A 57,541-nucleotide genomic window follows, 5' to 3' on the forward strand; every position below is an offset into this window, starting at 1 on the left:
CGCCTCTCATATAAACTGTTGTCCCAGCTTTCGCGATACTTGCCGCTTTTTTCAGCGTACGGAAAGGCTTTTGCTTTGTCCCTGGATGTTTGTCGTTCCCATTTGCTGCGACGTAATAGGCAGTACCTTGCTTCGCACCAGCCTCCTCCGTCATCGCTTGACAGCCAAAACTAATGGCGGTCATCAATAAAATCAATAAGGCGCCTGATATCATTCGTTTCATCTCGTTGTTTGCTCCCTTCCACTCTCTTCTACCTTTATCGGTTAAAAAAAAGAGGATTAAAATATGGCAATGCCCCTTGCAATGTACTAGTCAAAAGGTGTATGGTTGAAAGAATATCTTACAGGAAAACAAATCGCTTTTAAATTGTCAGATTAATCAGTTAATAATGAAATTGGATTTTATTTCTAAGGGGAAACTTCAGTAAAACCACGACAGAGAGGAGGAAAGCGCTTTAACAGATTTTTCTTGTCTGAATTCCAGAAAACCTATTGCTAATATTTTGTGAAGGTATAGAATAGAATCATAATTATTTCATATTATTAGAATTTTCAAATAATCAAACAGCAAGGAGATTTACGATGCCAAAACAACCCATCCGCGTTGAACTTAGTTCAACAAAAAAACCAAAACCTCAATCTGATCAACTTGAATTCGGAAAAATCTTCACAGACCACATGTTTGTGATGGATTATTCAATTGATAAAGGCTGGTATGATCCGAGAATTATCCCTTATCAGGCGATTCCAATGGATCCAGCTTCTATGGTTTATCATTATGGCCAATCTGTTTTTGAAGGCTTGAAGGCGTATGTGTCTGAGGATCAAAAGATTCTCTTATTCCGTCCCGAAAAAAATATGGAACGCTTAAACAGATCAAATGACCGCCTATGTATCCCGCAAATTGATACAGAAACGGTTTTAGAAGGCTTAAATGAACTCATTCGCATTGATAAGGATTGGGTACCTGATGCAGAGGGCACTTCTTTGTATATTCGTCCATTCATTATTTCTACTGAGCCCTATTTAGGTGTTGCACCGTCAAGCACCTATAAGCTGATCATCATTTTATCTCCAGTAGGTTCTTATTATAAAGAAGGCATTCATCCGGTCAAAATTGCGGTGGAAAACGAATTTGTCCGCGCTGTTAAAGGCGGAACAGGAAATGCCAAAACAGCTGGAAACTATGCATCAAGCCTGAAAGCACAGCAAGTTGCTGAAACGAAAGGATTTTCACAAGTCCTGTGGCTTGATGGCATCGAGAAAAAGTATATTGAAGAAGTCGGTAGTATGAATATCTTCTTTAAAATCAACGGAGAAATCGTGACGCCTGAACTGAACGGCAGCATTTTAGAAGGGATCACACGGAATTCTGTGCTTGAGCTGTTAAAGCATTGGGAAATCCCTGTGACAGAACGTAAAATTTCAATTGATGAGTTAATCGAAGCACATCAGTCAGGTGAACTTGAAGAAATCTTCGGGACAGGAACGGCAGCCGTCATTTCTCCTGTCGGTGAATTAATTTATCACGATCAGCCATACGTCATTCAAAATGGTCAAACAGGCGAAGTATCGAAGAAATTGTACGAAGCGATTACTGGAATCCAAAAAGGAACTCAGCCAGATATCTTCGGCTGGACAGTAGAAGTCGATTCGGTCGTCAAGCAGGCATAAGCAAGCGAAAGAACCTTTCATTTGATGAAGGGTTCTTTTTTTGTTTCTTTATCTCCTTCACTACCTCATAATGGAAAATATGGATCTATTCCACGCTTAAGGAGTGATGATATGTTTTTTACTTATTTACTAGCGTTCTTTGGGATTTGCATCGGATCGATCATCATCGCTACAGGTTTCGATGATTCACCGTTCTTCACCCGTTTTCTATTTAAGTTTCTCGGAATTTCTATCCTTGTTCTTTCCATTACTTTTGTAAAAGTGAGGCGAAAGAGGTTACGCAATAAAAAGGCGAAAAAGACTTAGATGTCAGTCAGCCTCTCATCAAATCGTGCACCAAAACAAGACCGATATCCCCACAATGGCCCCTGCATATATCCACTGTTTCCCTTTGATACTCCGCTTTCTCTCGATCAGTAAAAAGATCTCTGGTAAAAAGACGATGATGATTTCTAGGATAAAAACAAGATGATAAACTGGCGGCATCGGCTGGAAATCAAAGTCTCTTTCATCTCCACCGATGGTTGCGAAATACATTAACAGATTGGTTACTGGAATAGTAAAACAAACGAGCAGGCGGAGAACATACATCCACACATCCTGTCTATGCCGAATCAGGCCAATAAATGAAGCGATGATTCCATACAAAAACAAAACCACTGTGCCGTAACTAAGTAGAGGTTGAACGATAAAGCCGTAAAGCATTAAACCAATTGCCACCATATTCTAACCGTCCTTTCTTTGAAGCAGTACATGTTGTTTTTTCTATCATACACTGCTTTCTCCGGTTTCCATATGAAAAAATCATAAAAAACGACCCCATAAAGGGGCCATTTTATTTTACGCATTCACTGATTTGAAGAACTGCGGTAAATATTCACGGTGCGCTTCAAGCATTTCATCTAAGATTTGCTTTGCAATTTCGTCAGAAGGAACGAGTGGATTGATGGTCATGGCGACAAGAGCCGTCTCGTAATCTCCTGTCACAGCTGCTTCAGCTGCCACACGCTCGAAGGACTTGATTTGTTGAACGAGTCCTCTCACAGCCACAGGCAGATCACCTGTCGCGATTGGTTTCGGTCCGTCCTTTGTAATAATACAGTTCACTTCAACCGCTGATTCGGCCGGAATGCTGGCAATTGCTCCTCTGTTCACTGTATTTACCGGTTGAATGTCATGTTTATCATTATAGATGGAGCTGATCAAATTACATGCTGCATCGCTGTAATAAGCCCCGCCTCTTTTTTCGAGCTGCGGCGGTTTAATCGATAAATCTGGGTCTTTATATAACTCAAATAGTTCATGCTCGACTTGCTGCACAACCTCTGCTCTTGTTCCTTTTTCTTGAGCCGCTTTTTGTTCTTCCTCCAGCATATCTTTCGTTTTATAGTAATAACGATGATACGGACATGGAATGACCCCTAAGCCTTTGACGAAAGAAGGCTCCCAGTTTTTCGCTTCAATATTCCTCATGGACCACTGGCTATTTGGATTTCCTAACTCATCGAGCACTTGATCCATAATGCTGACCCCGTCTAAATACACATCTAAGCCATAGACCATGTGATTGAGGCCTGCAAATTGTACTTCAATGCGTTCGACATCGACATCCAGCGCTTTTGCAATGCCCATTTTGATTCCAATCGGCACATTGCATAGACCGACCACTTTTTTCAGATTCGTGTAGCGTAACACCGCCTCTGTGACCATGCCAGCTGGATTTGTAAAGTTCACCAGCCAGGCATCTGGGCAAAGCTCTTCCATATCCTTCACGATGTCTAGAATGACTGGAATGGTGCGTAGACCTTTAAATAACCCGCCTGGACCATTCGTTTCCTGTCCAATGACGCCATATTTAAGCGGGATTCTTTCATCCTTGGCTCTGGCTTCGAGCAGTCCTACACGAAATTGTGTCGTGACAAAGTCCGCATCTTTCAGAGCTGCCCGGCGGTCAAGAGTGAGGTGCACTTCAATCGGCAAACCTGCTTTTTCGACCATACGTTTTGCAAGGGCACCTACGATGTTCAACTTTTCCTGACCCGCTTCAATATCCACAAGCCATAATTCCTTTACAGGCAATTCTTGATATCGTTTAATAAACCCTTCGACGAGCTCAGGCGTATAGCTTGATCCACCGCCTATTGTGACAATTTTGATTCCGTCTTTCATGAATTGACACCTCCGAATTGCTTCATTTTTTCATGAAGCTCAATGATTTCAGCTGCAAGCTCCTTGACGGTCATTGCGTTCATCAGATGATCCTGTGCATGAATCATCAAGAGACTGACGTCGGTTTTCTCTCCTCTGATTTCTCCTTGGATCAGCTCTGTCTGTGCGTGATGCGCCTCATTTAACGCGTCTTGTGCTTCCTGCAATTTTTGCTTCGCCTCATCAAAATTGCCTTGCTTTGCACATGTAATGGCCTCCATGGCCGAGCTTCTGCCATTACCACCGTGCAAGATGAGTTGAAACACAATTTGTTCCATTTCCATCGGCCGCATCCCCCTTGTTCCCTCTATTACATGCTGACGACATTTTCATCTGTTGATGCTTTTGCTTCAAGCTCATTTTCTTCTTTCAATTTCTGCTTATCCCACATTCTAAAGAATGGATAGTATAGCGCAAATGACAAGGCAAGGTTAATCAGCTGCATGACCGCACCAGAGATTTTCCCGCCTGTTGCGAGATAGCCTGAAATGATTGGCGGCATTGTCCACGGGACAGCGATCCCTGCCGGTTTTGCTACAAGTCCTGTGCTCATTCCGATATATGTGGTGATGATCATCATAATTGGGGTAAGGATAAACGGAATGAGAAGCATTGGGTTCATCACAATCGGCATTCCAAAAATGATCGGTTCGTTGATGTTAAAGATGGCTGGCCCAATCGCAAGACGGCCAAGCTGTTTCATTTGTTTACTTCTCGCACGCAAGATCATGGTCAGTACCAAAGCAAGCGTCGCACCGCTTCCGCCGACATTGATAAAGATTTCAAAGAACTGCGCTGTGAAAATATTCGGCAGCACTTCTCCTGCTTGGAAGGCAAGACGGTTTTCATCCATCGCACCGAGCCAAATCGGACCCATGACTCCACCGACAATGGTGGCTCCGTGAATACCACATGCCCAGAGGAGCATTTGCACACCGATGGCAACGATACTTCCGCCTAAGCTTCCACCAAGAATGGATAGTGGTGTGCCGATTAAGACCGTAATGATATTATGAATACTCTCAAAAGGTGTCATCTCAATCAGAAGCCTAGCGACCCAGATCAGCGTGATGACCACAAAACCTGGAATAAGTGCGATAAACGATTTACTAACTGCTGGCGGTACACCATCAGGCATTTTGATGACGATATTCCGCTGTACAATAAAGCGGTAAATTTCGGTGGAAAGCATGGCAATAATCATGGCAACGAATAGCCCTTTACTGCCCATCAGTGTGACGGGAATACCGCCATTCACTAGGATAGCTTCTGTTGATCCTTCAGGTGTGAACGGTACTTGATAAGGTGTGGCTAGGAGGAAAGCTGCGACAGCAATTGCACCAGATGACAGTGCATCGACTGCATACTTTTCAGCTAACCTGTACGCGATCCCAAAGGTCGCAACAAGTGCCATAATGTCAAAGGTGGCATTCACAGGATAGGATAGTTTCGTGGCCCATTCGGCTCCGAAGACACTTGCCATAAAATCGCTATATCCTGGAATCGGAAGGTTGGCTAAAATAAGAAACAGTGAACCGACGATAATGAGAGGCATGGTTAAAACAATTCCGTCACGCAATGCTTGTAAATGTCTTTGAGCGGCAATCTTCCCTGCAAACGGCATAACCTTCTCTTCTAGAAATCGGTTGAATCCATTCATCCCTTCCGCCCCCTTTATCCGTTCACTAACTGTTCAGCAGATTTTAAAACCTCAGCACCATTACATACGCCATAATGCACGGTATTAATCACGTCTACTGGAATTCCTTTGTCTTCTCCGAGTTTTTTCATTTGCGGTAATAAATATCGAACTTGAGGTCCTAATAAAAGCACATCGGCTTGATCAATATGATTTTTTGCAGCATCTCCAGATACTGCCCAAATACGATAGTCTTTTCCTTGTTCTTGTGCACTTTTCTCCATTTTTGTGACAAGTAAGCTTGTTGACATACCTGCTGCACAAACTAATAAAATGTTCATTGTAAACGCCCCCTTTTTGAAGTATGAAGCTTTTCTTTACACATTCATCATATTATGAAACCGCTTTCATAAACACCCATACTTTTTCCTTTAGGAAGCGGAAAAAGTTAATATCACACCATTAGTTCTTGTACGAAGGCGCTTTTTTATCCATGACATCCAGCATGTCTTCAAAGGTGTCACAGGTGATGAGGTGCTGAATAAATTTCACATGATGGACAAGCTCTCCAAGCAGACGGTACATGCCTTTTAAATCTTTGGCATTCTCTTTTTCGACACAAAGCAAGCACACAAATTGAACTTTTTTCTCTCCCCAAATAATCGGTTTTTCTAATGTACAGATCGCCCAAAACGTCTCTTCTGTTAGCGGGGTCATCGGATGCGGAATCGCTGTATAATGCCCAAATGAAGTCGGTGCAGACTCTTCTCTTTCCATCACAGATTGTGTAAGTTCTGCTGGCGCTAAGCCCATGTCAATGACCTTTTGCGTGAGAAAGTGTATGACCTCTTCCTTTGTTTGAAAGGCGCGTTTTGTAAAGACCAATTCCTTTTTCATATATTGCGTAGCTAATGTCACTCTTGTTTCACTTGTCAAAGCTTCTTCTATTTTTAAAAAATCACTGCCTCCTAAAATCGTGTTCACTTGAATGACCGGAATCGGTAAATCCATATGAATGGGAATGGTCGAAATAATTAAATCCAATGCATGTAAAGAGACATGCGGAAGCGAATAAAGCTCTGCTGTGCCTAAAATGGTCAGCTTCGACCCAAATTGTGACCGCAAACGATCTTGAAGTAGCCTTGCACTCCCAGCACCAGACGCACAGACAATCAGGCATCGCTTCGGTGGTATTTCCATTTTCCTGCGCTCTAAGGCCGCACCAAAATGAAGTGCCATATAGCCGATCTCATTTTCATGAATGGACAAACCTGTCTCTTCTTCAATGACCCTGCTCGCCACAATCCCTGCTTCAAAGGCAATTGGATAGCCCGCTTTGATCTCATCAAGCATTGGATTTCTTAAATTCATTCCATACTTACACCGATTGATCGCTGGCTTTAAGTGCAAACTGAGGCCAATCAGCAATTCCGCATCTCCCGCTAAATCCAGCTGCAATTTTTGATCAATGGCTTTCAGCATCAGCTGAACAAGACGGCTCGTGTCATCATCCACAATTTGTTTTTGACCGCCCGTTGAAAAAGACTGTACCATTTTGGCTGTTCCTAGCAAATGAATGGCGATATAAACGATTTCCTCTTGTGGAAATGAGACATCTAGCAGCCCTTCAAGACGCTCAACCATTTTTTGGGCTACCTTGTATTCTTTTGCCCTTGGGATTTCGTTGATTTCTTCAGGCAGCACAGATACATAGTTTCCGTGTCTAATCCGTTTACAGGCAATAGCAATATGAACAATTAAATTATTCATGCAAATGTCTGATAGATTCATTTTTTCCTCGTTGATATAATCAATCATGGTTCTCTGAATCAATTCCAGCTCATGTTTTGGCAAAATCGTAACCGCCGTGTTCAGCATGGTTTGATAGGAACGCCGTTCATTGAATAAATATTCTGACATGCAATAACGGATTTTCATCTCAGATCCTTTGATCCGGCAGCCTTTATTCGGCTTTGCTTCCAGCTTCAGATCAAAGGGTTCGAGCTTACGTTTGACCCATTTCATGTCATTACTCATCGTCGATTTACTAATAAACAGCTGCTCCTGTAAGTCTTCCAGCTTCACATATGATTCCGCTAGAAGCAGCTTTTTCAAAATAAATCGAACTCGTTCTTCTGGAAGAATAGCAAGCGGTTCTTCCTGTTCGACTTCTTCCTTCATAAAACGGCGAAAGGCATTCTCATCGTTGATCAACAGCTCATAGCCAGCGCCTCTAACAGCTGATACAGCTGCTTGATAAGGGGCTAGACGCTCATTCAGTTCCTTGATGTCTGTTCGGATGGTGCGGCTTGTCACTTGTAAACTGACAGAAAGCGCAGCGCTCGTGAGAGGAGTCTCAGCTGCCATCAGCTGACTTAAAATGTGCGCCAGTCTTTTACTCAGCATTAGGTCGGCCTCCTTCATTTAGGGTGGAGAATCTGCCTTGTTCGGACAGGTTGTATACGCTTACAGTTCTCTTCATTACTCATATTCTACTGAAAAGAAATAAAAATTGCCAACTCATTTATATGACAAACGCCCCTATTTATACAACCAACCATATCTAATGACCTATGAATCTTCTTCTAAGATGCTGTTATGGAAATCATGAAAAAAAGGCGTTACACCTCCGTGTATCCGCCTTTTTCTTATGAGGAAATCAGTTGTGTAAAGACAACCAATCTTTTTTCATGTGTACCGGCTGCATGATCAAAAATTCCCGTACATGTGATGAAATTGAGATTCCGTGTAAAGGCGTACCCGAAAAAAGCATTTGGTTTCTCTTCGCGCGGATAGCTTTTCACCTTGAAAACCTCAAAGGTTCGCTTTTCCCCTGACGAGGATGTCACAATGACTTTGTCTCCCTTTTTTAGCTCCTTTAGTCGATAAAAAACAGCTGGACCCCATTTATTATCAACATGACCATTTATGACAGCATTCCCTTTATCACCGGGCTTCGGACCATCTTCAAACCAAGCTGTGTGATCTGAATTTTGCGGAACACCCATACTGCCATCCTTTGATAAAGTCGTTTTTTCCACTTTTGCTTGGACATCAATCGCTGGAATGGAGATGTCAGCTGGCACAATACCCGATGGCTCATCTTTTAACGTGTCGTGTGAATGAGATTGATTCTTGGCTTGTTTTGCTGTCATTGGCTCAGAAGATGATGCAGTTTCAGAGGATGACTTTTCATCTATTGATTGGGATGCGCAGCCCGTGATGATGAAAAGCGTCAGAATACCAAACAGCCATCTTTTCACGCAAGTCGACCTCCTTTTGAAGAAAGGAACGGCACGATTGTGCACGTTCCCTCTTGTCTTGATGCCTGCTTAATTTGATGGTTTACGGCGAATGAGAAAGAACGCCCCCACTGCACCTCCGGCTAAGATGAGACTTGCCATCATCCCAGCAAATGCTTCATATGACATACCTAATGGACCGGCTGTGCCTCCCATACCTGTTTTCGGCATCTCATTTGGCATGTTGGATTTGAACATGTCAGGATGCTGATCGACAATAGCTGATGCGACATCTTGACCAACCATGAACATATGGCCGTATGCTTCTCTGACAGTCGGGTACAGCTGATCATATTCACCATGATGATAAGACGTGTACGTTTTGATGAGCTCATCAATATGGGTTTTCAACCCAGCTTCTAAGTCAGCCGCCTTCAATCGTCCATCTGTCGCTTGATCTAAAAATTTTGCTTGTTTCATACGGTAAGCATCTAAATCTTTGACAGCCTTTTCTTTTGCTTGCTCGTCTCCTGATGCATCCGCTTTAACATAATCAACTAAATATCCGATATGACTTGACCAGATCGTTTTAAATTGTTTTCCTGCATCTTTTCCATAAACAGAAGCGATCGCATCTGATAAATCATTTGTATTTTCATTTAAGGCTGCTGCCGCTTGGTCAAAGTCCTTGCTGCCATCATTCCCTTTTTGCATAGCCACTACCGCGAGTGCCAAATGCTCTGAGAACAAGTAGTTTAAATCCTCACGAAGATCTGCCGCTGGAGTATCGACTGATTTTTGATCAAATTTCCCAGGAAATTGATCTGTAATCGCCCATGATACACCTTTACCTACTTCAAACATATGATGAATGGATTTTCTGACCGTTTCATAGGTTGTATCAAAATCCTTTTCTGTGTAACTGTCAAAAGCTTTTAGCAGTTCATTGACGTGCATCTTTAACCCTTCTTCAAGTTCACTTGCTTTCAATCTTCCACCTGTTGCTTTATCAAGCATATCAGCTTGTTTCATGCGGTATTGATCAAGCTCTTTGACCGCTTTCTTTTTACCTGCTTCATCTTTTTTCGCTGTCGCTTGTACATAATCAACGAAGTAGCCGATATGGCTTGACCAAATCTCTTTGAATTGTTTCCCTGCTTTTTTTCCATACACAGAGGCGATCGCATCTGATAGATCATTCGTGTTTTCATTTAACGCTGCGGCTGCTTGATCAAAATCTTTACTGCCGTCAATTCCCTTTTGCATCGTGATCACTGCTAAATAAGCATGCTCTGAGAAGAGCTGATCAAGCGCTGCGCGAAGATCCGTTGCTTTATTTGACACCTCTTGTGATGATGACGACTTTTTTGCATCCCCATGCATATGTCCTTCGTGTGCACTTGCCATTTGAGCAGTTGGTAATAATAATGCTGCACTAAGCGGGATCGTTAAAAATGCTTTTTTCATTTTCATCTGTTTTGCCTCCTCTTTCCGTTTGTTATGTACTTAACGGAGAGAGAATTGATATGGATCATTCACACAGCATATTTTTTTGTTTCATGCATTTCATAAAAAAAAGCCGGATTACCCGGCTGATACGTTACGACTTTTGGATGCTTTTCGTTCTTTATATATTTTCCTCACCACTGGATAAATCACTGGTGCCCATTTGACAATTTGTTTCAGCCACTTTTTCATTTTCTCCCGCGCCTCCTTATTGTCATTCTTACAAGACGATTCCCGATCTTGTCATGAAATAAACAGGTGCGGGAGAGCAGGAGTTAAATGACGCCTTGTGCGATCATGGCATCTGCCACTTTGCGAAATCCTGCAATATTTGCGCCTACCATTAAGTTTCCAGCGTATCCGTATTCTTCAGCTGTCTCAGTACACTGACGATAAATCGACTGCATCATTTGTTTCAACTGACCATCTACTTCTTCAAAAGTCCAAGACATTCTCGCACTGTTTTGCGCCATTTCTAACGCCGAAACACCCACTCCCCCAGCATTTGCTGCTTTTGCTGGTGCAAACAAAATATCATGTTGTTCAAATACTTTGACGGCCTCAAGTGTGGACGGCATATTGGCCCCTTCTCCTACAGCGATGACACCGTTTGCCACTAGCTGCTGTGCTTGCGACTCTGAAATTTCATTTTGTGTCGCACATGGCAGCGCAATGTCACAAGGGAGAGACCAAATTTGTTCGCAATCTTCAATCAATTCAGCATGCGGGTGAATGTCTATGTAGGCACTAATTCGCTGGTTATCGACTTCCTTCAGCTGCTTCACTGTCTCAAGTGAAATGCCTTGAGGGTCGTAAATGGCTCCGCTTGAATCACTACAAGCCACAACCTTTCCGCCTAATTCCAATACTTTTTCCATCGCATAAATCGATACATTTCCTGACCCAGACACAACAACAGATCGTCCTTCAAATTGCATTCCGTGGGCTTTTAACATTTCTTCCATAAAGTACACCAGTCCATAGCCGGTCGCTTCTTTTCTTGCTAAACTGCCTCCGAAGCTAGGGCTCTTTCCTGTCAGGACACCTGCTTCATACGCACCACGCATTTTTTTGTACTGGCCGAACATATAGCCGATTTCGCGTGCGCCTACCCCAATATCTCCTGCCGGTACATCTTGATCAGGTCCAATATAACGACTGAGTTCACTCATAAAGCTTTGAACAAAATGCATGATTTCTCCATCAGATTTCCCTTTAGGGTCAAAATCTGATCCACCTTTTCCTCCGCCGATCGGCAAACCTGTCAGTGCGTTTTTAAAGATTTGTTCAAATCCTAAAAACTTGATGATGCTGGCATTGACCGATGGGTGGAAACGAATGCCCCCCTTATAAGGACCGATGGCACTATTAAATTGAACCCTGAATCCTCTGTTCACCTGTACTTTGCCTTCATCGTCTACCCACGGTACACGAAACATCACAAGCCGCTCAGGCTCAATTAAGCGTTCTAAGATCCCCTGTTTTTCATACTCTGGGTGTTTTGCAAAAACCGGGACGAGGGATTCCAGAATTTCTTTCACGGCTTGCTGGAATTCCGCCTCGCCTGGATTCCGTTTTTCTACATCCTCTAGCACACGGTGGATGTAGCTTTGTGCTGTTTGTGCTGCTCGATCTAAGGTCAACATGTCTCATCTGCCTCCTTGTCAATATCTCACTCTTTGGTTGTTAGATTTTCTAACGCATATTGAGATTAATTTAACACCATTTGTAAAAACTGATCAATATTGATAACAGATGAAAACGATGCCGAAATGAGATAGATCAAGCAGAATCACCTTCCGTCATGAAAATGACCCGCTTAAAGAATGACTATCGTGCTAGAAATGACGAACTGGACGTTCAACATCCCGCTTTCTTTGACACATTCATGAAACTTTCATTTTTTCTAGATGATGATCATTCAAAAAAAAGGTCAAAAGTTTTACAACGTCTTTCAATCTTTCCTGAGCTTTTCTCCTCTTTTACGATCAGGTAAGACAACACACAGCCAATATAAAATAGAAGAAGATGGAAAGTTGATTAATCCAATGATGCCCCAGAACCATTTATAACGCCCTCTTTTCTTGGCATCCATAAATAAGAGAAATCCCTGTGCAAACAGTAACGGTAATGCGCACAATAAGATGATCATTTCCGTCTGACTCATAAGGAGGACCCTCCTTTAATATGTTGGTATTCCTTGATGCCGACAACCACACAGAGTGGCACGCTCACCACTTGGAGAAGAATGAAGATGATGGGCAAATGAGTAATGGCAGCTGCAAAAAGTGTCATGATGGTCAGACTGACGATGATGTACGCCAGCACTTCTTGTTTAAAACGTTTTTTCTCTTTTTCCTTTGCCTGCTTTAGCATCAACATCAAAGCTTGTTCACTCGGCTTTTCTACTTCGATTTGTTCATCGAGCTCCTGCAACTCCTCTTTTAAACGATCGGCGAAACGATCTTCTTTCATCAGTCCCACTCCTTTCGAATTTTCTTGATCCCATGATGAACCCTCGATTTCACCGTACCTTCTCTCACCCCGAGCATCGAAGCGATTTCAGGGTAAGTAAAGCCATAATAGTAATGGAGAAGGATCGGTGCTCTCTCCTGAGCCTTTAACTCATTTAGAGCATCCCATATGTCATGCCAAGTATGGCCTTTTTGCTGAACATCCCATTTGAACCGGCGGATGGCTTCTTGATTCGCCTTTCCTTCTCTCGTTTGTTCACGTTTTCTTTTCTTTTGATGATCTAAAAATTGTCTAGATGCAATGGACATGAGCCATGTTGAAAATAATGAATCTCCTCTAAAAGAAGAAAGTTTCATGTACGCTTTGAGCATCGTTTCTTGCATGATCTCCTCTGTCAACTCTTGTTGAAGGGTCAGTTTCATCAAATAACGGTAAAGAAACGAATAATGATGCCGATAAAGGGCGGTAAATGCGGCATCATCCCCCTGTTTTGCCCGCTTGATCCATAAAGTCTCCTCGGTCTGCTCCAAACACGTCCCTCCTTCCTTTCTATCTCTTATTAATTAGACGACACCGGTGATCGCATCGTTTAAAATAGACCTTCTTTTTTTAATTGGAGCCTTTTCTACCTGCTGTTTAGCGCATGGATCTATTTAATATCCAATTTTTTCTTATGTAATGATTATGACATGTCTTTGTCTCTAACAAAATGACGCTTTCGTAATCATCTTGATTTTCCTTGAAAAGAAGAACGTCCTTTTCATAATCAATAGGTTACCCCAATACCTATCGTCAATGATCCTTGTCTCATGTAGATAAATTGAAATAATCATTGCCTTAGTTTCCTTGAAAATCGTGGAATACTTCGTTCCAATTCTTAGCCGATGATACCTTTTTGCGTGCTATGCTCTTCCTACATTCCGAAAGAGGCGATGCTGGCGAAGGAAGGAGGAGCGGTTGAATCGCAGCTTATTTTGGAAACGTTTACATTAAAACAAAATAGAGAATGGAGATGTTCATGTTGAAGAAAAAAGTTCCAATGTTAGCTGGTGTGTTAGCGGTTGGTCTCGTGACTTCATTATTTGCGCCAAATGGGGAGGCAAAAGCAGCAACGAAATATCCAGAAAGCCCTTCGATTATGGCCAATTTTAATCAGCAAGGATTCTCCACATTAAATGGTGGTACAACAGGCGGTGAAGGCGGTAAAACGGTGACGGTGAAAACCGGAAATGAACTATTAGCTGCCCTCAAAAGCAAAGGAACAAATGAAAAATTGAAAATCGTGGTAGACGGAACGATTACTCCTTCTAATACATCAGCCAATAAAATTGATGTGAAAGATACAAACAATGTCTCCATCGTCGGTAAAGGGACAAACGGCGAATTTAATGGGATTGGTATTAAAGTATGGCGTGCCAATAACGTCATCATCCGCAACCTCAAAATCCATCACAGCAAAATCGGTGATAAAGATGCCATCGGAATCGAAGGTGGCTCTAAAAACGTATGGGTCGACCATAATGAACTCTACAACACTTTGAACTCTGGGAAAGATGACTATGATGGGTTATTCGATGTGAAAAATGACTCCGATTACATTACGTTCTCATGGAACTATGTCCATGACAGTTGGAAAACAATGCTGATGGGCAGCTCCGATAACGATAACTACAACAGAAAAATCACATTCCACAACAACCGCTTTGAAAACTTGAACTCTCGTGTACCGTCTATGCGCTACGGAGAAGGTCATGTGTATAACAACTACTACAAAGGCATCCATACAACTGCGATTAACTCTCGTATGGGCGCAAAAATGAGAATTGAGCACAACGTATTTGAAAATACAAACAATGCCATTGGCAGCTGGGACAGCCGTCAAGTCGGTACATGGCATGTCATCAACAACTCATATATTAATAGCACAGGCAGTCTGCCAACGTCTTCAACAGGTACGTACAACCCTCCTTATAACTACTCTTTGCTTAACGTGAACAATGTGAAATCAGAAGTTGTATCAAATGCGGGTGTAGGAAAAGTAAACCCTTAAGCTCAAAAAAACGTTCGGGCAGAAATCTTCTGTCCGAACGTTCTTGTCATACATTTTTTACACGTTCGAAAATGGACGATCCATTTCATACAGCTTTTGATAACGCACATTTTCTTTCAGCAAATCATGATGCTGCCCCTCCATCTCAATGCGTCCACCTTCAATAAACATCATACGGTCACATGCCTCACAGCCAGTGAGATGATGGGTGATCCAAATGACTGTTTTTCCTTTTAACACGCGAAAGATCGTTTCAAGCAATTCACGCTCTGTGCGTGGATCAAGCCCGACGGTTGGCTCATCTAATACAACAATCGGTGTGTTTTGCAGCAAAATCCGTGCTAGAGCCATACGCTGCCTTTCTCCACCAGAGAAACGAACCCCTGTCTCTTGTACACCTGTGTGATAACCTTCTGGCAAAGACTCAATGTAATCGTGCAGCTGAACTTGCCGCGCGGCTTCTTTTACTTGCTCTTCTGTCGCTTCTGGAGAACCTAAGCGAATGTTGTTTACAACAGACGTATCGAATAAATAGGGCTGTTGATTGAGCACAGACACATAAGAGGATATCTCCTCTTGAATGCTTTGTACCGGTTTCCCCTGAATGCTGACAACCCCTTGATTTGGCACGACTGCCCCTTCTAACAATTTTAAAATGGTCGATTTGCCTGCACCGCTTTTTCCTAAAAGAGCGAGCGATTCACCTTGCTTCATGGAAAACGAAAAATGCTTTAGTACATGTTGATCTACTTCATATCCGAAGGTGACTTGATCAAAACAGACCGCTTCAACGCCATTAGAGACGGGTGTCTCGTTTGCTGCCTCCCTCTCCACTAATCCTTCATACGACTGCTCTTCATAATGATTTAATCTGCTGACGGCATGCTGATAAACAGGAATATCGCCTGCTGCATCTGAGAGCGGAAGAAAGGCTTCTGTTAATGGAAACAGCACAAGCACAAAGGCTGCGATGAGCGTGTGTGGCATAGAACCAGCCTGAACGACTGAGCCGCTCCAATACACGACAAGGACGACTGCTCCTCCAATCACTAGCTGGGCTAAAAATTGGCGCAGACGGATAAACCGGTGCTTTGCCGCTTCGAGTGCTAATAGCTTTGCTTCTTTTCGTTCATAGCCCTCAACAAAATCGTTCTGTCTGCCGCTAAACAACCAGTCACTCACGCCCATGACAGCATCCGTTAAATGGCTGTACAGTTCATTTCTGCCTTTCTTCATTTGAATTTGTCGCGCCCGGTTCACAAGTACTGTGATGTATGGGAATACAAATACGAGCAGCGCCATATAAAGCAGCATCAACCCGGCAAAAGGCCATGAGAAAAGCCCAAGTGCTCCAATCGAAGCGGCATATAAAAGCAGCGCACCGATGGATGGAAAGATTGTTTTTAAATACGCATCCTGTAATCTCTCCACATCTTCTGACAACAGCCCAAGCATTTCACCTGTTCCAAGCTTAGTCTGTTTGGCACTTCGTTCAGCCATGTCATAAAGACGTACCCGCATTTTTTCAATCATCGTCAAAATGAGCTGATGACTCGCCAGTCTCTCTGCATAACGAGCCGCTGAGCGTGAAATACCAAAGGTACGTACTGCCACGATTGGGACATAGACCATCAAGATATTCTCAGGTCTTGTGGCAGCTTTTGAAATGAGGAACCCTGACGTATACATGAGCATAGAAGCAGAAAACACCGCAATCGCCCCTAAAAAAAGCACCAAGGCAAACAGCTTTTGATTCTCCTTGATATAAGGTATAAACCAGCCTTTACTGACCATGTGTGACCGCCCCCATTTGTTCCTGTACCAATTGATAGTACACACCTTTTCTTTCCATTAATGATTCATGAGTCCCCATCTCTGCAATCGTCCCATGATCCATCACAATGATTTCATCCATATCCGTCATCCAATGAAGTCTGTGTGTAGCTAAAAACACAAGTTTATCTTCAAACAATGGAAGCATTGTTTTCTTCAATTCATACTCTGTCTCAATATCCAGATGAGCCGTTGGTTCATCTAACAGCATAATGGATCGCTGGCCGAGCACTGTGCGAGCGAGTGCAATCCGCTGCGCTTGTCCACCGCTCAGTCCTCTGCCCTGTTCGCCAATGACCTCATCCAGTCCATTGGGGAGATCAGCTACGAGCTGAGACAAACCTGCCTCTTGCACCGCTCTTTCAACGTCTTCATCTGTTGCATTCGGTTCATAAAAACGAATGTTTTCTCTCAGTGTCATGTGAAATAAATAAGGATGCTGCGGCATATAAACGACTTCTTTTTGCCATGCCGCCAGCTGTAAATGAGCAAGCGGCTTTCCGTTTAGGATCATTTCACCTGCAGACGGTTCAACAAAACCGCCGAGGACATCCGTTAACGTCGATTTCCCCGAACCACTGGCACCGATGATCCCAATCTTTTTCTTTCCTTTCACAGTGAGGTCCACATCCTGAATCGAATAAGGAGCATGTTCATCATGCAACACACTGACATCTTGCAGTATGAGCTCAGATTGCTCATTCCACTCGTTCAGCTGCACGGATTGTGTCTCCTGCTCTCGGAAGCCCTTTTCCTCTAAAATCACTTGAATCGCCTCATTCGCTTCTTTACCGTTTAACGTCGCATGATAATCATTTCCCACTTCACGGACTGGCAAGAAATATTCTGGCGCAAGCATCAGTGCGGTCAAAGCGGGCAATAACAAAAGATCTCCTTCAATTAAGCGCAAGCCGAGAAATACAGCGACAGTCGCAATGGACAGCATAGAAAAGAAATCGAGAGCAAAAGATGAAAGAAAGGCGACTTTCAGTGTGCTCATCGTCGCCTTTCGATAACGCTTTGAGACCTCTCCAATATTGCGAGAATGCTTTTTGCTAATCCCTAAGTAGCGAAGCGTTTCAAGGCCACGGAGAGAATCAGTAAAATGATTGGATAATTTCTCATACGATCTCCATTGTTTGGCCGCTTTACGCTGAGCGACAAGTCCTAGCAAAATCATAAAAATAATTAAAATCGGCAGCGTGACAATGAGAATGACAGCAGATGTTTCATCTAATGTCCAAACATAGACAAGCACCATCACCGGAATAACTGCCATGTTCACCATTTTCGGCAAAAACAGCTGTAAATACTGACGATATTGGGCAATGCCCTCCATCGCCAATGTCACAAGCTTTCCTGTTCCTTTTTTCTTCGTGAAAGCTGGCCCTAAACGGAACAGCTGGTCCAACAGCTGCTTTCTCACGTCTGCTCCAATCCGGGAAGAATAGGAGAACATGACCTTCTCCCGCATCAAGGTGAGACCGTGCCGCACCAGAAAGGCAGCAAGAAACAGCAAGACATAAGGCGTTGCCTGCATGAGGCTCTTCCCGTCAAACAGCGTTGTTATGGCATGTGCCAGCCACTGTGCTTGAAAAATAATACTTGCTCCTTGGATGATTGACACAATACCTAAGAGGGCAAGAAGCCCCCTCATTCCTTTTAGTTGAAGCAAACGTTTATCCATTAGTAGGTCATTGGCTCCTTACCGCTTACACGTTTACGGAAGACATAGTAGCTCCAGATTTGATACCCAAGCACAAAAGGTAGCAAAGAAATGGCAACAATCGTCATGACCGTCAGTGAATAAGATCCTGATGCAGCGTTTTGAATGGTGAGGTCGAATGCATGGTTGATCGAACTAATCATGACACGCGGGAATAATGCTGTGAAAAGCATGGTCACCGTCACCATAATACCTGCACCTGTGAATAAAAATGTCCATCCATCACGCTCTTTTCTCATAAAGAATAGAGCCGCTACATAACAAACCACAATGAGTACAGTTAAAGGGATTGTGATGATCGGACGCACGGTATAAATGTCCGTTTCAAGAATAGACACACCAACAAATACAACAAGAACTGGTAGTGCAATCAATAAAACACGCTGACCGAGCTTTCTTGCACGATTTCTTAAATCACCCTCAGTGCGGAGTGTGACGAAAATCAATCCATGCAGGAGGCAAAGCACCGTCACGGCTACCCCGCCGATCACTGAATAAAGATTGACGAAGTCTGTAAATCCAGCGTACATATTCATATCTTGATCAATTGGCATTCCTCGTAACATACTTGTGAATAGCACTCCGAGTAAAAATGGCGGAAGCAGACTGCCAAAGAAGATGATCCAGTCCCACGTTTTGATCCATGAAGCCTTCTCGACCTTCCCTCTAAATTCAAAGGCGACCCCCCGCCCAATGAGCGCTAATAGGAGAATCGTAAATGGAATATAGTATCCGCTGAACATCGTAGCGTACCAGTGAGGAAAAGCGGCGAAAATAGCCCCGCCAGCTGTAATCAGCCAGACCTCATTTGCATCCCAGAAAGGGCCAATCGTATTGATTAAAATGCGGCGCTCATGTGCATCTTTTCCAAGCAGCTGCATGGACATCCCGACACCAAAATCAAATCCTTCTAAGAAGAAAAATCCAACAAACAATACTGCGACAAGAATAAACCAAATCTCGTTAAGATATGCCATGATATGCGCCTCCATCAAATGGATCTGTAGACAGGTCCGTTTCATCCTTTTGATCTGTATTCTCTTCAGAATGTGCACCTTTTTTAATTTCTCGAATGAATAAGTAGGCAAGCACGATGGCAAGAATCAGATAAATGGTCGTAAAGCTAATGACTGAGAATAGCAACATGCCGTACGATACGTTTGGTGAAATGGATTGTGCGGTTGTCATCATACCAAAGACTGTCCACGGCTGACGCCCAATTTCCGTCATGATCCAGCCCGCTGAGTTTGCAATAAACGGGAACGCAATCATCCATACCATGAAGCGTAAATACCATTTGTTTGATTCTAGTTTTTTTCTAAAGCTCAAATACAAACCAATCATACTAGCAAAAATCATCAACATGCCGGCACCCACCATGATTCTAAAGCTCCAGAAGGTTGTTTTGACTGGAGGAATGTAATCCCCAGGACCAAACTTTGCTTCATATTCTTTTTGAAGGGTCAGCATGCCTGGCACATCTCCACTAAACTTCGAATAGGCCAAGTAACTTAAAGCAAACGGAATATTGATCTCCGCAGAGTTTTCTTTTTTATCTGTATCAATGTTGGCAAATAGTGTCCAAGCCGCTGGATCTCCACTATCCTTCCAAAGGGCTTCACTTGCTGCCATCTTCATCGGCTGTGATTCCATTAAGTGCTTCGCTTGATCATGTCCAGAGAACGCCACACCTAAGCCAGAAATGAAAGCAAGCACCATGGCAATCTGGAAAGATTTTTTGAAAAAGGTCACTTCTTGTTTTTTGATCATTTTATAGGCACTGACACCCGCGATAAAGAAAGCACCGGTTGCCAATGCACCAAACAGAACGTGCGGGAACTCTACCCAAAGTTGCGGATTTGTCACGAGCGCCCCAAAGTCATTCATTTCTGCACGGCCATTTTTAATCACAAATCCAACTGGCTCCTGCATAAATGAGTTGGCGAGTAAAATCCAAAACGCCGAAAAGATCGTACCAAGAGAAACGAGCCAAATACATAACAAATGAATTTTTTTCGGTAGACGGTCCCAGCCGAATATCCAAAGACCAATAAAGGTCGATTCAAGGAAAAAGGCCAATAGCGCTTCAATGGCAAGCGGTGCACCAAAGACATCACCGACAAACCTTGAATAATCTGACCAGTTCATCCCAAACTGGAATTCTTGCAGAATCCCTGTCACCACACCTACTGCAAAGTTAATTAAGAAAAGGTGACCCCAAAATTTTGCCATCTTTTTATAGATGTCTTTTTTCTTCACCACATAAAGGGTTTGCATCAATGCAACGATAAATACCAAACCTATAGACATAGGAACAAAAATAAAATGAAATAATGTCGTTGAGGCAAATTGAAATCTTGCTAAAAACAGCTCACTCACAGCCTTACATCCTCCCTTACTTTCGCATGCCGAATGATTCGAGATATTTATGCTCACTATTTCACAAAAAGTTCACTATTTGTTCAATGATTCACAAGTGAAAGTCCATTTGATATAGTTCACTCGGTGAAATTTTACTCTTGATTTTCATTCGGTTAGTTATTTATACCTGTACTTTACACCCATGCGCTTCAAAAATAAAGTAAATTTTACCTAAAATTTGGATAGGATTGTGTCAGTTGTTTGAATACTTTGTCAAAAATATGTGACGGAAAGAGACAATCACAAAAAAAATAGCGCTGCTTTTTCGCTGCAGCGCTTTTGAATATTTAGGCTTTTTTCTGTAAAGCGGGTCTTGTGACTTGCACTTCATAGTACGTAATTTTGTTTTTTAACAGGCCTTCAGGTTTCGCCTTTCCATGAGCATGCGCATCACCAAATGCCTGAGATTTTGTCCAATTCACAAAATCTTCTTTTCGATTCCAGCGGGTGTGAATGGTCACTTCATCGTAATCAGTTGTCTGCTGAGTGACCCATACTTCCATTCCTAAAAAGCCTTCCATAAATTCTACTTGTCCCTGCTTGTTAAACCGTTTAACAAGGTGGTCGGCACTGCCTTTTTCTACTCTTACTTGGTTGTTTACAATAATCATGTTTGGTTCATCTCCCTTTTGTTGTTGAATGGAGGCGATTGGGATAATGAGCGGATGCTCACCGTCTAAGTGAACCTCTGCCTGAATCCCAAAAACCTCCTTGAAAAAGTCTTCTGTTAACACTTCTTTTGGTGAGCCAATTTGATGCACCTGACCTCGCTTCATAGCAATGAGACGGTCACAATATTTTGCGGCCTGCTGCAAGTCATGGAGAACCATTAAAATGGTGATGCCATGTGTTTGATTCAGCTGTTTGAGTAGCTCCAGTAATTCAAGCTGATGCGCAATGTCTAAATAAGTGGTTGGCTCATCGAGAATGATGGTTTCTGTCTTCTGAGCCAGTGCCATTGCAATATATGCCTTTTGTCTTTCTCCGCCTGACAATGTATGAAGCATTCTGTTTTCATTGGTGCGGCTATTCGTCACATCAAGCGCCCACTCAATCGCTTCATGATCTGACGTACTGCTTTTTTTCCAGATGGAACGGTGCGGACTGCGTCCAAGTGCGACCAGTTCACGTACTGTCATCGATGGAATGGCGGTTCTTGTTTGCATGAGAACCGCCACCTCCTGGGCGATCTCCTTTGCCGTCATTTCTTTTTGCGGGATGTCGTGAATGTAAATCATGCCGCTTTCGATTGAGGTCAGTCGTGCGGCCGCTTTGATAAAAGTTGACTTACCTGACCCATTCGGGCCAATGATTCCGGTTACACTGCCTTTAGGAACAGCTGCTGAAATGGAAGACAGCCGAAAGCCGCCTTGACTGAGACTCACGTCATCCATTGCAATGACATCCATCTTAACCCCTCCCTTTCTTTTTTAATAAATAGAGGAAGAAAGGTGCACCGATGCAGGCAAGCAAGATCCCTACAGGCAATTCAACCGGTGTAAACCAGACCCGTGCCGCTGTATCGGCAAAGACCACAAGCACGCCCCCTCCAAGCATTGAAATCGGCAGCAAATACCGGTAATCATCTCCGATTAAAAGACGGATAAAATGAGGTACCACAAGTCCGACAAATCCAATTAAACCGCCGACACTCACAGCCGCTCCAGCTAAAAGAGCCGCCAGCACAATAAGGAAAAATCGGGTCCTTTCTACTCGAAGGCCCAATAGCTGAGCCGATTCATCACCAAGTAAAAGGAGATTGGACGGTTTAATGGCGAAAAAACAAAGACATAATCCAGCCAGCGCATATGGCGACACAAAGCTAAGATGATGCCAGCTCCGCCCGTTTAATCCCCCTGATAGAAAAGGCAAAACAGCCTGCACACGCTCACTATAAAGCACCATAAACCCATTCATCACCGCACCAAGCAGGGCATTGACGGCAACACCTGCCAAGATCAATTTAAGCGGGGAAACCCCTTGATCAAATGACAGCATATACACGACAAGAGCTGCTAATAAGGCGCCCAGAAAAGCAGCTGCCGGAAGCAAATACGTGAACTGCGGAAGAACAATCATGCTGAGTACAGCAGCTAACCCGCCGCCCGCAGTCACACCAATGATCCCAGGGTCAGCAAGTGGATTTCGGACAACTCCTTGTAAAATCGCCCCTGATGCTGCGAGACAGGCCCCAACGAGAAAACCAATGAGCACACGGGGAAGCCGTAAATCCATGACAATTTTTTCATGAACAGGCAGACCTGATCCCGTGAACACAGCCATTAAATCCGTCAGCGATAATTGGACAGAACCTACCGCAAGTCCTAGACAGACGCCCACACATAAAGAGAGAAACAATCCTGGTAACAGCCATTTTCGTCTTGACTGCCTTTTTTGAAAATCTAGTTCTGCATTCATCTTCATGATGACAATCGCTTCAATTTCTTCTCTAATTCATCAATCGCTCTGATGACTTCTGCGCCTGGATTTGTCCCAAATAGGTCACTTGGCAGAATCTCAACGTCTCCATTTTTGACAGCTGATACATCGTGCCACGCCGCATTTTGCTTCATTTCACTCATAAAGCCTGCTTTGACATCTTCAGGATTGCTGTGTGTCATCAGCAAAATGAGATCCGGATCGGCCTCGATTACCTTTTCTGCATTGATTTGTGCATATTGCGGAAACTTTTCGAGTGCTGGTTCATTTTCAGCAATATTCGCACCACCAGCGATCCGCAGCAGATCACCGCTTAAAGATTGTGGAAGTGCCGCCATATATGTGCCGGGCGCACCATATACAACGAGTGTCTTTACTTTTTTCTCAGGCTGCTTCACTTGCTTGATCCGCTGATCGATTTGAGCATTGAGTGCTTTGGCCTTTTGCTGTTTTCCAAGTAAATCACCAAATAAAGTAACTTGACGCTGGATGTCCTTCACTGAGTTGGCACTTGTCAAAAGAAGCTGTGAACCAATTCCTTCTATAGTAGAGATATCCTTGCTGTTTAATGATTCATTCCCAAGCACCACATCGGGCTTTAAACTCGTGATCAGCTCGACATCAAATTGATGGGTTGTGCCAATTGATTGTACGGACTTTGCCTTTTGTAGATTGTCTGGCAATTCGGCAGTTGGCCGGCCGACCACCTGGCCACCTAAGGCATAAATGATGCTCATGTCGCCAGTTGACAACGAGACGATCCGTTCAGGTGATTCATGAAACGATAATGTTCTGCCGGCAAAATCCTGAATGTTGAGCGCACCTTGCTTGCTCCCATTCTCGACAGGCGCCGCCTGACTGCATCCGCCGAGGAGAAGCACGACGACGAGTCCTGCCCAAATCACATGTAAACATTTCAACCGTCTGTCTCTCCTTTTCTAGTAAACTTTCTTTAGCTTCGCCTGTACCACGAGACGCTTGTTTTTAGGTGCCAGCACGTGATCACAGGTCGATAATGTGAGAATCAAGTCATCTGTGGATACGTCTGTTTTCGTTTGATAGATGGACTTCTTACGCACAGCTTGCAAGTAGTGCGCATATTCACCAAGATCCTGAAAATCAGTCTGAATATAATCGAAATCGACTGTCGTCTCATACACAGCAAAAATCTCTGCTTCATAGCTTTGGTACAGCGTATCGTACTGAAATGTGCGATGATCTTGGAAGAAATCTTTTTTCAAATAGTTTGTGAGACCAGCAAACATAGACCCATCCCTCATCCGATGACCGTATAACACTGTATTGGGACTTTCATGCAAGACGTCATTACGATAATCCATAAAGATACTGCCTGCCCGTGTGTCATCCTTTACATAATTACGAGTTAAATAGAATGCATTATCGTTTGACTGAACAATTGGATACTGAATCATCGTGTCCTTCATATCAATCCAACCGACAATGTCTTCATTCACCTTTCGCAAATCATCAAATGACTGACGGATTTCTCCAGGTTTTCGCTGTTTCATTCCATCCTCGTGTGTGTAAAGTGTCTGAGCCTTTGCAAGCACCTGACGATTTTGATAATTGCCAAAGAGCTCCAAGCCAATGGCAGTACCGCTATATAGAAAAACACCTAAACAGACGATCGTCAGCATTCGCTGCCCGATCCTTTTCCCTCGTTTCACACTGTCTCACCTGCTTTTTGCACAACTTATATGCCTACAGGCACGATATACATCCCTGTTTCTGCATCCTGCTTAATTGTGACGGACACATGATAAATGTGCCGCACCATCTCTTCTGTTAACACATCATTTGGCCGTCCTTCGCGGATAATTTGTCCATCTTTCATGGCGATGATGACATCACTATAGCGAATCGCCTGATTCATATCATGCAGGACCATCACGATGGTTAATCCATGCTCGACATTGAGCTCTCGAATGAGCTCCAGAATGTCAAATTGATAATACATATCCAAATAAGTCGTCGGTTCATCTAAGAAAAGGATCGGTGTTTTTTGCGCTAAAGCCATCGCAATCCATACACGCTGCCGTTCTCCGCCTGACAATGAGGCGAGTGGCACCTTTCGCTTATCCGTCAGCTTTGTACAGGACAGCGCCCACTCGATTGCTTTCTCATCTTCTTCCTTGTCACTGCCGCGCATCGTCTGGTAGGGCGTTCTCCCAAATGCCACGACTCGTTCGATCGTTAAATCGAGCGGCGCTTCATTTTGCTGATGTACGACTGCCAGCTTTCTCGCGAGTTCCCTGGGCTTGAACGCATTCAGCTCTTGCCCATCTAAATGTATCTGTCCTTTATGTGGACAATGGTTATGTGCCATCAAGGAAAGCAGTGTGGATTTGCCCGAACCATTTGGACCGATAATGGTGGTGATTTTCCCCTTTTCAATCTTTGTAGTGACCGATTGAACAATATCCCTCTGCCGATCATAGGAAAACGACACCTCACGAATGTCCATGAAGACGATCCCCCCTTCTTAATAAAAAGATCAGAAACGGCCCGCCAATAACAGCCATGATTGTAGAAGCAGGGATTTCATTTGGTGCCACAAGCGTTCTGCCGAGCGTATCAGCCGTCAGAATGAGCAATGCCCCGCTTAACGCAGAAAATGGAATCAGTACCCGATGGTCCGAGCCGACGAGCCTTCTAGAGATATGGGGAATGAGCAAACCGACAAAGGCAATCACGCCCGCTACCGCAGCAGTCACCGCTGCTAATAACACCGCCGTGATTGAAATCAAAAGGCGCATTCTGGTCACACGCAATCCTAAGTTTTTCGCCGTCTTATCTTGAAGGGCAAGCAAGTTACACCATCTGCTAAAGAAAAGCGCAACCACAAGCCCAATGACGCCATAGACACCGATTAAACGGACATCTCCCCACGTTTTCATCGTCAGATTCGACTGCCCAGACTGATTAATGGTGATATTGAAATAGCTGCAAATGGTCACAAACGCTTCTGCCATCCCTGTAAACATGGCATTGATGGCGATCCCCACCAAAATCATTCGAATCGGGCTTAAGCCGCCTTTCCAAGACAACACGTATACGAGGAAGCAGGCAATTGCCCCGCCTAAAACTGAAAATAAAGGAGAGTAGAAATAAAATTGAGGAAGCGCTGTAATTGCCATTAAAGAAAAGAAGCTAGCTCCTGATGAAATACCAATAACACCGGCATCTGCTAATGGATTCCTCATCACAGACTGCAAGAGGACACCGGAGACAGATAAAGCCGCCCCTGTAAACATCGCTATGAGCATGCGGGGGATTCTTAAATCTTTAATGATTTCTACCTGTGCATGTTGACCGGTCATAAGCCCTTCCAATAATTCAATTGGTGTAACATGAATGCTCCCCGTAATGGCGGAATAAATAAATACGCCGGCTAGTAAGAGACTGACTATCAAAAATAAAATCCCTGTTTTTTTCATCTTGAACGTCCTTTTATCATTAAGATTCGCCGCTTATGACGGATACAACATACGAGTCAATTCATCTAATGCCTCTGCTGCCTTTAAGTTGCCTGTTGTCCCGAATAAGCTTTCTTCGAGGTCGTACACCCGGTCTTGTTTGACCGCATGGAAATGTTTCCAGATGTCATTTGTTTTAAATTCTTGATCAAACATTTTGACGACTTCATCCGGCATCCCATGTGCGGCTCGGAGAATGATATCTGGATTGGCTTTTTGTAGATACTCCGTATTGGATGCCAAATACTCCATTTCCTCACCTTTTACGATGTTCTTTCCTCCTGCAATACGCACAAGATCACCGATATACGAATTCTCTGTTGCCACTAAATAACTGCCTGGTACACCAAGCAAAATGAGAACGGATGGCTTCGTCTTTCCCTTCGTTCTCTCTTGTATGTCTTTCTTTTTTTGTTCAAAATCATCAACAATGCGTTTCGCTTGTGTCTTTCTATCATATTTTTCTCCAAGCTTTGTGATGGCGTTCTCCATCTTGTCCAGGCTCTCAAGGTTGAGGTATGTCGCAGGGACAGAAGCTTGTTGAAAAGGCGTTTCTAAATCATATTGAAGGGTCGTGACAGACAGGACATCTGTCGGTTGAAGTGATTGGATGATTTCCATGTCCGGGCTCATTGGGTTACCGACTGCTGGGAGTCCTTTGTATCGAGCCGGCAAGGATTTTTGACTTGTTGGCACCCCGACAAGATCTACCTCTAGCGCATCCATGATCTCAGCAGCAGCTACAGTCGTTGCCACAATGCGGGCATTTGATGCTGCGCTTTTTTTGCCTTTCGCTGAGCTTTCAGCTGATTGTGAGCAGCCTGCTAAGAAGACGCACACACATAGAGCCGTGATCAGGGTACATAACATTCGATGCTTCAAAAAACAGAAGCCTCCTTTCGAAAAAAAGGAAGTGGATGCGCCGAGATGAATGGCGCACCTCACTTAACATAGATTCTTTATCTTGTACGAGTTTGATACTTTCTGACGAGCACGAATAGTGATCCGCCGAATAAAAGAATGTACACCCAAAGAAGTGAAGTATCTCCTGTTTTTGGGTTCAGCTGACCTGTCTCAGACTTGGTTTGGTCATCTGATGGCGTAAAGGTCATCTGCTCTGCACCCGTTTCCTCAGGGGCGAGATTCGCAAGCTGGATTGGTTGAGAATCGTGATCATTTGGATTTTTCACAAAGCCGATGCTCTCATCGTCTCCGATCACCGTCGCAATTCCGCTTCCTTCACCAAGTGAAATGCCTTTCGTATCATAGACAAGTTTGACATCGTACTGCTCATGATAATTGGCAGCTGGAATGTCAATTTTCACGCGTGCTGCCTGATCACTGCTTACACTTTTTGCTTCATATTGAATCACTCGTGTATCTGCTTTTTGATCAGTCTTTGCAACTAGCGTTTCTTCAAATTTACCGCCGGTTCCTACTTGGAACGACGTGATGGCTGAGCTGTTCTTCACAGTGTATGAAACGAAATGGCGGCCATTTTTCACCACCAATGTCGCAGGGCTCACGACGTAATCGTTCATGCGAGAAAGCTCATCCTTGTCTGCTTTCTTCATTGAGAAAGGAAGCTTGTACACCCCGTCTTTTAGCTGAACTGTCTCTTGATTCGTTCCGCCGTTCGTTGTGTCTGGTGCTGGTTTATTTGGTTTTGGTGTTTCTGGTGTAGCCGGTGTTTCTTCCTCTATTTGACCGTCCTTCAGTGGAACGATACTTTTTGAATCAAATTGAAAACGAATATCGTACGTTTGATCATAGTGAGCGGCTGCTACCACAATGTGTACTTTTCCGTTAACTGCTTTTTTCAGATCAGACACTTCAAATGAAACCACTCTTGTGTTCTTTGCTTGATCTGTGCTCACGTTTTTCACTTCTTGATAAGAACCGTTTTTCTCTATTTTCAAAGAATCAACTGACGTATGATCCTTCACCGTAAAGGAAACGGTTTGCGTTCCATTTTTAACGGTTAATGATGCTGGATGTGAGAAGTATTGGCTCATCCGAGATGCCTCATCCTCATCGCCCTTCAGCACACTGTAGTTGATACGATACACACCATCTTTTAATTGGTTCTGCGGTGAATCAACTGGTGTTGTGCCGTTGTTATTGTCAGGCGTTTCCGGCTGATCGTCTGGTGTTGTGCCGCTTTGATCATCCGGCTTTGTTTCGCTGTCACCTGGTGTCGTACCACTTTGATCATCTGGTGTTGTTTCACTGTCGCCTGGCGTCGTACCGTTTTGATCATCTGGTGTTGTTTCACTATCGTCTGGCTTCGCAGGCGTGACAAGTGTGAGACTGCTCTCGTCGAAAGCGATCTGTACGTCATACGCCTCATCATAAATAAAGCCGCCTAAGTCCCAGTAAATTTTGACCCAGCCATTTAATTTGGCTGATACATCGGCTACATCAAATTTGATCACACGCGTATTCGCTGTCTCATCTTCACTGACCGTTTCAGTGGTGACGAGAGAGCCATTTTGTTCGACCTTGAAATCTGTGATTTCTTTGCTTTGCTTCAGCGTCAAATAGGCAGTCGTCTTGCCATTTTCGATGACGAGCTTAGCTGGCTTTTCTGTATACGTATCCATCATGGATGCTTCAGTGCTGCCATTTTTTAAAATGGTGAATCCGGCCGTATATTCACCATCAACCAATGATGCCGCCTGAGCCGTTCCTTGAGGCAGCTGAAACGCAGTCAACAAACTGAATAAAACGAGCAGAATAGCTGTCTGTAGATGAAAAAGACGTTTCAAAAGATGACACTTCCTTCCGTTAATGCTTGATGATCCACTTTCTCGCTAAAAACCCGCCTGAACATAAGACAAGCACAAGGAGCCATCCCATCTGGCTTGTATCACCAGTTTGAGGATTTTCTTCTTGTTTTGTTTTGGTGGATGAATCAGTTGTTTTGGTTGTTTCTTTTGATGATTCTTGATGTTTTGCTGCACCTGCTGTTTCTTTTGAACTGTCAGAAGAAAGTGACTTGATGCTGCTTTCATCGAATTTCAGTTGGATGGTATAGTCATGATCATAATCAGCCGATTTGACTGTGACATGGATTTTTGACTTGATTGGTTTAGACAAACTCTGTGCTTGGAATTGGACAAGCCTTGTATTGGCTTTCTTATTCGTTGATAGAACCGTCGTATCGACATAGCCGCCATTTCCCGGCACTTTAAATTCCGTTACCCAGCTGCTGTTTTTAATGGTCATTTGCACAGTCAGCTTGCCATTTTTCACGATCACTTTTGCCGGCTTCAGCCAGTAATCATTTGCCATCGAAACTGCAGTTCCTTCGGCCTTCATCACAGTGTAATTGACGGAGTATGTACCATCATTTAATGAGGCAGCCTGTGCATTTGAAAAAGGCAGTATAAGTGCCAGCAATAATGCAGCCACAAAGGCTGGCATCCTAATCCATTTTTTCATCAAACGAATTTCCTCCCTTTTTATTGAACAGTTGCTGCATCAAACTTGACGCGAATATCGTAATTGCCTGTATATCCAATGACCGGTACAGTCACACTCACTTTAGCTGGTACAACATCTGTCAGGCTGTTGACATTGAACTCTACCGTTCTCTTATTGGCAGCTGTGTTTGTACTGATCACCTTCGCATCTTTGTAGACACCTTGATCGAGGGTTTTAAAGCTTGTAATCCAAGAGCTGTTCGTTAACGTGACTTGCGCTTTGATTTTTCCGTCCTTCACAACAAGCTTAGCTGGTTTTTCAAAATACGTATTTGCTGTTGACGTTGAATCACTGTCTGCTTTCCATACCACATATTGTGCTGAATATTGACCATCTGCTAAGCCTGCTGCTGAGGCAGAGCTAACCGGGGCTAGAGCAAACAATAGAACAAAGCTAAAGAATAATAAGACGTGTGATGCTGAACGAAGTGATTTCATATATATCCTCCTAATTGAAATTGATAATTATTCTCAATAGACAATAAAAAAAATAACCTTTATCAGCGTATGAATCACACTCATAAATGATTATGATAATCATTATCAATTGAGTTTAAAAAATAAATCTTTGCTTTCGACAAGTCAAAGATGTCTGTTGCTACATGATGTAGTGATACACGGTTTAGGTAATCTGTCCCATTCATGATACCATGGCATAACCTCCCCATTCCATTACAGGGAAAAGAACCCTCTTCTCCTTGATATTATATGATGAATGAAATTATTGTCAACATCATTTTTCATACTATTGACTTAGATTTCTGGAAAATCACAAAAAAAATCGATCAGGGACACTGATCGAAATCGATTAAGAAGGGACATGTTCACCCTTTTCACTATTTTTGCGCTCTAAAGACCAAGCATACATTTCCCGTATGACTGGTTCAATTTTCTTTCCTTGTTCTGTTAGTTCATATTCAATCCGCACGGGAATGTCGGGATATACTTTTTTCTCAACAAGGCCTTCAGCTTCTAAATCTTTCAGCCTTTCTGATAATAACCGTCCGCTGATGTTCATTTCATTTTCTAGCTGACAAAAACGTTTTGGCCCTGTCAAAAGCTGATTGATGATCAGAATCACCCACTTCTTCCCTAAAATCTCCATGGCATCTGTAATTGGGCAGCCATCTACTTGAGCCATACTTTACTCCCTCCTGCTTTTCTCTACTTTTTTTCATTATAACATAATTAATTACTTGAAATAAGTCACTAACTATTATATAGTTTAGTTACTAAAAGTAACAAGGTAATCATTTTATCAATTTTCAATAAACCATTGAACATGCAGATGCATATAACATGAAGGAGATGACCGAGCTTTGAATACAATAGAGCAGGTAAGATTAGGTGTAACAGAATTACATGTGTCCAGCTTTGAGCGTTCTTTGCCTTTTTATACAGACATTTTAGGTTTTACTTTATTAGAACAGACGGATTCTACTGTCACGCTTGGCAGCAACACAAAGGAACCAATCCTTGTGCTGAAAGAAGATGTGCAGCTGAAAGAGAAGCCGGATCATGAGCCAGGACTTTATCATTTTGCGGTTTTATTACCTACCAGAAAAAACCTGGGCACATGGCTGGCGCATGTGCTCAAAAAAGGCTATCCTTTAATTGGAGCAAGCGATCACTTTTTCAGTGAAGCCATTTATTTAAGTGATCCAGATGGCATCGGCGTCGAAATTTATGCTGATCGTCCTCAGGACATATGGGTAGGTGAGCATGGAGAAGTGAAAGGTGGCGGAAATGCTCCGCTTGATGGAGATGGTCTCCTGCAAGAAGCCGCTGATTCCACCTGGGAAGGACTCCCGGCTGGTACAGTCATGGGACACTTGCATTTCCATCTCAACCCAGAAGAAGCCGATTCCTTTTATGTGAACACGCTCGGTTTTCATATCCGAATGGCTCCCCCAGCCAGCTTATTCGTTGCTGGTGGCGTCTATCATCACCACCTTGCCTTTAATGCATGGGGACGCGGGAGAAAAGGAGCCATTGATCCACGTTTTTCAGGAATTAGAAGCTATACACTGGTTTTCCCAAAAGAAGACGATAGAACATCCGTCGTCGAACGTCTGACAAAAGCAGGCGTTCACATGAACACGACAGGAAAAAGTAACGAATTTATTGATCCATTTGGCGTTCTCGTTCGTTTACAGATTGAAGAAACAGACAAAAAAGAAGGTGCAGAATATGGACAAACACACAGAGGTTAAAACAGCCATTTTAAAAGATAAAATCAAACGAGTACAGCAAGAAGACGGATTTATATATATCACTGGACCTATTAAACTGCCAGTGAATTTAGACGGTAGAACGGTCATGTTTAACTGGTATTCATGGTTAAAAGATGACGGGAAAGAACCATTATCAGATGAAGCTTTAATCGAAAGCCTTTCCTCCCGTGAGCTTGCAGATCACCAACAATCAAGTGTCCTTGTTTACGGAGATTTCGAACATGCTGATGAAGCGCTGATCCGCATGCATTCCATCTGCCACACCGGCGATATTTTCGGAAGCAAACGCTGCGATTGCGGGTTCCAATTGAAACAGTCTATGCGGATGATTGAGGACAATGGAGCAGGCGCACTGTTTTATTTAGCCAACCATGAAGGACGCGGGATCGGTCTTTTCAGTAAAGCCATGGCCTACATCTTGCAAGAAAACGGCTACGATACAGTAGAAGCAAACGAAGCACTGGGCTTTGAAGATGATACACGTCAATATGAAGAAGCGATTGCTGTTCTTCAAACATTGCGTACAAAACCAGTCAGACTTATTACCAATAATCCGAAAAAGACCGATGCTATCAGTCATGCAGGCCTTTCTCTTTCTGGACGGATTCCACTTTGGGGTGATGTCTCTGAGTTCAATGAGAAATACTTGCAGACAAAAATTAACCGCTCAGGCCATATGAAGGCGGATCAAGAGGTGCGTACGATTGCCACATCATGAGCGATATATGAAACTAGCCCTTGAAAATGCCGAAGCAATGAAAGGTCAGACATCTCCCAATCCGCTCGTCGGGGCTGTGATTGTGCGAGAAAATGAAATTGTTGGGGTCGGGGCGCATATGAAGGCCGGCGAACCACATGCAGAAATCCATGCGCTAAAAATGGCTGGAGATAAGGCAAAAGGTGCCACGATCTATGTGACACTAGAGCCTTGTTCCCACCATGGCCGCACAGGCCCATGCGCTGAAGCACTTGTGAAAGCTGGCGTCGAAACTGTTGTCGTGGCGGCACTTGATCCGAATCCGCTGGTCGCTGGCCGCGGGATTGCCATTTTACAAGACGCTGGCATACAAGTTATCACGGGCGTACTTGAACAGGAATCCATTCTGATGAATGAAGTATTTAATCACTTTATTACGAAAAAAACACCTTTCGTGACGCTCAAAGCGGGCATTACGTTAGACGGAAAAATTGCATCTGCTACGTCTGACAGCAAGTGGATTACATCAGAGACGTCCCGTTATGATGCACATCACATTCGCAGTATCAACGATGCCATCTTGGTCGGTGCGCAAACCGTCATTCACGACGATCCTTCATTAACAGCACGGATTCCAAACGGTCATCATCCAATTCGAATTGTCTTAGACTCTAAGCTGTCTATCCCGCTGACAGCAAAGGTGGTCACAGATCAAATGGCGCCAACATGGATCTTTACAACAAAACAAGCCGATGAAGAAAAACGAGCCGCTTTAGAAGCAGCTGGCGTCAGCGTCATCATGACGGATAGCGATATCCGAGTGCCCTTACAAGAAGTACTTCAAGTGCTTGGAGAAAGAAATATCTCCTCCCTGATGATTGAAGGCGGCGGACAAATCAATGCCTCATTTTTAGAACAGCAGCTTGTCGATAAACTCGTCATCTACATGGCGCCCAAGCTCATTGGCGGACGACTCTCTCCTTCTTTTTTCGGAGGCGAAGGCATACGCCTCATGAGTGATGCAATTGAACTCGATCAACTCTCTCTTGAACCACTCGGAAAAGATATAAAGATAACGGGTTATCCTGTTTATCAATAACATACTTTCATAAAATAAGGATGTCGAGATTTTCTCGACATCCTTATTGTTTCTCACAAGATTTATTTTCTACAGTCTCTCTAAAAATTCAATTCGATTTCCAAATGGATCATCTACATAAAACCTGATGGCTCCATCTAACGGCTGATCTTCCTTTATAAGAATATGATGTTTCATTAATGTCTCTTTTAAATTTGATAATTTTTTTACTTGAAAAGCTGGATGAGCTTTTTTCGCTGCTTGAAACTGATCTTCAATGCCAATGTGAAGCTGTTGATTGCCACACTGAAACCAAACACCACCACGTTTTGCTAGGTGAACAGGCTTAGGTATTTCCTTCATTCCTAGAATCTCCCCAAAAAACAAACGTGCCTTCTCTTCACTCCCCTTTGGGGCAGCTAACTGGACATGATCAATTCCAAGAAAATTTGACATCTTTGCTCTCTCCCTTTTCACATCATTTAAAAAACATTATGTGTGACGATCACGTCTGAAGAATATATCTAGATATGTACTCAAGCCCTATGATGTTGTCGATCCACAAAGCATCTCCACGAAACGTGTCGTAAAATGTTTCATGTGAAACATCTGTGATCTAATATTGATCAATTTCCCTCTATCAGCCTGCCAAAGCTTTCGGGTGAAAGTCCCGGTGAAATGCGCAGGCGGTGTAAGGACATCATGCCTTGTTCCTTTTTCGCATGTCCTGGTTCAGTGGTCACAGCCATTTCATATCCTGCTTCCTTCGCCAGCTTCAGTGTGTCTTCGTTATAGCGACCGACCGGATAGCTGACCATGATTGTTTGTTGAGAAAAACGCTGGTCAAAGAATACCTTCGATCCTTTTAATTCTTCTTCCTGCTGCTTCTGTGTTAAACGATTGAGTTCTAAATGATGAATGGTGTGACTCTCTATTGAAATACCATGCGCCATCATATCATCCATTTGAGCATCGGTTAAATGATGCGGACGGCCAATGGACTGCTCGATCATAAAAATCGTGGCTTTCATTCCATATTCTTTTAAAATCGGAAATGCCTTTGTGTAGTTATCCGTATATCCATCGTCAAATGTGATAAGAACATACTTTTCACTTGGTGTCGAATTGGTCGCGAGAACTTGATATGCCTCTTTCGGCGACAGCGTGACATAGCCGTTGTCTTTCAGCCATTTCATATGAGCCGCAAATTCGCTTTTTGGCACACGTAACGAATTACCGCTGGAAATACTGTGATACATCAAGATTGGAAGCGCAACGGGTTCCTTTTGCTGAATCCAGTTTTGTTTGTCTATCTCTGCCGCTTCAATTTGCTGCGTTTCTGTTGTTTCTTTCGTTTGTACTTGACCCTTTACCTCTTTGATGGCTTGCTGGTTTCCTTCTGTTTGCTGTTTCTTACCCATACAGCCCGAAATGAGCAGCATGACTAAACCAACTGCAAGCCACATACATGTTTTTTTCATTCACCAATCCTGCTTTCTCTTTATCTACCGAATGATTATAACAGAAATTGGTTAATAACTGATATCTATTTTGACAGGGTATTCATTTTTTTACACATTTCGATCATTTCAATGGCAAGCAGATGGATGGTCTCTGTTGTGAGCATTTGGTCTTCTGCATGTATGAGCAGTAAAGAAAAGGGAAGCTGTTCCCCTGCCGCCTCTTTTTGTATCAGCGACAAGTGCAGGTCATGGATGCTTCGAAACGCTTCCTCCCCTTTTTCAATCAACTGCTGTGCTGCTTCAAAGTCATCCGCTCTTGCTAGACGAATGGCTTCTACATAATGGCTTCGTGCCTCACCTGCATGGGCAATGATTTGAAAGGCTGCTCCCTGCATTTCCTCTAATACCGTCATCTGCTTCTCCTCCGATTGCTCAAGATTCATTTGCTAGTTTCAGTGCATGTTCTAGAATTTTTTCTCCATTCGCTGTTCCATATAATCTTACATTTACCACATCGACAGGTATATGATAAGGTGCCGCTGTTTTTTCTGCTGCCTTTCTCATAAAGCTAACTTGCGGTCCTAGCAAAATGACCTTTACATCGTCCCCATGCTCTTCTAATTCGTCCGCAATGGCCCCTTCAGGTATCGCATAAATTTCATAATCCAGCCCTTTTCCTTCTGCGGCTGCCTTCATTTTAGATACCACAATCGACGTCGACATTCCTGCTGCACAAGCGAGAATGATTCGCTTCATATCCCATCACTCCTATTGATAAATGACATCTGGTTCATCCCTTAATTTCCTCGTTTGGATTAATGTTTTGAACCAGTATCCTGACGCTTTCATCTGACGATTCCTTTCATTCTCCAGTTGGATCTCTACTAATCCGTAGCGATTCTTGAATGCATTCATCGGCGAGACATTATCCGTAAAAGCCCAGAGCATATATCCCTTGCAGTTTGAACCTTCTTTTTTCGCTTGAACGGCTTTTTTCAAATGCTGGCTGATAAATGAAATTCGGTACTGATCATCAATGATGCCGTCTTCGTTTTTAAACCGCTCTTCCTGCTCGACCCCCATACCGTTTTCAGCCACAAACCACTCGATATTGCCGTATTCTTCTTTTATTCTCATGCCCATATCATAGACGATATTCGGATAGATTTCCCAGCCTCTGAATGGATTCATTTTTCTCCCTGGGAGCTCAAATAGATCGTAATAATAAGATGGATGAAACGGTGTATTTTCGTTCCAAGCCTTGCTAGGTGCCTTAACGCGATGCGGATAGTATAAATTAAGACCGACCACATCGACTGTATGATCTTTAATGATCTGAAGCTCTTCTTCCGTTGCATCGAAAAAAATGTCATGCTTTTTCAACACATCAAGCAGTTCTTCTGGATACTCGCCTTTAATGGAGGGATCTAAGAACACGCGATTAAAAAACAAATCATACATGCGGGCCGCTTCTTGATCATGCGGAGCAGTCGATCTCGCATACGTCACTTCTGGATTGAGAATGACCCCGATTTTTGCACCGGCTGATTCCTTCAAGCCCATTTCCTGAAAAAGCTTCACCACTTTTGATGTCGCCAAGGCTTTATGATAGTTCCACTGCATCCATTTCTTCGTATTTTGCTCGAAAGGATAACGAATAGCATCTAGATACACACGAGTCTGAACAACAATTGGTTCATTAAAGGTAAACCAATATTTGACCCGGTCTCCATAGCGTTCAAACACCTTTTCTGCATAGAGAACAAACAGCTCGACAACATGTTTAGATGACCAGCCGCCGTACTTTTCAAGCAAAACGGCAGGAAGCTCATAATGCTCTAAGCAAAACATTGGCTCTACACCTGCTTCAAGTAATTCATTGATGAAATCATCAATATAACGAGCATAGATCTCATCTACAATTCCATTCTCGTAATCTATGAGAAACCTCGACCAATTGATCGATGTCCGGTAATGAGATAACCCAATTTCCTTCATAAGGGCTACATCTTCAGGATAGCGCTCGTAAAAATTCGTTGCTCCTGCTGGTCCGTATCCTTCGTGCCATACGTGATACCCCTCCTTATACCAAAGGTCTATATACGAATCCTGATGCGGTTTCTTCCCTTTCCAACCCTCCGTCTGCCAAGCAGAAGCCGCAGCACCTAGAATAAAGTCATTGGGTATGTCGATTTTGTTCATGTTGCCACCTGCCCTTTCTTCATTTGAATTTGAAGTCCTTCCCACATCCCTTGTAAATACATAGCCCCAAGTGCCCGGTCGTATAATCCATAGCCAGGTCTGCCCGTCTCACCAAAGATCATTCTTCCATGATCTGGCCGGACATAGCCAGCAAACCCTTCTTCAAACAATGCTTTCACAATCGCCCCCATATCGAGACTGCCTGCTGACGACAGGTGTGCCGACTCTTCAAAATCACCGTTTTCATACAAATTGACATTGCGTAAATGAGCAAAGTGTATACGCCCTTTTTTGGCATACTTTCTCGCAAGTGAAGGAACATCATTTTTCGCATTACAGCCTAGGGAACCGGAACAAAAGGTCAGTCCATGCTGTGAGCGTTCATCGAGCTGAAGGATACGATCTATTTGTTCTTCACAACTGACAATGCGGGGCAGACCAAATATGTTCCAAGGAGGGTCATCTGGATGCAGTGCCATGTTCATGTTCTCTTCCGCTGCAACTGGAAGGATATTTCCCAAGAAATAGTCTAGGTTCTCAAACAACCCTTCCGCACCCAATGCCCTGTATGCAGCCATCAACTTTCTCATTTCTTCCTGCGTATAAGACGTATCCCATCCTGGTAAGGAAAGTCGATCTTTTTCTATATCCATCTGTTCAAGCTGATGCTGAAAATAAACAAGGGTCGTCGATTGATCAGCTAGTGGGAAATCGAGCTGTGTTCGTGTCCAATCAAGGACTGGCATGAAGTTATAACAAATGACTTTCACACCATGCCTTGCTAATCTCCGGATATTTTCTTGATAATGCTCGATATAAGCATCCCGGCTAGGCTTTCCCAGCTTAATATCTTCATGGACCGGGAGACTTTCTACGACTTCAAAAGCAAGATCGTGACGTTCGATTTCCGCTTTTAAATGAGCAATACTTTCCTCCGGCCACAGATCACCAGCCGGCACATCATAGACTGCACTGACAATCCCTTTCATGCCGGGAATTTGCCGAATATATGAAAGGGAGACAGGATCTTCTTTGCCATACCATCTAAATTGCATGTTCATTCATGAGCCCTCCTTCTATTCTGAATCAGGTGCTGCTTCTGGCTTCCGGTTGGATAAGAGGACAAAAGGTAAATAGATGAAAACAGCGACAACAATACAGATGAGCTGTGTGATGACAGCCCCCATACTGCCAGCGGTAGACAGCCAAGCATTCACAATCGGAGGTGTCGTCCACGGCACCATCACCACCGCTTTCCCGGCAAAACCTGTAGCGGTTGCGATATAACCAATCGTACCTGTCACGAGTGGTGTGACGATAAACGGGATCGCCATCACAGGGTTCAACATGACAGGTAATCCGAAAATAACTGGTTCATTGATGTTAAACAGTCCAGGTCCTGATGAAAGCTTGGCAATGCTACGCATCTCTTCCCTTCTTCCTGCTATAAAAATGGCGATCAACAGACCAATCGTCACACCCGAGCCACCAATGCTCATATACACATCCCAAAATGGCATCGTGATAATATTTGGAATCTCTTTTCCCTCTTGAAATGCTGTCATATTCACTGCTATTGATCCTAATAACAGCGGCTCGCGGATCGGTTTAATCATTTGGTTGCCATGAATACCGATCACCCAGAAAAATTGAGCCACAAACATTAACGTTAAAATACCAGGCAGTCCCTGCACAACGCTTTCAAGCGGACGCTGCACGACGTTATACACCGCTTCATGCAAATAAATGCCTGTCACACGGTGAAACGCAAACCCGAATGAACTAATGATCGTAATCGTAATAATTGATGGGAAAAGTGAAGAAAAAGACGTCGCCACATTTGATGGAACAGAATCTGGCATCTTAATTTGCAGCCACTTCACCTCGGTAAGCTTACAAAAAATCTCTACAGAGACGATGGCAATGATCATACCCAAAAATAAGCTTTTTGGATCGGAGAATTGCCTCGCCAGCACATCAACAACCTCACGCATCGATCCATCGACTTCAAGAAGAAGTGTCGTCGGAATAACGGATATAAATGAAATCAATGCCATTAATCCTGGGAATAACGATTTATGTCCATTGATTTTCCCGAGCTCAATCCCGATGAGGAACACAGCCCCGATCGTTAAAAAGTTCAGCGTGGCATAATTGATTGCCTTCATAATTGGCTGAAGCTCTGCTAAAAACCTGAATATCTCAAAATGGGCAAGCCCCGTTTCCGGGCTCATGATCATATTTGCGACCAGTACAGCAAAAGCCCCCGTAATGATGATTGGCATTAATGTGACAAATGCTTGCTTAATCGCCATAATATATTTCTGATTTGTAATACGATAAGCGACATGTCCCATGACGTCGGCCGCTCTCTCTTTAAAGCTCATGATCCGTCTCCCCCTTTACAAAAACTCGTGATCATCCTCCTTTTTGATGTTATTTTAAAAGCGCTTTCATTAACATCTAATCTTTTTCCTCACAGATGCGGAAATGGGTGTCCTTTTTTTTCATCTGGCTGTTCCAACACGTGCAGCGCCGCCGTCAGTTCTTCAAATGAAGCAGCTTTGATGATTTGCTCCACCACTTCCTTCTGCTCTGTCAAACGCACAAGAAATTGATAGAGTGACTGCAATTCTTTCTGATACGTCTTCTGTATACTTAACAAACAGACGACCTGTACCCGATCGTCGCCCCACAGCACTGGTTTTCTCAACGTACAGATCGCACAAAACGTATCCTCTGTTGCCGGTTTGATTGGGTGAGGGATCGCGACCAAATGACCGAACGACGTAGGTGACACTTCCTCTCTTTCCAGCAATAGCTGTTCAAAATCATTTGGGATTCGGTTTTGTTCCTGCAATACATTCACGAAAAATTGAAGAACCTCTTCCCTTGTTTGTAGATCTTGCTGAAAAAAAGTCATCTTCGGACTGATATATCGCAAGACCCCCATTTCTTGTGACCCCTGCACAAATCGTTTCAGCCTCAACATATCGTCTTCACTGAGGATCGTATGTACATCAATCACTGGCACAGGTAGTGTGTTCTGAAGCGGGATGGTACTAATGATCAAATCGATACTTCTCAAGTCATACGACAAAAGGTCACTGACACTTGCAGTTCCAGCAATCTCTAGCCTTTCGCTAAAGGCGGCCTTCAGCTTATGGAGAAGAAGCTGACTGCTCGCGACACCCGTTGCGCACACAATCAAGCATTTTTTTCTCACAGTCTGAGTTTTTGTCCGCTCTATGGCAGCACCAATATGCAGCGCCAAATATCCGATTTCATCTTCATGAATCTCTACATTCTCTTTTTCCTTCAGCCATCTTCCCATATAGACACCTGCTTCAAAAGCAATCGGATAATGCCTTTTTATGTCTGATAAATAGGGGTTACGGATGTTCATATCATATCGGAACCGATGAATCGCTGATCTCAGGTGAAGACTTAGTCCCACAATCAATTCCTTGTCTGTCTGAATATCAAGTGACATGTGCTCTTCGACATAACCAAGTAATTGATGAGTTAAACGGAAATGCTCTTCATCAAGCATGTGAAATAGCGTGTGGCCCGTTTCTCCATACGCCATCATTTTTGCCCCCATTAAATGAATCGCAATATAGGCCATTTCAGATAATGGAAAATCTATACCGAGTACGTGACGCATATCTTCTGCCATTTGCCTCGCCACTTGAAAAGCGGGCTGTGTTTGAATGTCTTTGAGTTCTCCTTCCGGCATCATGACCAATTTTTTCTCTTCAATTCGTTTGCACGCAATGGCGATATGTGTCACTAAGTTGCTTAAACCGATCTCTGACACATGAAGGCCGCTTGCCTTTGTACGTGAACGCACCATATCTTGAATCAATTGATATGTTTCTTCAGGTAAAAGGGCAGGATTCGGATGCTCCTGCTGAAACACATGCTCAGCTAGACAATACCTTAATTTCATTTCATCTCCAGTCAGCCTCAGTCCATATTTAGGACGGTGTGCAACAGAGAGGCCATGTAAAGAGAAAATATGCTTGACTGCTTTCAGGTCATTTTTCACAGTAGATTCACTCACAAATAATTCCTCGGCCAATTCATCTAATTTCATATAGTCTTCGGACAATAAAAGCCTTCTCAATAAATAAGAGATACGATCCTCCGGCTGATTTGGAATAACTTGATTCTTTTTTTCATTTCTTTCTCTCATTGAGTTTTTCAAAAAAGTACGAAATGCTCCATAATCTTCGACAGTCAATGTATACCCGGCTCCACGTTTCATATGAAGTGTTGCCCCATGTGCTTCTAATATTGATTTAAGCGCTTTCATATCTGTTCGAACTGTTCGTGATGTGACGCCTATCAGGCGTGCAATTTCTTCACCTGTCAGCTCCTGCTCTGCCTGCATTAACCGCCTCAACAGCTCCTCCTGACGTAGAGATAACATAGACTCCCCTCCCTTGGTCAATTACTTTTGCCTATCATCATAAACGAAAATAGAACTCTTTGCCCAGTTTTTCTTTCCGACCGGGAACTTTGTTATGGCTCAAACGTATGAATATGAAACAAGAGGAGGGATACATCATGTTTGTTATCATCATCATACTAGCTACTTTAGGCGCCATTACCGCCCACATGTTTACACCAAAAGATAAGCGTTCATCTTCTAAGCATTCTGCACATCACAGTTCAACAACCAGTAACTATACTGATTCGTATACACATCACGCTTCTGATGCCTCCTGCGGTGGTGATTCTGGTGGTAGCGGTGGATGTGACTAAACCAAAAAAACAGCCGCTTGTTCAGCCGGCTGTTTCGTTTATTTTATTAAAGAGCTTTCCAGCCCCGTTCAATTAAATGTTTGACATCCTTTGCAAAATCCTCGCCTTTTTCCATCACATCTTGGGCTCTTCCTGCAAAATTACTAGCGACAGCGAGTTCCATTTTTTTTAACTCAAAGTGCATAATCTTTTGGTCTATCTCCGTAATATAGGTTTCATACTTATTGTTCACAATGTCGTGCAGCACGTGATAGGCTTCTTTCCGATGACGGTGAAAGTCCGTTCCTCTCTCACCTTTCCATGACGAATCTAGAGCAGGCTTCTTGATTTCCTTTATGTCAGACTGCGCAAGATCTTGTTCTGTTCGAATATTACTTTTGGCTGTCTTTAACCGAGAGATCATTTCGTCAAATTCTGCACGTTTGTTTTCAATCCCCATATGCAGATGGTGCAGCATCTCGGATAAACTCATGTCATCCACCTCTATTAGACCTCATAAGAAAGCACGGCGTCAGCGTTTTTGAAACCGAGCAGATCATCTGCTTTTTCCAGTCCTGACATTTCTATCGTTCGCTTTCATTAAGTATAGTATAAGGTGAAAAGCCTTAGGCTTAAATAGGGAAAAGGTGTCCTTTTAACATGGTGTTTGGAAGAAAAACGGAATAATCTAGGGTCATAAATCCCGAATTATATATGAGTCTTTAAGACTATATTTTACATCATACTCCGCTACGCTATCAATAAAACGATTAGGGCTTATGATTTTGCCGCAATTGCCTCATCCTGTTCTTTTAGCGTCTTCACATTTGAGCGTGTATCCTGAACGTTTTTGATCAAGGCTTCTTTAAAGCTTGAGACCATTTCGCCCACCTCTGCTTCACGTGCCGTCCATTTGGTTACAAATTCAAGGCTATTTTCACCAGCTTTATCTGCTGCTTTTTTCATTGTTAAAGCTTCAACTGCTTGGGAGACTTCATCTAGTTTATCCATCACTGTTTGGTAGTTTAACTTAATTTGTCCCATTATGATATCCTCCAGATTTGTTCAGCATGAAGCTCGCTTACAAGCTGCTCCATGCTTTTGAGATCAAGCGTTTTGCGTCTTCTACTGCGTCTTCTCCTTTTTCAGCCAAACGTGCGGCATCTCCAGCTAAAGAGCTGGCAAAGGATAAGGCAGCCTGCTCTGCTTCTAGTGTACTGATTTTGAATTCGATTCGGCTCACGTAGCGTGGGTATTTATCGCTTACGATCGTTTGCAGCGCTTCATGCGCTTCATTTCGCTCTGATTTGAAATCTTGGCTCCGCTCACCTTTCCAAGAGGCCCCAAGCTTTGGCTGCTTGATTTGTTTTAGATCTGTTTCTGCCGCATCTTGTTCACGTTCAACCTTACTTTTTGCCTTTTTGAGTCGAGCAATTTTCTCTTCGATCTCTGCCTTTTTATTTGAAATGCCACCGTTAAGGGCAGACAGCATATCCGATAAGCTCATATGGGTTCCTCCTCCTGTCAAAAATAAAAACGCTGCTTAGAGTCCCTCTAAACGAGCGTAATGGTGAATCGCACTTTTTCCAATATTGTTATTATAAGGTTCAAAGACTCATGTTTGAATAGGGATTTGTGCCCTTTTTATGGTATAAATATGCTTTCAATCTGCTTCATACCACACCTTAAGCCCTCTTTTATAGGGGGTCAAAATACACAACCACCCTTCTGGAAACACACATAGTCTTACGGTCCTAGGACAAACAAAAGCCGCCCGGGGAGGGGCGGCTTTTGCAGCGGCTTATGATGCCGATTCTTCTGAGTCTTGTTGATTTTTCACGTACCAAATGAATTTCCCTGTATATCCGTAGATGATGGCAAGACCAATGGCAACAAAACTCAGCCACATAAATGGTAAATAAGAGAATGTCGAGACGCCTAGAATCCCTGCCATGTAAATTCCGTTATCTGACCACGGAACCATACCAGACGTAAGTGTTCCACCAACCTCAGAGTTTCTAGATAACACACGTCTGTCTAATTTTAATTTGTCATAGCTTTTTTCCATGATTTTTGGTGTAAGAATTAATGAGACATACATTGCACAACCAAAGATATTCGCAAAGAATGCTACTACAAGTGTAGATAGGGTTACATTTCCTGCATTATATAATTTCTTCTCGAAAGTAGCGACAATTACTTTTAAGACGCCGAGATATTCAAGTACGCCACCAAAACCAAGTCCGAGAATAATGACCACTAGCGATCCAAGCATATTCACAATACCGCCACGATTTAACAGCGTATTTAAGAAATCTACATCTGAATTAATAGAGAAGCCGTTATAAGCTGTACCAAGCGCATCAGCTGGGTTCATTCCTTGGAATGCCATCGCCCAGACTGCCCCAAGCAGTGCACCAATTGCGATAACAGGCATTGACGGTTTTTTCAATACAAGTAATAGGACAACAATGACTGCCGGAATGATCATCCAAATATTAATCGTGAATGTATCCTGCAATGCTTGTTTCAAAAACTCTACTTTATCTTGATCAATATTTCTTCCACCATACATAAATCCAGTAATTGTAAACATAATAGCCGTAATCACAAAGGCCGGTATGGATAAGACCATCATGGCTCTTACATGCGCCAGCACGTCCACTTTTGAAAGAGAGGAAGCGAGCACAGTACTATCAGATAAAGGAGATAATTTATCACCAAAATAAGCGCCAGATAAAACAGCCCCAGCTACGATCGGTAATGGGATACCCAATCCTTCACCAATCGCAATCATCGCAATCCCTGCTGTTCCAACTGTACCCCAAGACGTACCAGTAGCAACAGACATAATAGAACAGATAATCAGTGTAGCTAATAAGAAGATATTAGGATGAATAAATTCCAGTCCGTAATAAATTAACGTGGGTACAACACCGCCGGCAATCCATGTACCAACAAGTGCACCTACTGCAATTAAGATTAAAACAGCCTCTAAACCATTCGATATCCCTTTTGTAATCGCATTTTGAAGATCTTTGTATGAATGCCCTAAACGAATCCCTAAAGCAATAACCATAAACCATGAGATGAACAATGCTAGCTGAATATCTAGTTTGAAGTAAAGAGTGAATGATAAAACAATTGCTAAAAATAAGCCAAGTACAGACACGACTTCTAAAATAGACGGTAGACGTGGTGTTTTCATTTTGTTTCCTCCCTTTGTGCGTGCGTTAAGCGTTTTCAAAATATTGTGAAAAAAGTGTGTCAATTCGAAAGAAAGTGAATTGCCTGTTTTTCTCTATTTCACAGGCAATTCCACATATTAATAAAATAAAATTTTTGATATTATTATCGCTCTAGGAGCTCTGCACCCGCAATGCCAGGCTTTGTCATCTCGTAAGGATTCAAAATAATATCAAGTTCTTCTTCTGTTAACACATCATTTTGCAGGCAAAGATCTCTGATCGATTGTCCTGTTAAAATGGCTTCCCTTGCGATTCTAGCCGCGGCTTCATAGCCTAAGTGAGGGTTTACCGCAGTAATGACACCTGCACTTTTTTCGACATATTCTTTCAAACGTTTTTCATTTGCTTCGATGTCCGCTAAGCAGTGATCTGTGAATGAGCGGAATCCGTTATTCATTATACTAATAGATTGAAGCAAGTTAAAGACCAGAACAGGCTCCATCACATTTAACTCAAGCTGGCCTGCTTCAGAAGCAAGACAGATGGTGTGGTCGTTCCCAATGACCTGGAATGCGATTTGGTTAATGAGCTCTGCCATGACTGGATTGACTTTTCCAGGCATAATGGATGATCCCGGCTGACGGGCTGGCAATGCAATCTCAGCAAGACCTGCACGTGGGCCAGATGCCATTAAGCGAAGGTCATTCGCAATTTTAGACATGTTCATCATGCATACTTTTAAGGCAGCAGATACTTCTGTGTATGCATCTGTATTTTGCGTCGCATCTACGAGGTGCTCTGCGCCTACTAGTGGCAGTCCAGAAATATCAGCAAGCTTCTTCACGACGATTTCGATGTAGCGAGGATCTGCATTGAGGCCTGTCCCAACAGCTGTCGCACCCATATTTACTTCATATAAATGCTGTTTTGATTGGTTGATTCGTTTAATATCTCGGCTCAGCACACGGCTGTATGCTTCAAACTCTTGTCCTAAACGGATCGGAACAGCGTCTTGTAAATGAGTACGCCCCATTTTGATGACATGATCGAATTCTTTTGCTTTCTTTTGAAATACGTCATGCATGGCCTGCATCGTCTCAAGTAAAATGTCTAACTGCTTGAGCACTGCAATATGGATCGCCGTTGGGAACGAATCATTTGTCGATTGTGACATGTTCACATGTGTGTTTGGACTTAAATGAATGTATTCGCCCTTTTGATGTCCCATGATCTCGAGGGCTCTGTTTCCAATGACCTCATTGGCATTCATATTCATAGACGTTCCTGCGCCGCCTTGAATCGGGTCTACGATGAAATATTCATGGAATTTGCCTTCAATGACTTCATCTGAAGCTTGAACGATCGCATTTCCAATTCCTTCATATAAACGTCCGACTTCCATGTTGGCTTGAGCTGCTGCTTTTTTGACAATGGCAAATGCTCGAATGAGTTCTTCATGCATGCGATATCCTGTAATCGGGAAATTCTCTTTTGCACGAAGCGTTTGAACACCATAATACACGTCTGCGGGAATTTCTTTTTCACCTAGAAAATCCTTCTCGTAACGATAAGTTGCTTGAACCATCTCGTATGACCTGCTTTCTATAGAATAGTTAAATCACTAAATCTTCTGCGATTGGCGTTTCCATAATCTTTTTCACTTCTCGTGGATCTGTTGTTTTACCTAATGCCCACATGAGCTTTGGCACGATGGCTTCTGTGTTCATGTTTCTTGAACGAGCAACCAGTTCTTGATTGATTTTACGTCCTACTTCATACACACTCATGTCTTCTCCTTCTTCGAGACACTGAGTGGTGATCACAACAGAAATGCCTTCTTCCAGCAATTCGTTGATTTTTTCTAAAAGGTTTCTTCCTTCGAAAGGAATTCCACCGCTGCCGTAGCTTTCAATGACGACTCCTTTGTACAACCCTTTGATTGAATCTAAAAACTCAGGCTTCAGTCCTGGATGCAGTTTTAGTAAACAAACGTCTGTGTTCAAGGATGCATCTAATTTAAGCGGTTTCATTGATGATCTTTTTACTTTGCTATTGTATTCAATTTGATGATTTTCAATCGATGCAATATATGGGTAGTTAATACTTTCAAATGCATCGTAGCTTTTCGTTCTTAGTTTGATTGCGCGAGTTCCTTGAATGACTCTGCCATCAAACACGACGTATACGCCGCCAACACCGTCACATGCAAAACGAATCGCATCTGTAATGTTTTTCTTCGCATCTGTTTTCTTAAACGTAATCGGGATTTGTGATCCTGTAATGACAATTGGCTTATCAGGATTTTGCAGCATATACGATAGTGCTGCTGATGTATAGGCCATTGTGTCCGTACCATGTGTGACGACAAATCCGTCATATTGATCATAATTTTCATAAATGGCTGTTGCGATATCAACCCAGTATTCAGGCTGCATATTGGTACTATCTATACTCATTAGGGACTTTGTGTCCATTGTGTAGTCTGCATTAATTTCGTTTAAATAGCTTAAAAGGTCCTCAGCTTTAACACCTGGAGCTAAACCATTTTCACTTTCTACAGATGCAATCGTCCCACCAGTGGTTAAAAGCAATAATTTCTTCAACAGGTCCACCTCTTTCAGTAAAATTACTTCGTTTGTCACACATATTATAAGCCAGCTTGTGCTATTCTATAATATACGCTTTACGCGTACCTTCATTGCCATTATAGTCACATAACGCGAATTAATCAAGAAATTATTACGCATAACGCGTACACTCTTTGTCAAAATATGATATACTGTTGTTGTATATAAAGGAGCGTTCATGTATGATACTCGATCGTTTAACCACCCTTAGAAAAAAGAAAAAATGGTCTCTCCAGCATACGGCAGATCGCCTAGGTATCGCCAAAAGCACCTATGCCGGTTACGAATCTGGGTACCGACGACCTTCGCTTGAAGCAGTGAAACTGCTGGCTGATTTGTATGATACGTCCATTGATTTTTTACTTGGTAGAACGGACGAGCCAGAGATACAACGCAAAATCTCTGATATCAAAATTGAGCTGACGGAAGCAAAAGAAGGAACCATCCATGTAGACGGCGTTCCACTAACAGATGAAGAAATCAAACAGCTTGTTGCCTTTATTCGGGCGAAAAACACTCTGAAAGTATAAACAACACAAAAAAGAGAGGTCCCTGTCATAGAGGGACCTCTCTTTTTCTGCTTACGACAGCTCACTTAATTCCTCTAACCGCCGCTTCGCTTCTTCTTTATTAAAGGAACTATAATAGCGATAATTCTCATCATCTAAGATGCGGTAATGCTGGCTTAGCACATTTTGCTGGAGACGAAACGTACCTTTTCTCACAGACGTCCGCCACCAAACCTTTCCGCCAATCGTACGTTCAACAGATAAATGCAATTCATCGTGGGCGACGACTTCCAAAATCTCAAGCGGATCATCCCCAAGTGTCCCTTTTAAAATGTCACTATCCCTGAATAATGCACATACGGCCGCAGATTGCGTCCAGTTGAGGCGAAGACGATTCTTTTCTACCTGCTGCAAATGCCGTTTGGTTAGCCCAAGCACCTCAGCCATGCGGTCCTGTGTATAGTCTTTTTCTTTTCGAATTCGTGCCATTTGTTCTGTGACGAGGTCAATTACCATTTCTTTGTCCATCTCTCATCACCTCTTGATTGTTCAGTCTTTACTGACATCTTACACGATTTCTTAAAAAAAGTGGCGTCTCACCTCATGGAATGATGGCAAAAACATCTATTGATTCTGCTTTTCACCATGACCATGCTGCTGTTTCCAATTCTCTTGGGCGGTCTCATGTAAATATGGATAAATGTTTTGTTTCACCGTTTGCTCAAATACTTCTTCATCTAAAATACTGTACGCCGGAATCTTGATCAATTTCCCATCAATTTTCCGAATGAGCACATCCATGAACAGAAATCCCCTGATACTGTAACGATGCCTGCGCATATCAATAGATTGTATGTCTTGAAAAGGGATTGTTTGTTGCCGGTATAAAACAGCGCCATTCTCTCCACGCTGAATGCGAAAAATCACATTTCCCCTCTTCGTAAAAGCCGGAAGAATCATCAAAAAAGAGATCCACCCATAGACAATGCCTAATAATCCGCCTAAAAATAAAAACAACGTATAATTCGATTCAAATGTAAGAGCTTCTGAAAATAACCAAATACCGATGATGCCAAATCCGCCCGTTGCTAAGAATGCCCATACTCTTAGAAAGGGTCTGCTCCTCACTTCTATTACTTCACTTGGATTCAAGCGCCATTCTCCTTTTCTCCATTAGAATATAGAACGTAATCCGTCCCTATGAGCCGTCTCTATCCGAAATTCATTTTCCTTCATGCCCGACACTAGCCAAGAATGCTTCTGCCCCGGAATAACAAATATCATAGACACTACATCCGGCGTATTATTTTTATCATAAGTGACCTTCATCAAAGAATCCATTTTTCCTTTTCTGACCCTTACATCAGAAACAAATGCCCGCACAAGCTCTTGGTTCTCTGCTTTATTTAGAAAAGAAGGCCAATCATCATTCCCTTGACTGGCTTGTTCTAACAGCAGTTCAAATTCTTCTGCCTGCAAATTGATGACTGGTGTGAGGTGTTCACTCATGTGTATGTTCAAAAAGGTTGTCACTTGCTCCACAGTCTGCTGATCGTCTTTTAGTTTGTGAATCTGATGCACTTGTTGATCATAAAGCGTATGGTGTGAATACACACCTGCCTGAGTCGTATGAAAGGACGTACTGACCTCTTCATCTAATGCACCAAACCTTGAAGCTTTCACGGTATGTGATGCATCGTTCATGGCTTGAATGAAATGCCGGTATTTTTCTTTATAACGGTATTGTCTATTTCGAAATTCCAGCACGTCTTTTGCCAGCAAAGAGCGACATGCAATTTCAAATAAAAATCCAAGACGTTCATCCTCTACATCTGGATAATAGGCTTCCTTTAAAGACATCCCTTGCTCAAAATAGCCTTCACTGTAAAAACTAAAGATGAGTTCCTCGATACTTAGACTTAGCTGATCCAACTTGATCTCTCCTTATCCAAAAGAAAATGCGCCCTTCAAGAAATCACCTGCACCTTTCAACAGCGAATCTGCGGTTTCTTTTGTTTTTTCTATTCCTTTATGTATCACCTGATTTGCTTGATCAATGGTGTCATTGACTGCTTTAACACCTTGACCTGCCAGTTCAAATGCTTTTTTTCCTTTATCGACAACCGCATGAATTGGGTCTTTTAATTTCACTGCGACCTGTTCTGCAAAACCAGAAGTAAGCTTGGCGACTTTTTCACCAATAAAGCCACCTACTGCTGATCCTATCGCTCCGCCAACGACTGTTCCAATCGGTCCTGCAAAGCTTCCAAGAGCGCCGCCCACAACGGCACCTGCAACAGATCCGCCTGCAATAAAGACCGTATTATTCACTGCATTACCAACAGCCTTTGCATTTTCACGCTTGAGAACTTCTGGCTGATCCCCAAATTCCGCATAGTTCTCCGCAATTTTCAGACCGCAGCCAACCGTTTCTGTTGCACCCGTGACGACCGTTGCAATGATGGCATTTCCTTTCGCAAACCTTGCACCATTTTTCAGAACAGACTTGATGCCAGCCGTGTCCTTCCAATTGATACTTCCTTTTGTGAAATCACGTACACTGTTCGTGAACGCAACTGTATCGCTAGGATAAAATTTCGTAAATTTCTTATGGACCAGGTCAGCCATCGACCAATTGGATCGTTTTAATAATTCTTTTTTACTCAGCCAAATCCTTGCCAACCGGTCAAATCTCGTTCCTTCTACCCGTCCGGTCACATCAAGAAGGAGCTTTGAATGCTGCGCAGCATAGCGGCCATTTTCTTTAATAAAGGTCGTCATGCCAAGCCCATAGTATTTTGCCTGCATCATCACAATACCAGCTAGGCTCGTGAGTGTACCATATTGATCATACAGACTGTACATTTTCCTTAAAATATCATCAGCTTCGACCATTTTATCCGTTGCATGACGAATGGCAATGTCGTCACTGCTCAATTTGCTCATTAAGGCTTGTCCAGAACCCCATGCATCTCCTACTCCAGAAAAACAGCTTCGATAACGGGGATCACAGCCTAGGATGAGGCCATCCAGTTCACTATGTAAATCGTGGTGCTTTGTTTCGATGGCCGAAAGCTCTCCTACAAAATCATTCGCCAGCCCTGTCAGCTGATCTGGATCTACTACAATGTCACGCGCCATCACATCATCTCCCTTCTCGGTTTCTTTCTCTCCGTTCTTCTCGCCTTTTTCGCTCAAGCTCTTCCATTCTGGCGATTTCAGCTTTACGTTCCTCGATTTTGACAGCAGCATCCCGCAGTTCCTGACTTGTTTCAAGCAAGTCCTTTTCAAATTGATCATAGCGTGCCACTGTTTCCTCAAAGCTTTGATCAAATTTATCTCTTGCTTCCCCTTGCCAGCCTGATCCAACTGCCTTCAGCCGATTCTCAAGTAGCTGCTTCGACTGCCGAATGCCATCAGCAGCTTCCTGGAACTTTTGAGCGAGTGCAAGTGTTTGACTAGAATCCAACTTTCGCACCCCTTTCTCCCAAATTAACGTACAAATGGATGATTTTATATGTCCTCATTATAAATAAAAAGACACCCAAAAAAATCACCCTAAAGAACCATTCAGCACATCGCAAAATAAAAGTAGGTCTTTTTCCTCTCTAATTGTCAGAGAAAGCCTTTCTTGTTATGAAGCGCATTCAAGACATGATAAAATGAACATATTCTACAAAAGGAGTGACGTATTGATGAAAGAGGAAATGATCCAGCGATTCACAAGTTATGTAAAAGTGGATACACAGTCTGATGCAGACATAGAGAGCTGCCCATCCACTGAAGGACAGCTGAACCTAGCAAGGCAGCTTGTTGAAGAGATGAAATCCATCGGCATTCAAGAAGTGACAATGGATGAAAACGGTTATGTCATGGGCACGATCCCATCTAACACAGACAAAGAAGTGCCAACCATTGGCTTCCTAGCTCATATCGACACAGCCACTGACTTCACTGGCAAGAACGTGAAACCGCAGATTCATGAGAACTATCAAGGCGGGGACATCACGTTAAACGAAGATCTACATATCGTATTATCTCCAGCACAGTTTCCAAATTTACAAAAATACCAAGGACATACGCTCATCACGACTGATGGCACGACCCTGCTTGGTGCAGATAACAAAGCAGGTATCGCAGAAATTATGACCGCCATGCATTACCTGATTGAGCATCCAGAAATCAAGCATGGAAAAATTCGTGTCGCCTTCACACCAGATGAAGAGATCGGCAGAGGACCTCACAAATTCGATGTTGATGCCTTTGGCGCTTCTTATGCTTATACGATTGACGGCGGCCCGCTAGGAGAGCTTCAATATGAAAGCTTCAACGCCGCAGGTGCAAAAGTATCAATTAAAGGAAACAACGTCCATCCAGGGACAGCAAAAGACAAAATGGTCAGTGCTGCAAAGATCGGCATGCTCTTTCACAACAAACTTCCTTCAGATGAATCTCCAGAATACACAGAAGGATACGAAGGCTTTTTCCACCTCACGAGGTTTGTAGGAGAAGTAGAAGAAGCAGAGCTGCAATATATTATTCGTGATTTTGATAAAGAGAAATTCAACAAGCGCAAAGCACTGTTTGAAAAAATCGCACACGACTTAAAAGCGGTCTACGGCGAAAACAGCATCACCCTTAGCATTCAGGATCAATATTACAATATGAGAGAAAAAATTGAGCCAGTCAAACATATCGTAGACATCGCTCATGAAGCCATGGAAAACCGCTCAGTGACACCTGTCATTGAACCAATCCGCGGCGGTACAGATGGCTCACAGCTTTCATATAAAGGACTTCCAACGCCAAACATCTTTACTGGCGGGGAAAACTTCCACGGTAAATATGAATTCATCTCTGTAGAGAACATGCTAAAAGCGTCAGAAGTGATCGTGGAAATTGCACGTTTATTTGAAGAAAAAGCATAAACATGTTTACAACCGTTCCTGTTCGGGAACGGTTTTTTAATAAAAGTTTACAATTTTCTGAAACTTTCATGACACTTAATCGTACTAATAGAGACAACCCCAGAAAAATTCTTCTTGACGAGTGCAATAACTGGAAATATAATAGTTAAAAACAACCAGTATTTTAGACCTAAAAAAGCAGCAAGAATAAACCTTTAGAACTAAACGCTATTTGCTAACTATTTTCAGTTATAAACATCACTCACCCTGTCTACACTTAAAGAATAGGATGAATTGGAGGAATGTCATATGATGATTTTATTGATTATCGCTTCACTTTGCTGCTACTTACTATTCTCTTTCAAAAAAGATAACCGCACCCAAAAACGAAAAAGCGCAGAGCTTTCGGAGTTTGAAATCTTTCGTATGCGCCGCCACTACAACGGCAAACGCCGTCACCCACTAAACGATGCACCCAAACAAGTATAAATGTAAAAAGAAGAGCCTCGTCACCAGGGGCTCTTTTTATGTATAAAAAAACGACCAAATTCATGGCCGTTTCTCTTGTTTATTTATACACCTTCGCAGGTACTTGAATCATAGGAATTCCTACATAGTACGGTGAAATTTCATATGGCTGGAAGACAACAGCGATTCCCTTTTTCGTGAAGTAGTACTGCGTGTCGTAGCCGATTTGAATATCGCTTTTTTTCAGATTCGCATAGAATTTACTTTTATGCTTCTTTGTGTAGTTATAGATATAATCTCTTACTTTTGTACGCTTTTTCTTTGTTTTTACCACATCTGTAAAGTACAGTTGCTTTGTTTTTTTCTTTGTTAACACATAGTTCATGCTCGTAACCATTGTATCCCCGTGCATGCTACCGTCATTCATGTAATCATAGTTTAGGATACTTAGTTTCTTCCCATTGTTAAATTTCGTTTTAAACGATCTCTCGTATGTGATCTTCCCAATGCCTTCTTTTTTCGCTTCGTCCTTTAAGAACAAGTACGTAGAATAAGAGAATGCAATATCTTCTTTTAAATCACGATTGATGGTTTTCATATGCGCTTTACTAAGGTTTTTCACCTGTGCATATTTAAACGTTTTTTTCTTTTTATAATAGTGTGTACTTACTTTTGCTTTTTTCACTTGTTTGGCATCCGCAGATCCAACTGGCGCAAACAACGAAACAATCAGCGAAAAAATGAGCAGGCTGATCGTTAGGCCTTTTTTCATTGTCATAGTAAAAACCCCCATTTTTGTCTATTACCAATTGAGTATACCATGACAAAAGAACCAAAAGAAGTGTTTTCTTCCATATTATTCTTTATTTTTCATGTGAGGTTTGTTTACCGTTTTCATAAGTTCCTGTATGCTTAAGATAGAATGTTAGATGAAGTGTGGTGTTTATCATAGAAGAGAATATTTTTAGTCATATCCGGACAACATTTCATAGTTTGTCCCCTACCCAGAAAAAGATTGCCAATTACATTTTACAAAACCCTCAGAAAGTTGTGCTTCATTCGATTAGTGCACTCGCTGCTGAATGCAACACAAGTGAAACGACGATCTTTCGTTTTCTGCGAAAAATTGGCTATGAGTCCTATCAAGTGTTTCGTGTCCATGTCGCGCAGGATATTGCGACCAATACACCTCAATCCATATACGGTGAGATCGAAGCATCTGATAGTGTCGCAGATATTAAACATAAGGTCATAGAGTTAACAACCAACTCTATTCAGGATATGAAACATATTTTAGAAGACCAAGCTGTGACACAATTTATTGAGCAAATGAAACAGGCACATAAAACCGTCTTCTTTGGAGCAGGTGCCTCCAGTTTTATTGCCGGAGATGCCTATCATAAGTTTCTCCAGCTTGGCTTTGAAGTGAGTCTATGCAGTGATCCTCATATGATGAATATGATTGCAACACATGCAACGGAACATGATTTTATCGTCGCGATCTCACATTCAGGGGAAAGTAGAGAAATCCTTGATGCCGTGCAATTTGCAAAGGAAAAAGGTGCAACGGTCGCCTCGATTACGAGCTATCCGAAATCAGAGCTCGCCAAGAAATCCGACTTTCATCTGCTCAGTTCATCGAGAGAAACAACCTATCGTTCTGACTCAATGATTTCTCGTATTAATCAGCTTGTGATTATTGATGTTTTGTACGTCACAGCTGTTTTAGAATTAGGATCAAATGCAATCGACAACGTCAAACGTTCTCGATTAGCTGTAGCTAAAAATAAAACATAATCGACCATAGACCGGAGCTGTTTCCGGTCTTTTTTTGTGACTTTTCTCATATTTTCCGTTGACACATTCCTATTTCGTCATGTACATTAAATGAACAATAGTTTATTTCCTACTATTAATTTAAATCGATAGTATATATACTAACAAAAAGAAAAGAAAGCGCTTTTTGTAAGGGGTTTCTAAATAGGAGGCGGACAAAATGGCAAAACAAATTGGATTCATTGGATTAGGCATTATGGGGAAACCTATGGCACTCAATCTATTAAAAGCCGGTCATACTGTGACTGTTTTCGATATTCATACAGAAGCTGTTCTAGCATTAAAAGAATTGGGCGCAAATGCCGCTGCATCAGCTGCTGAGGCAGCATCTGAAAGCGATATCATAATCACGATGCTTCCAAAAGGTGAGCATGTAGAAGCAGTCGTAGCAGGTGAACAAGGCATATTGGCTACAGCAAAACCTGGCACGATCATTATAGATATGAGCTCTATTTCACCTGTTACTTCTAGAGCATTAGCGGCACTGGCAAAACAGCATCAGGTCGAATTTATCGATGCTCCTGTCAGTGGCGGAGAGCCAAAGGCGATAGACGGGACACTTGCGATTATGGCGGGCGGAGAAAAAGAGATTTTTGAACAAGTAAAGGATGTCCTCTATGCCATGGGCACAGATGTCGTATTAGTTGGATCAAATGGAAGCGGGACAACCGCAAAGCTTGCGAATCAAATCATCGTCAACTTAAATATCGCTGCCATGTCCGAGGCACTCGTCCTTGCCGCTAAGTCTGGCATTGCGATTGATAAAATGTATGAAGCCATCCGAGGTGGACTGGCAGGAAGTGCTGTACTCGATGCGAAGGTTCCTCTCATTTTAGAACGAAACTTTGAGCCTGGCGGACGTATTGACATCAACTTAAAGGATTTAACCAATGTCATGGAAACTGCCCACGATATCGGCGTTCCTCTCCCGCTTTCTAGTCAGCTGCTGGAAATCTTCCACGCCCTCAAAGCGGACGGAAAGTCTGGACTTGATCACGGTGGGATCGTTCAATATTACGAAAAAATGGCTCATGTTGAAGTGAAGAAAGGATGAGGTTCTATGAAACAAAGCATTGAGTTACTAAATGCCATTCCGAAAGCGGATTCAGACCGCATTCAATCAGCATACGAACAAGCACTAAACCATTTTCACCATAAAGTGATTGTATTAGACGATGACCCAACAGGCATTCAAACCGTACACGGCGTCTCTGTTTTCACCGATTGGTCAGAGAAAAGCATTGAAGCTGGTTTTCTTGAAGACAGCCGTATGTTCTTTATCTTAACCAACTCTCGCAGTATGACAGAGAAAGAAACGGCGGTTCTTCATGAAACGATCGCATCAACGATTGTGAAAACGGCTGAACGGCTTGATCAAGATTTCATCA

At 42.8% G+C, this 57,541-nt stretch carries 61 protein-coding genes (2 of these 61 cut by a window edge); 12 read left to right on the forward strand and 49 right to left on the reverse strand.

All coding sequences use genetic code 11. The features are described 5' to 3' along the window. Positions 1-223: the 5' portion of a right-handed parallel beta-helix repeat-containing protein gene (locus NSQ52_RS18295; RefSeq protein ID WP_342473727.1), read on the reverse strand. It extends 1,205 nt beyond the left edge of the window; only the first 223 of its 1,428 coding nucleotides appear in the window; the start codon lies at positions 221-223; the stop codon falls past the left edge of the window. 359 nt (positions 224-582) lie between these two features. Between NSQ52_RS18295 and NSQ52_RS18300 the strand changes: the two genes are divergently transcribed. Further along, the gene (locus NSQ52_RS18300; RefSeq protein WP_008345553.1) at positions 583-1,674 is read left to right on the forward strand and encodes a branched-chain amino acid aminotransferase; all 1,092 of its coding nucleotides are present in this window, start codon (positions 583-585) and stop codon (positions 1,672-1,674) included. Between the two features lie 324 nt (positions 1,675-1,998). Here NSQ52_RS18300 and NSQ52_RS18305 read toward each other — a convergent pair whose 3' ends face one another. From NSQ52_RS18305 to sigY, 13 genes are all read right to left on the reverse strand, one after another. Beyond that, positions 1,999-2,397 (reverse strand): hypothetical protein, encoded by a 399-nt coding sequence (locus NSQ52_RS18305; RefSeq protein ID WP_025208200.1) that lies wholly within the window; start codon positions 2,395-2,397, stop codon positions 1,999-2,001. A 117-nt stretch (positions 2,398-2,514) separates the two neighbouring features. Beyond that, positions 2,515-3,843, reverse strand: a complete 1,329-nt coding sequence (locus tag NSQ52_RS18310) for a 6-phospho-beta-glucosidase (protein WP_007497885.1) — start codon at positions 3,841-3,843, stop codon at positions 2,515-2,517. Beyond that, on the reverse strand, positions 3,840-4,166 hold the full coding sequence (locus NSQ52_RS18315) for a PTS lactose/cellobiose transporter subunit IIA (protein ID WP_008345561.1): 327 nt from the start codon (positions 4,164-4,166) through the stop codon (positions 3,840-3,842). The genes NSQ52_RS18310 and NSQ52_RS18315 overlap by 4 nt, the downstream gene beginning before the upstream one ends. A 26-nt stretch (positions 4,167-4,192) precedes the next feature. Next, positions 4,193-5,542 carry a PTS cellobiose transporter subunit IIC gene (gene celB, locus NSQ52_RS18320; RefSeq protein ID WP_007497888.1) on the reverse strand — a complete coding sequence of 450 codons (1,350 nt, stop codon included), beginning with the start codon at positions 5,540-5,542 and terminating at the stop codon, positions 4,193-4,195. Between the two features lie 14 nt (positions 5,543-5,556). After that, positions 5,557-5,862: a PTS sugar transporter subunit IIB gene (locus tag NSQ52_RS18325; protein WP_007497889.1), complete on the reverse strand. Its 306-nt coding sequence runs from the start codon at positions 5,860-5,862 to the stop codon at positions 5,557-5,559. A gap of 121 nt (positions 5,863-5,983) precedes the next feature. Continuing rightward, positions 5,984-7,927: a BglG family transcription antiterminator gene (locus NSQ52_RS18330; RefSeq protein WP_072367992.1), complete on the reverse strand. Its 1,944-nt coding sequence runs from the start codon at positions 7,925-7,927 to the stop codon at positions 5,984-5,986. 242 nt (positions 7,928-8,169) lie between these two features. Then, the gene (locus NSQ52_RS18335) at positions 8,170-8,784 is read right to left on the reverse strand and encodes a class F sortase (RefSeq protein WP_327855498.1); all 615 of its coding nucleotides are present in this window, start codon (positions 8,782-8,784) and stop codon (positions 8,170-8,172) included. Between the two features lie 69 nt (positions 8,785-8,853). Beyond that, entirely contained in the window at positions 8,854-10,236 is a 1,383-nt protein-coding gene (locus NSQ52_RS18340; RefSeq protein ID WP_019743488.1) for a hypothetical protein, read from the reverse strand. A 111-nt stretch (positions 10,237-10,347) separates the two neighbouring features. Next, positions 10,348-10,461, reverse strand: coding sequence for a hypothetical protein (locus NSQ52_RS18345; protein WP_008345567.1), 114 nt, complete (start codon positions 10,459-10,461; stop codon positions 10,348-10,350). A gap of 83 nt (positions 10,462-10,544) precedes the next feature. Beyond that, a complete protein-coding gene (gene gdhA, locus NSQ52_RS18350) occupies positions 10,545-11,915 on the reverse strand; it encodes an NADP-specific glutamate dehydrogenase (RefSeq protein ID WP_342473728.1) in 1,371 nt (456 codons plus the stop codon). Positions 11,916-12,223: 308 nt separating this feature from the next. Continuing rightward, positions 12,224-12,436: a hypothetical protein gene (locus NSQ52_RS18355; RefSeq protein WP_008345569.1), complete on the reverse strand. Its 213-nt coding sequence runs from the start codon at positions 12,434-12,436 to the stop codon at positions 12,224-12,226. Further along, a complete protein-coding gene (locus NSQ52_RS18360) occupies positions 12,433-12,744 on the reverse strand; it encodes a YxlC family protein (protein ID WP_035389913.1) in 312 nt (103 codons plus the stop codon). Before NSQ52_RS18360 ends, NSQ52_RS18355 begins: the two co-directional genes overlap by 4 nt. Continuing rightward, the gene (sigY, locus tag NSQ52_RS18365; RefSeq protein WP_327868476.1) at positions 12,744-13,274 is read right to left on the reverse strand and encodes an RNA polymerase sigma factor SigY; all 531 of its coding nucleotides are present in this window, start codon (positions 13,272-13,274) and stop codon (positions 12,744-12,746) included. The genes NSQ52_RS18360 and sigY overlap by 1 nt, the downstream gene beginning before the upstream one ends. 488 nt (positions 13,275-13,762) lie before the next feature. On the opposite strand from sigY, the gene NSQ52_RS18370 reads away from it, so the two are divergent. Then, the gene (locus tag NSQ52_RS18370) at positions 13,763-14,794 is read left to right on the forward strand and encodes a pectate lyase (protein WP_008345573.1); all 1,032 of its coding nucleotides are present in this window, start codon (positions 13,763-13,765) and stop codon (positions 14,792-14,794) included. A 57-nt stretch (positions 14,795-14,851) separates the two neighbouring features. Here NSQ52_RS18370 and cydC read toward each other — a convergent pair whose 3' ends face one another. The 15 genes from cydC to NSQ52_RS18445 all read right to left on the reverse strand — a co-directional run bounded on the left by cydC (position 14,852) and on the right by NSQ52_RS18445 (position 31,336). Then, entirely contained in the window at positions 14,852-16,588 is a 1,737-nt protein-coding gene (cydC, locus tag NSQ52_RS18375; protein ID WP_254000881.1) for a thiol reductant ABC exporter subunit CydC, read from the reverse strand. Further along, positions 16,578-18,314, reverse strand: a complete 1,737-nt coding sequence (gene cydD / locus NSQ52_RS18380) for a thiol reductant ABC exporter subunit CydD (RefSeq protein ID WP_342473730.1) — start codon at positions 18,312-18,314, stop codon at positions 16,578-16,580. Before cydD ends, cydC begins: the two co-directional genes overlap by 11 nt. Next, positions 18,314-19,330, reverse strand: a complete 1,017-nt coding sequence (cydB, locus tag NSQ52_RS18385; RefSeq protein WP_058337090.1) for a cytochrome d ubiquinol oxidase subunit II — start codon at positions 19,328-19,330, stop codon at positions 18,314-18,316. Before cydB ends, cydD begins: the two co-directional genes overlap by 1 nt. After that, entirely contained in the window at positions 19,317-20,732 is a 1,416-nt protein-coding gene (locus NSQ52_RS18390) for a cytochrome ubiquinol oxidase subunit I (RefSeq protein WP_058213460.1), read from the reverse strand. The genes cydB and NSQ52_RS18390 overlap by 14 nt, the downstream gene beginning before the upstream one ends. A 329-nt stretch (positions 20,733-21,061) precedes the next feature. Further along, positions 21,062-22,183 (reverse strand): heme oxygenase, encoded by a 1,122-nt coding sequence (gene isdG / locus NSQ52_RS18395; RefSeq protein WP_342473732.1) that lies wholly within the window; start codon positions 22,181-22,183, stop codon positions 21,062-21,064. A gap of 1 nt (position 22,184) precedes the next feature. Further along, positions 22,185-23,198 carry an iron ABC transporter permease gene (locus NSQ52_RS18400; protein ID WP_342473733.1) on the reverse strand — a complete coding sequence of 338 codons (1,014 nt, stop codon included), beginning with the start codon at positions 23,196-23,198 and terminating at the stop codon, positions 22,185-22,187. Then, positions 23,195-24,133, reverse strand: a complete 939-nt coding sequence (locus NSQ52_RS18405; protein WP_342473735.1) for an ABC transporter substrate-binding protein — start codon at positions 24,131-24,133, stop codon at positions 23,195-23,197. Before NSQ52_RS18405 ends, NSQ52_RS18400 begins: the two co-directional genes overlap by 4 nt. An 18-nt stretch (positions 24,134-24,151) precedes the next feature. Then, on the reverse strand, positions 24,152-24,901 hold the full coding sequence (gene srtB, locus NSQ52_RS18410; RefSeq protein ID WP_135009534.1) for a class B sortase: 750 nt from the start codon (positions 24,899-24,901) through the stop codon (positions 24,152-24,154). A 26-nt stretch (positions 24,902-24,927) separates the two neighbouring features. Next, positions 24,928-25,698: an ABC transporter ATP-binding protein gene (locus tag NSQ52_RS18415; protein WP_024719523.1), complete on the reverse strand. Its 771-nt coding sequence runs from the start codon at positions 25,696-25,698 to the stop codon at positions 24,928-24,930. Then, on the reverse strand, positions 25,685-26,671 hold the full coding sequence (locus NSQ52_RS18420; RefSeq protein WP_007497915.1) for an iron ABC transporter permease: 987 nt from the start codon (positions 26,669-26,671) through the stop codon (positions 25,685-25,687). The genes NSQ52_RS18415 and NSQ52_RS18420 overlap by 14 nt, the downstream gene beginning before the upstream one ends. Positions 26,672-26,704: 33 nt before the next feature. Beyond that, the gene (gene isdE, locus NSQ52_RS18425; protein ID WP_342473737.1) at positions 26,705-27,592 is read right to left on the reverse strand and encodes a heme ABC transporter substrate-binding protein IsdE; all 888 of its coding nucleotides are present in this window, start codon (positions 27,590-27,592) and stop codon (positions 26,705-26,707) included. A gap of 77 nt (positions 27,593-27,669) precedes the next feature. Continuing rightward, the gene (locus tag NSQ52_RS18430; protein WP_342473739.1) at positions 27,670-29,478 is read right to left on the reverse strand and encodes an NEAT domain-containing protein; all 1,809 of its coding nucleotides are present in this window, start codon (positions 29,476-29,478) and stop codon (positions 27,670-27,672) included. A gap of 19 nt (positions 29,479-29,497) precedes the next feature. After that, positions 29,498-30,154: a heme uptake protein IsdC gene (isdC, locus tag NSQ52_RS18435; RefSeq protein WP_035702537.1), complete on the reverse strand. Its 657-nt coding sequence runs from the start codon at positions 30,152-30,154 to the stop codon at positions 29,498-29,500. Between the two features lie 20 nt (positions 30,155-30,174). Continuing rightward, positions 30,175-30,633, reverse strand: a complete 459-nt coding sequence (locus tag NSQ52_RS18440; protein WP_007497924.1) for an NEAT domain-containing protein — start codon at positions 30,631-30,633, stop codon at positions 30,175-30,177. A 370-nt stretch (positions 30,634-31,003) separates the two neighbouring features. Continuing rightward, a complete protein-coding gene (locus NSQ52_RS18445; RefSeq protein WP_007497926.1) occupies positions 31,004-31,336 on the reverse strand; it encodes a helix-turn-helix domain-containing protein in 333 nt (110 codons plus the stop codon). 178 nt (positions 31,337-31,514) lie between these two features. On the opposite strand from NSQ52_RS18445, the gene NSQ52_RS18450 reads away from it, so the two are divergent. From NSQ52_RS18450 to ribD, 3 genes are read left to right on the forward strand one after another with little or no spacing between them, the layout of a single operon-like run. Continuing rightward, positions 31,515-32,408 (forward strand): VOC family protein, encoded by an 894-nt coding sequence (locus NSQ52_RS18450; RefSeq protein WP_342473740.1) that lies wholly within the window; start codon positions 31,515-31,517, stop codon positions 32,406-32,408. Continuing rightward, positions 32,386-33,147 (forward strand): GTP cyclohydrolase II, encoded by a 762-nt coding sequence (locus NSQ52_RS18455; RefSeq protein ID WP_008345606.1) that lies wholly within the window; start codon positions 32,386-32,388, stop codon positions 33,145-33,147. Before NSQ52_RS18450 ends, NSQ52_RS18455 begins: the two co-directional genes overlap by 23 nt. Next, a complete protein-coding gene (gene ribD, locus NSQ52_RS18460; protein ID WP_098680780.1) occupies positions 33,134-34,225 on the forward strand; it encodes a bifunctional diaminohydroxyphosphoribosylaminopyrimidine deaminase/5-amino-6-(5-phosphoribosylamino)uracil reductase RibD in 1,092 nt (363 codons plus the stop codon). Before NSQ52_RS18455 ends, ribD begins: the two co-directional genes overlap by 14 nt. Before the next feature lie 69 nt (positions 34,226-34,294). Here ribD and NSQ52_RS18465 read toward each other — a convergent pair whose 3' ends face one another. From NSQ52_RS18465 to NSQ52_RS18500, 8 genes are all read right to left on the reverse strand, one after another. Beyond that, complete coding sequence (locus tag NSQ52_RS18465; protein WP_024719529.1) at positions 34,295-34,660, reverse strand: VOC family protein; 366 nt, start codon at positions 34,658-34,660, stop codon at positions 34,295-34,297. 170 nt (positions 34,661-34,830) lie between these two features. Beyond that, positions 34,831-35,685 (reverse strand): polysaccharide deacetylase family protein, encoded by an 855-nt coding sequence (locus NSQ52_RS18470; RefSeq protein WP_268356599.1) that lies wholly within the window; start codon positions 35,683-35,685, stop codon positions 34,831-34,833. Positions 35,686-35,750: 65 nt separating this feature from the next. Next, complete coding sequence (locus NSQ52_RS18475; protein ID WP_008345614.1) at positions 35,751-36,080, reverse strand: PTS lactose/cellobiose transporter subunit IIA; 330 nt, start codon at positions 36,078-36,080, stop codon at positions 35,751-35,753. Between the two features lie 19 nt (positions 36,081-36,099). Then, on the reverse strand, positions 36,100-36,423 hold the full coding sequence (locus tag NSQ52_RS18480) for a PTS sugar transporter subunit IIB (RefSeq protein WP_008345616.1): 324 nt from the start codon (positions 36,421-36,423) through the stop codon (positions 36,100-36,102). Positions 36,424-36,435: 12 nt separating this feature from the next. Continuing rightward, positions 36,436-37,869, reverse strand: coding sequence for a glycoside hydrolase family 1 protein (locus NSQ52_RS18485; protein WP_342473741.1), 1,434 nt, complete (start codon positions 37,867-37,869; stop codon positions 36,436-36,438). Then, positions 37,866-38,930, reverse strand: coding sequence for a mannonate dehydratase (locus NSQ52_RS18490; protein ID WP_342473743.1), 1,065 nt, complete (start codon positions 38,928-38,930; stop codon positions 37,866-37,868). Before NSQ52_RS18490 ends, NSQ52_RS18485 begins: the two co-directional genes overlap by 4 nt. Positions 38,931-38,945: 15 nt before the next feature. Continuing rightward, positions 38,946-40,256: a PTS transporter subunit EIIC gene (locus tag NSQ52_RS18495; RefSeq protein WP_024719533.1), complete on the reverse strand. Its 1,311-nt coding sequence runs from the start codon at positions 40,254-40,256 to the stop codon at positions 38,946-38,948. 89 nt (positions 40,257-40,345) lie between these two features. After that, entirely contained in the window at positions 40,346-42,304 is a 1,959-nt protein-coding gene (locus tag NSQ52_RS18500; protein WP_342473744.1) for a BglG family transcription antiterminator, read from the reverse strand. Between the two features lie 137 nt (positions 42,305-42,441). Between NSQ52_RS18500 and NSQ52_RS18505 the strand changes: the two genes are divergently transcribed. Beyond that, entirely contained in the window at positions 42,442-42,639 is a 198-nt protein-coding gene (locus NSQ52_RS18505) for a hypothetical protein (protein WP_203143845.1), read from the forward strand. Positions 42,640-42,685: 46 nt separating this feature from the next. Here the strand turns inward: NSQ52_RS18505 and NSQ52_RS18510 are convergent, their stop codons facing one another. The 6 genes from NSQ52_RS18510 to NSQ52_RS18535 form a co-directional block, all read right to left on the reverse strand. Next, on the reverse strand, positions 42,686-43,111 hold the full coding sequence (locus NSQ52_RS18510) for a DUF5082 family protein (protein WP_342473746.1): 426 nt from the start codon (positions 43,109-43,111) through the stop codon (positions 42,686-42,688). A gap of 284 nt (positions 43,112-43,395) precedes the next feature. Beyond that, the gene (locus tag NSQ52_RS18515) at positions 43,396-43,662 is read right to left on the reverse strand and encodes a YwqI/YxiC family protein (RefSeq protein WP_008345634.1); all 267 of its coding nucleotides are present in this window, start codon (positions 43,660-43,662) and stop codon (positions 43,396-43,398) included. Between the two features lie 37 nt (positions 43,663-43,699). Continuing rightward, positions 43,700-44,125: a DUF5082 family protein gene (locus NSQ52_RS18520; protein WP_274660466.1), complete on the reverse strand. Its 426-nt coding sequence runs from the start codon at positions 44,123-44,125 to the stop codon at positions 43,700-43,702. A gap of 294 nt (positions 44,126-44,419) precedes the next feature. Further along, the gene (gene nhaC / locus NSQ52_RS18525) at positions 44,420-45,826 is read right to left on the reverse strand and encodes a Na+/H+ antiporter NhaC (RefSeq protein WP_024719537.1); all 1,407 of its coding nucleotides are present in this window, start codon (positions 45,824-45,826) and stop codon (positions 44,420-44,422) included. A 143-nt stretch (positions 45,827-45,969) separates the two neighbouring features. Beyond that, positions 45,970-47,391, reverse strand: coding sequence for an aspartate ammonia-lyase (gene aspA / locus NSQ52_RS18530; RefSeq protein WP_017368335.1), 1,422 nt, complete (start codon positions 47,389-47,391; stop codon positions 45,970-45,972). A 28-nt stretch (positions 47,392-47,419) separates the two neighbouring features. After that, a complete protein-coding gene (locus NSQ52_RS18535) occupies positions 47,420-48,409 on the reverse strand; it encodes an asparaginase (protein WP_017358664.1) in 990 nt (329 codons plus the stop codon). Between the two features lie 206 nt (positions 48,410-48,615). Here NSQ52_RS18535 and NSQ52_RS18540 point away from each other — a divergent pair, with 206 nt between their 5' ends. Beyond that, entirely contained in the window at positions 48,616-48,963 is a 348-nt protein-coding gene (locus NSQ52_RS18540) for a helix-turn-helix transcriptional regulator (RefSeq protein ID WP_017368336.1), read from the forward strand. Positions 48,964-49,014: 51 nt separating this feature from the next. Here the strand turns inward: NSQ52_RS18540 and NSQ52_RS18545 are convergent, their stop codons facing one another. From NSQ52_RS18545 to NSQ52_RS18565, 5 genes are all read right to left on the reverse strand, one after another. After that, positions 49,015-49,470 (reverse strand): helix-turn-helix transcriptional regulator, encoded by a 456-nt coding sequence (locus NSQ52_RS18545; protein WP_041091561.1) that lies wholly within the window; start codon positions 49,468-49,470, stop codon positions 49,015-49,017. 96 nt (positions 49,471-49,566) lie between these two features. After that, complete coding sequence (locus tag NSQ52_RS18550) at positions 49,567-50,094, reverse strand: YfjD family protein (protein WP_024719538.1); 528 nt, start codon at positions 50,092-50,094, stop codon at positions 49,567-49,569. A gap of 21 nt (positions 50,095-50,115) precedes the next feature. After that, positions 50,116-50,874 carry a hypothetical protein gene (locus tag NSQ52_RS18555; protein ID WP_024719539.1) on the reverse strand — a complete coding sequence of 253 codons (759 nt, stop codon included), beginning with the start codon at positions 50,872-50,874 and terminating at the stop codon, positions 50,116-50,118. Between the two features lie 12 nt (positions 50,875-50,886). Next, positions 50,887-52,083: a glycine zipper domain-containing protein gene (locus NSQ52_RS18560; RefSeq protein WP_017358662.1), complete on the reverse strand. Its 1,197-nt coding sequence runs from the start codon at positions 52,081-52,083 to the stop codon at positions 50,887-50,889. A gap of 4 nt (positions 52,084-52,087) precedes the next feature. Beyond that, positions 52,088-52,411, reverse strand: a complete 324-nt coding sequence (locus tag NSQ52_RS18565) for a WXG100 family type VII secretion target (protein ID WP_017358661.1) — start codon at positions 52,409-52,411, stop codon at positions 52,088-52,090. 226 nt (positions 52,412-52,637) lie between these two features. Here NSQ52_RS18565 and pepT point away from each other — a divergent pair, with 226 nt between their 5' ends. Continuing rightward, positions 52,638-53,870: a peptidase T gene (gene pepT / locus NSQ52_RS18570; protein ID WP_024719540.1), complete on the forward strand. Its 1,233-nt coding sequence runs from the start codon at positions 52,638-52,640 to the stop codon at positions 53,868-53,870. A 288-nt stretch (positions 53,871-54,158) separates the two neighbouring features. Then, positions 54,159-54,338 carry a hypothetical protein gene (locus tag NSQ52_RS18575; RefSeq protein ID WP_008345664.1) on the forward strand — a complete coding sequence of 60 codons (180 nt, stop codon included), beginning with the start codon at positions 54,159-54,161 and terminating at the stop codon, positions 54,336-54,338. 79 nt (positions 54,339-54,417) lie between these two features. Here the strand turns inward: NSQ52_RS18575 and NSQ52_RS18580 are convergent, their stop codons facing one another. Continuing rightward, positions 54,418-55,095 (reverse strand): DUF3298 and DUF4163 domain-containing protein, encoded by a 678-nt coding sequence (locus NSQ52_RS18580; RefSeq protein WP_045033745.1) that lies wholly within the window; start codon positions 55,093-55,095, stop codon positions 54,418-54,420. A gap of 161 nt (positions 55,096-55,256) precedes the next feature. On the opposite strand from NSQ52_RS18580, the gene NSQ52_RS18585 reads away from it, so the two are divergent. The 3 genes from NSQ52_RS18585 to NSQ52_RS18595 all read left to right on the forward strand — a co-directional run. Beyond that, positions 55,257-56,114 carry a MurR/RpiR family transcriptional regulator gene (locus NSQ52_RS18585; RefSeq protein WP_024719230.1) on the forward strand — a complete coding sequence of 286 codons (858 nt, stop codon included), beginning with the start codon at positions 55,257-55,259 and terminating at the stop codon, positions 56,112-56,114. A gap of 199 nt (positions 56,115-56,313) precedes the next feature. Next, a complete protein-coding gene (gene garR / locus NSQ52_RS18590) occupies positions 56,314-57,207 on the forward strand; it encodes a 2-hydroxy-3-oxopropionate reductase (RefSeq protein WP_159145248.1) in 894 nt (297 codons plus the stop codon). A 6-nt stretch (positions 57,208-57,213) separates the two neighbouring features. After that, on the forward strand, positions 57,214-57,541 hold the start of the coding sequence (locus tag NSQ52_RS18595) for a four-carbon acid sugar kinase family protein (protein ID WP_342473748.1). The gene runs 1,094 nt beyond the window's last position; the window shows 328 of its 1,422 coding nt (coding positions 1-328); it begins with the start codon at positions 57,214-57,216; its stop codon lies beyond the right edge, outside the window.

This window comes from Bacillus sp. FSL W8-1141 (assembly GCF_038593205.1).
GTDB classification, from domain to species: domain Bacteria; phylum Bacillota; class Bacilli; order Bacillales; family Bacillaceae; genus Bacillus; species Bacillus altitudinis.

Excerpts from the sequence above, each read along its gene's own strand:
- NSQ52_RS18300 (WP_008345553.1), top strand. The coding sequence starts at position 583 with ATGCCAAAACAACCCATCCGCGTTGAACTTAGTTCAACAAAAAAACCA.
- NSQ52_RS18305 (WP_025208200.1), bottom strand. The coding sequence starts at position 2,397 with ATGGTGGCAATTGGTTTAATGCTTTACGGCTTTATCGTTCAACCTCTA.
- NSQ52_RS18310 (WP_007497885.1), bottom strand. The coding sequence starts at position 3,843 with ATGAAAGACGGAATCAAAATTGTCACAATAGGCGGTGGATCAAGCTAT.
- NSQ52_RS18315 (WP_008345561.1), bottom strand. The coding sequence starts at position 4,166 with ATGGAAATGGAACAAATTGTGTTTCAACTCATCTTGCACGGTGGTAAT.
- celB (WP_007497888.1), bottom strand. The coding sequence starts at position 5,542 with ATGAATGGATTCAACCGATTTCTAGAAGAGAAGGTTATGCCGTTTGCA.
- NSQ52_RS18325 (WP_007497889.1), bottom strand. The coding sequence starts at position 5,862 with ATGAACATTTTATTAGTTTGTGCAGCAGGTATGTCAACAAGCTTACTT.
- NSQ52_RS18330 (WP_072367992.1), bottom strand. The coding sequence starts at position 7,927 with ATGCTGAGTAAAAGACTGGCGCACATTTTAAGTCAGCTGATGGCAGCT.
- NSQ52_RS18340 (WP_019743488.1), bottom strand. The coding sequence starts at position 10,236 with ATGAAAATGAAAAAAGCATTTTTAACGATCCCGCTTAGTGCAGCATTA.
- NSQ52_RS18345 (WP_008345567.1), bottom strand. The coding sequence starts at position 10,461 with ATGAAAAAGTGGCTGAAACAAATTGTCAAATGGGCACCAGTGATTTAT.
- gdhA (WP_342473728.1), bottom strand. The coding sequence starts at position 11,915 with ATGTTGACCTTAGATCGAGCAGCACAAACAGCACAAAGCTACATCCAC.
- NSQ52_RS18355 (WP_008345569.1), bottom strand. The coding sequence starts at position 12,436 with ATGAGTCAGACGGAAATGATCATCTTATTGTGCGCATTACCGTTACTG.
- NSQ52_RS18360 (WP_035389913.1), bottom strand. The coding sequence starts at position 12,744 with ATGAAAGAAGATCGTTTCGCCGATCGTTTAAAAGAGGAGTTGCAGGAG.
- NSQ52_RS18370 (WP_008345573.1), top strand. The coding sequence starts at position 13,763 with ATGTTGAAGAAAAAAGTTCCAATGTTAGCTGGTGTGTTAGCGGTTGGT.
- cydC (WP_254000881.1), bottom strand. The coding sequence starts at position 16,588 with ATGGTCAGTAAAGGCTGGTTTATACCTTATATCAAGGAGAATCAAAAG.
- cydD (WP_342473730.1), bottom strand. The coding sequence starts at position 18,314 with ATGGATAAACGTTTGCTTCAACTAAAAGGAATGAGGGGGCTTCTTGCC.
- cydB (WP_058337090.1), bottom strand. The coding sequence starts at position 19,330 with ATGGCATATCTTAACGAGATTTGGTTTATTCTTGTCGCAGTATTGTTT.
- isdG (WP_342473732.1), bottom strand. The coding sequence starts at position 22,183 with ATGGATGTCATTGCAATGGATGACGTGAGTCTCAGTCAAGGCGGCTTT.
- NSQ52_RS18400 (WP_342473733.1), bottom strand. The coding sequence starts at position 23,198 with ATGAAGATGAATGCAGAACTAGATTTTCAAAAAAGGCAGTCAAGACGA.
- NSQ52_RS18415 (WP_024719523.1), bottom strand. The coding sequence starts at position 25,698 with ATGGACATTCGTGAGGTGTCGTTTTCCTATGATCGGCAGAGGGATATT.
- NSQ52_RS18420 (WP_007497915.1), bottom strand. The coding sequence starts at position 26,671 with ATGAAAAAAACAGGGATTTTATTTTTGATAGTCAGTCTCTTACTAGCC.
- isdC (WP_035702537.1), bottom strand. The coding sequence starts at position 30,154 with ATGAAAAAATGGATTAGGATGCCAGCCTTTGTGGCTGCATTATTGCTG.
- NSQ52_RS18440 (WP_007497924.1), bottom strand. The coding sequence starts at position 30,633 with ATGAAATCACTTCGTTCAGCATCACACGTCTTATTATTCTTTAGCTTT.
- NSQ52_RS18445 (WP_007497926.1), bottom strand. The coding sequence starts at position 31,336 with ATGGCTCAAGTAGATGGCTGCCCAATTACAGATGCCATGGAGATTTTA.
- NSQ52_RS18455 (WP_008345606.1), top strand. The coding sequence starts at position 32,386 with ATGGACAAACACACAGAGGTTAAAACAGCCATTTTAAAAGATAAAATC.
- NSQ52_RS18465 (WP_024719529.1), bottom strand. The coding sequence starts at position 34,660 with ATGTCAAATTTTCTTGGAATTGATCATGTCCAGTTAGCTGCCCCAAAG.
- NSQ52_RS18470 (WP_268356599.1), bottom strand. The coding sequence starts at position 35,685 with ATGAAAAAAACATGTATGTGGCTTGCAGTTGGTTTAGTCATGCTGCTC.
- NSQ52_RS18475 (WP_008345614.1), bottom strand. The coding sequence starts at position 36,080 with ATGACGGTATTAGAGGAAATGCAGGGAGCAGCCTTTCAAATCATTGCC.
- NSQ52_RS18480 (WP_008345616.1), bottom strand. The coding sequence starts at position 36,423 with ATGAAGCGAATCATTCTCGCTTGTGCAGCAGGAATGTCGACGTCGATT.
- NSQ52_RS18485 (WP_342473741.1), bottom strand. The coding sequence starts at position 37,869 with ATGAACAAAATCGACATACCCAATGACTTTATTCTAGGTGCTGCGGCT.
- NSQ52_RS18490 (WP_342473743.1), bottom strand. The coding sequence starts at position 38,930 with ATGAACATGCAATTTAGATGGTATGGCAAAGAAGATCCTGTCTCCCTT.
- NSQ52_RS18495 (WP_024719533.1), bottom strand. The coding sequence starts at position 40,256 with ATGAGCTTTAAAGAGAGAGCGGCCGACGTCATGGGACATGTCGCTTAT.
- NSQ52_RS18500 (WP_342473744.1), bottom strand. The coding sequence starts at position 42,304 with ATGTTATCTCTACGTCAGGAGGAGCTGTTGAGGCGGTTAATGCAGGCA.
- NSQ52_RS18505 (WP_203143845.1), top strand. The coding sequence starts at position 42,442 with ATGTTTGTTATCATCATCATACTAGCTACTTTAGGCGCCATTACCGCC.
- NSQ52_RS18510 (WP_342473746.1), bottom strand. The coding sequence starts at position 43,111 with ATGAGTTTATCCGAGATGCTGCACCATCTGCATATGGGGATTGAAAAC.
- NSQ52_RS18515 (WP_008345634.1), bottom strand. The coding sequence starts at position 43,662 with ATGGGACAAATTAAGTTAAACTACCAAACAGTGATGGATAAACTAGAT.
- NSQ52_RS18520 (WP_274660466.1), bottom strand. The coding sequence starts at position 44,125 with ATGAGCTTATCGGATATGCTGTCTGCCCTTAACGGTGGCATTTCAAAT.
- nhaC (WP_024719537.1), bottom strand. The coding sequence starts at position 45,826 with ATGAAAACACCACGTCTACCGTCTATTTTAGAAGTCGTGTCTGTACTT.
- aspA (WP_017368335.1), bottom strand. The coding sequence starts at position 47,391 with ATGGTTCAAGCAACTTATCGTTACGAGAAGGATTTTCTAGGTGAAAAA.
- NSQ52_RS18540 (WP_017368336.1), top strand. The coding sequence starts at position 48,616 with ATGATACTCGATCGTTTAACCACCCTTAGAAAAAAGAAAAAATGGTCT.
- NSQ52_RS18545 (WP_041091561.1), bottom strand. The coding sequence starts at position 49,470 with ATGGACAAAGAAATGGTAATTGACCTCGTCACAGAACAAATGGCACGA.
- NSQ52_RS18560 (WP_017358662.1), bottom strand. The coding sequence starts at position 52,083 with ATGGCGCGTGACATTGTAGTAGATCCAGATCAGCTGACAGGGCTGGCG.
- pepT (WP_024719540.1), top strand. The coding sequence starts at position 52,638 with ATGAAAGAGGAAATGATCCAGCGATTCACAAGTTATGTAAAAGTGGAT.
- NSQ52_RS18575 (WP_008345664.1), top strand. The coding sequence starts at position 54,159 with ATGATGATTTTATTGATTATCGCTTCACTTTGCTGCTACTTACTATTC.
- NSQ52_RS18580 (WP_045033745.1), bottom strand. The coding sequence starts at position 55,095 with ATGACAATGAAAAAAGGCCTAACGATCAGCCTGCTCATTTTTTCGCTG.
- garR (WP_159145248.1), top strand. The coding sequence starts at position 56,314 with ATGGCAAAACAAATTGGATTCATTGGATTAGGCATTATGGGGAAACCT.